Below are 55568 nucleotides of genomic sequence, written 5' to 3' on the forward strand. Positions count from 1 at the left end.
CCAGCCGCCCGTTGAGCACACCGACGCGGGTCTCGGCCCGCTGCACGTTGGCGGTGAGCTCGTGCTGCTTGACGAACGTGATGAAGTCGGCGCGCAGCTGGGCCAGCTCGCTGCGGGCCTCCTGCTGCTCCTGGCCGACGATCATGACCTGCTGCGAGACCTGGGCCACGTTCTGGTCCAGGTTGACGATCATGTTCTGTACCTGGTTCACCTGACTGCGCAGGTGCAAATCCACATCGGACATTTCGAGGCATCCCTACGGAGTTAGGCGACCACGGAGCCGTCGTTGCGGACCGGCACGATCGTGCCGCTGATGTAGACCTCGACGTAGGCGTACGCACCGGTGCGCACGAGCATCCGCGCCTTGCCGAACGGGTCCGGGACCGGATCGTTCGGGGCGTAGTGCTCGACGATCGCCTGGCCGAGGTCGAGACGGTGATCGACGTACGGCGGGCCGAGATAGCACTGGGCGAGACAGCCCAGCGGGAGGTCTCCGACCTCTTCGATGTACGTGTCGCTGAGCCACTTGGCCAGCTGCGCGCGCTGCGCGGGGTCCACGGTCGCGTCGATCTGGTGTATCGCCCGCAGGAACCCTGCGTGCCGAGGCCGCCGCAGCTGTGCGGCGTTGCCGGTGGTGGTGCGGGCACGGTTCGCCGCCGCGGGGTTCATCTGCAGCGGCTGCACCGTGTTGTCGCTCGCGACCACGCGTCGTCGTTGCCTGAAGTCCATCAACCTGCCCTTCGCCCGGATGCCCTCCTCTGACGGACGGCTCGCGCCCGGCCCGCGCTCGAGCCGTCCGATCGACCCCGATCGGGTGATCGCCGGTCCGTCAGAGCACACCGACGCGAGAGGAGGGGGTACCCCGATGCGTGGCTTCCTGCTGTGGGTGGCGAGCATGATCGTCGGCCTGGCGACCTGTCTGGTCGCGCTGGGCTTCTGGACCCAACCGCAGACACACCAGCCGATGTGGCCCGGCTTCGTGATCTGGGCCGTGGCGTTCCTGGCCGGCATGCTGATCAGTGCGCCGTACTTCCTGAACCCGACGACGGTCGGCGGCTGGTCGATCACGCTGCCCTGGCCGCTCGCGATGATGCTGTGGATCTTCCTGGCCATCCGCTGGATCGGCCGCATGATCCTCTACGGCGCCTGGCTGCTGCTGTTCCTGCTGTGGCCGAAGCGGCGCCCGGCCGGCCCGTCGCCGTTCAGCCGGACGCCGTCGGGCTCCTCCGGGGGCGGCCCGGGCGCGCCGGGCCGGGCCGCGCTGGACCGGGCGCCCCAGTCGGCGTCGCCGGGGTCGTGGCGCGCCGACCCGACCGGCCGCTACGCCCAGCGCTACTGGGACGGCGCCCGCTGGACCGCCCACGTGATGAACGGCTCGCACAGCGCCATCGACCCGCCCTGATTGCACGGGTCGGGGGATGACATCCGTCATGCGGGCGCGATGACTCGTGGCAGCGGGACCGCAGGCCGCGCGGCCATAGCTTCATTGGCATGACCGAGAAGAACATGAACCGCGCTCAGGCCGTCGTCTTCGGTATCGCCGCGCTGCACGTCGTGGCGATCGCGGTCGCGCTGCTGCGGCACGCGGCCGGCGGGGCCGACCTCGTGCCGGCGGCGCTCGTGCCGCACCTCGTGCTCGCGGTGCTGCTGCCCGTGCGGGCGCTCAAGCTGCGCACCGGCCGGCCGAAGGCGCGCGTCGTGCTGACGCTCGTGCTGGCCGTCCAGCTGGTCGCCGCCGTCGCCGGGGTGCCGGGGTACGACGCGTGGGCCCTCGCGATCCAGGCGTGCTCAGTCGCGCTCGAGGTCGCCGCGCTCGCCCTGCTCTGGGTTCCGGGTCGCCAGCAGGTAGCCCTGGGGCGTTGACTCGCCGGCGGCAGGTGCTCGCTCGCCGCGGAACAGCAATGCAAAGCCACCGGCCGCCAGCAGCTCGACGAGGTCGTCGGGTTGCTGGCGGTACCACGTCACCTCCAGGCCCATCTCCTGCACGACCACCGGGCAGTACGCCTCGTCGCCGATCTGGAAGGCCAGCATGAGCACGCCGCCGGGGCGCAGGGCGCGGTGGAACTCCGCCAGGGCGCGCGGGCGCTCCGGCCACGGCACGTGGATGAGCGAGTAGCTGGACAGCAGGCCGGCCAGGGCGGCGTCGGGGACGTCCAGGCGCAGCATCGAGCCCTCGGCGAAGCGCAGATCCGGGTTTGCCGCGCGGGCGTGGGCGATCATCGCGGGGGACAGGTCGACGCCGAACACGTCCAGGCCCAGGTCCGCGAGGTGCCGGGTGAGGACGCCGGCGCCGCAGCCGACGTCGGCGACCGGGCCGGGCTCCCGCAGTACCAGATCCGCGAATGCTCGTAACAGCGCCCGCTCGAAGGGCCGGTCCTCGACCGACGAGTTCAGGTGCCCGAAATGGGTGACCGAGAGCCGGTCGTAGGCGTCGCGCGTGCCGGCCTCGAAGTCCACCCCGGGACTCTACGACGGCGCCCGATCGGATGTAAGACAGCACCACCCGTCACCGGCTGTTACGCTCCCATGTCCGGAAAACCCTAATGGGAGGATCTTTCATCGTGCGACGGCTACTGTCCGTGGTGCTCCTGGCCACTGTCCTGAGCACCTCCGCGGCGTGTGCCCAGTCCGACGACAAATCCGACAGCGCGGCGCCGACCGGCGCCGCCACCGGCTCGCCGAGCCCGACGACGGACGTGAAGGCCAGCACCAGGACGGTGTGCGACAAGGCCAAGGCGCTGGTCACCGCCGAAACCGTCAAGCCGATCGGCGAGCAGATCGGCATCATGATCGCGGCCCGGCAGTCGAAGAACAAGGCGGCCGAGACCGCGGCGATGGCGAAGGCCAAGGAGCTCGCCGACGCCCTCGCGCAGAAGCTGCACGACCTCAAGACCGAGGCCGCCGACCCGAAGCTGCAGGCGGCGCTGGGCAAGGCCGCCGACGGCATCGCCTTGTTCGGCTCGCCGGACTACCTGGCGAAGATCAACTCGATCGACGACATGAACAAGCTCACTGCCGACATCGCCGCCGCCGGCCAGGACTTCGAGGCCGCCTGCAACGCCTGACGCCGGGCGCGCTCGTCGGGGGTGATTTGCCGCGCTCGATTTGGCGGGCTGTGGCAGGCTTCCGGGGGTGGTAGATCCATCGGGTGTCGCCACCCTCGACGAGCTCGCGGGCCTGCTGCGCGACCTGCGCCGCCGGCAGGCGCGGCGGGTGCACAGCTCGCCGCTGACCTTCGGCGAGCTCGCCGCGCGCACCGGCTGGCCGCACGCGGCGATCGGGGCCTACTTCGCCGGCCGGGCGCTGCCGCCGGCCGAGCGCCTCGACGCCCTGCTGCGGCTGCTCGGCGCGAGCCCGGCCGAGTGCGGCGCCGTCGCCGCCGCGCGATCGCGCATCGCCGAGCACAACGGCGCCGCGGCGCCCGCCTTCGCCGCCTCCTTCGGCCTTGATGAGCTTTCGCTGCCCGCCGGTCCCGCCGGATTCGCCGGGCGGGCCGGTGCCATCGCCCGGCTGGACCGGCTGCTGCCCGGCGCGCGGGCCGTGGTCGTCGGCGGCGCACCCGGCGCCGGCAAGACCGCCCTCGCCGTCCACTATGGACACCGAGTCGCCGACCGCTTCCCGGACGGCGCCGTCTTCGTGTCCCTGCGCGGCTCCGACCCCTCCGGCCAGCCGCTGCCCGCCGTCGAGGCGCTGCGGATGCTGCTCGCCGCGCTCGGCGTGGCACCGGCCGACATGCCGATGGGCGTGGCGGCGCGCGCGGGGATGTACCGCAGCCTCACCGCCCGCCGCGGCGTGCTCCTCGTGCTCGACGACGCCGCCGGGCCGGCCCAGGTCAGGCCCCTGCTGCCCGCCGCGGGGGACAGCGTTGCGCTGGTCACCGGTCGCGGCGGGCCGGCGTTCGCGGCGCGGCTCGACGAGCCCGCGCTCTGGCTCGCCGCGCTGGACCGCACCGAGGCCCGGGCCGTGCTCGCCGGGCGGATCGGCGCCGAGCGCACCGCCGCCGAGCCCGCCGCCGTCGACCGCATCATCACCGCGTGCGGGCGGCTGCCGATGGCGCTGTCCGTGGCCTCCGCGCGCGCCGCACTGCACCCGGAGCTGTCGCTGGGCGCCGCGGCCGACGCGCTCGAGGATTCGTCGGCGTTCGCCTGGTCGTACGGGCTGCTCTCCCCGCCCGCACGGCGGCTGTTCCGCGGCTTCGGCGCGCACCCGGGCGCGGACCTCACCGCGGCCGACGCCGCCGTCCTGGGTGGACCGTCCGATGTGGACGCGCTGGCCGAGCTGGCCCGGGCGCAGCTCGTCGTCGAGCACCGCCCCGGGCGCTACGCGATGCACGCCCTGCTGCGCGAGCACGCCGCCGGGCGCACGTCCGACGCCGAGCGGGCCGAGCTGCACGACCGGCTCGTCGCGCACTACGCCGGCCTCGCGACGCTCGCCGCCGCGCCGGCGCTGCCGGTGCTCGCGCTGGCCATGCAACGGGGGCGCTACCGCGAGGCGTGGCGCATCGCCGACGCCGTCGACGGCCCCCTGGACGCGGCCGGGCGCTGGGACGACCGCATCGCCGTGCAGGAGACCGCGATCCGCGCCGCGGAGCGGCTCGGCGACCCGGCGATGCTGGCCCGGGCGCAGCGGGCGCAGTCCGCGGCCTACCTGCGCACCGGGCAGCACGAGGCGGCGCTGCGCCGGCTGCGCGAGGCCGCCGACTGCTTCCACGCGCAGGGCGAGCCGGCGGCGGCGGCCCGCTGCCGGCAGGACCTGGCCGCGGTGCTCGAGTCGATCGCCCGTTTCCCCGAGGCGATCGTCCACGACGAACTGGCGCTGGCCCTGTTCCGCCGGGCCGGCGACCGGGCCGGGCGCGCCGCCTCGCACGCGCAGGCCGCCTGGCACTACGCGCAGGCCGGCCGGGGCGCGGAGGCGGTCGCGCACGGCGAGGCGGCGCTGGAGCTGCGTGCCGGGCTCGGCGACCCGCACGAGCAGGCCGTGGCGCAGGCCCACCTGGGCCGGGTGCACGCGGTGCTCGGCGACTACGAGCGCGCGGTGGCGCACTACCGCGAGGCCCTCGAGCGTTTCACCGCGCTGGGCGACCGGCTCGACGAGGCCGAGACCGCGACGCGGCTCGGCGACGCGCTGGAGGGCGCGCCCTCGATCGGCCTGTGGCGGCGCGCGCTGGCCATCTACGAGCGCCTGGACCACCCGGCCGCGGCCACCGTGGCGGCGCGGCTCGGGTTCTAGCACCGGGGGTCGAAGGACTTCCCGCGGCATGCCGAGCGGGCGGCGAGCGGGTTTAATCGCGGTATGACCTCCGAAACACCCGGCTGGGACGCCATCGATGCCGCGCTGGAACGGCGGTACCCGGGGGTCGAGCCCCGCCACCTCGCCACGATCCTGAAGTGGTCGCTCGGTGGCCCCGACCCGCTCGACGGCATCAGCTTCTATCCCCGCCTGGAGCCGGTCCCGCACTGGCACGCGGTCTCGTACGGCATGAGCGAGCTCTACGACAAGCAGTCCGACAACCCCGACGAGTCCGGGTGGGGCTTCGAGTTCACCTTCCGCATCCGCCGCGACCCGGCCGAGGCCGAGCCGCCCGTCTGGGCCGCGAACTTCCTGCAGAACCTGGCGCGGTACGTCTTTCAGTCCGGCAACTGGTTCGAGCCGAACCACCACATGGATCTCAACGGCCCGATCGCGCTGGACCGCCCGACGCTCATCCGCGCGGTCGCGTTCGCCGAGGACCCGGAGCTCGGCACGATCGAGACGCCCAACGGCACGGTGCAGTTCCTGCAGGTCGTCGGGATCACCTCGGACGAGTACGCGGCGACGCAGGCCTGGAGCGTCCGCGACTTCCTCGCCCTGCTCGCCCGGCGCATCCCTCTGCTCGTCACCGACCTGGACCGCCGCTCGATGATCGACGACCCGGAGGTGGCCGAGGCGGTCGAGGAGGGCCGCCGGGTCGACGGGTCGTCCACCGCGGCGCTGGCCGTTGCCGAGTTCGGCTGGCGCCCGGACGGCGACCTGATCCGTCTCGTGTTCGGCGCCCACGTCGTGCCCTCGGTCGCGCAGACGCTGCGCGGGCGCCTGCCCTTCGGCCGCACGCTGCGCCTGGACGGCCCCGAGAGCAGCGCCGAGTTCTCGTCCGGCAGTTTTTCCGTCGGCACGGCGGAGGGCGCCGAGGATCACCTTTTCGTCGTGCTCACCGACGAGGCCCTGGACGGCCTGCTGCAGGTCCTGGTGCCCGTCGCCGGCGTCCGGGCGGCGGCCCGGGCCGAGCCGCTGGTGGTCGAGATCGTCCCCTCGCAGATCAAGGACCGTGACGGCAACGTCGTGCGGACGATCGGGTAGCGCTCGTAAGTTGGGATCGTGACGTACAACGCCGATCCATCGCGTTATGAGCAGATGCAGTACCGACGCAGCGGGCGCAGCGGCTTGAAGCTGCCGGCCGTCTCCCTCGGGCTGTGGCACAACTTCGGACACGGCAGGCCGCTCGAGGGTCACCGCGCTCTCGTGCGGCGCGCCTTCGACCTCGGCATTACGCACTTCGACCTGGCCAACAACTACGGACCGCCCTACGGCTCGGCGGAGGAGAACTTCGGCCGGATCATGGCGAGCGACCTTCGCCCGTACCGCGACGAGCTCGTCATCTCCACCAAGGCCGGCTACGACATGTGGCCGGGGCCCTACGGCGAGTGGGGCTCGCGCAAGTACCTGCTGGCCAGCCTCGACCAGAGCCTCGCGCGGATGGGGCTGGACTACGTCGACATCTTCTACTCGCACCGCTTCGACCCCGAGACTCCGCTGGAGGAGACGATGGGCGCGCTGGACGCGGCGGTGCGCCAGGGCAAGGCGCTCTACGTCGGCGTCTCCTCCTACTCGCCCGCCAAGACCGCCGAGGCGGCGGCGATCCTGCGGCGGCTCGGCACGCCCGCGCTGATCCACCAGCCGTCGTACTCGATGCTCAACCGCTGGATCGAGGACGCCCTGCTCGACGTGCTCGAGCGGGAGGGGATCGGGTGCATCACCTTCTCGCCGCTGGCGCAGGGGATGCTGACCGACCGTTACCTGCAGGGGGTACCACAGGGATCCCGGGCGAGCGAGAACAGCTCGCTGTCGCCGAAGTGGCTCACCGAGGACAACCTCGCCAAGATCCGTGCGCTGCACGAGATCGCGGCCGGCCGCGGCCAGAGCCTGGCGCAGATGGCGCTGGCGTGGACGCTGCGCGACCCGCGGGTGACCTCGACGTTGATCGGGGTGAGCAGCATCGAGCAGCTGGAGGACAACGTCGCGGCGCTGTCCGGCCTGGAGTTCACCACCGACGAGCTCGCCGCGATCGACGCGCACGCGACGGAGTCCGGCATCAACCTGTGGGCGCGATCCAGCGCCGAGTGACTTTTCTTTGTTGGGTTTGTCGCCCAGCCCCCGGCTTCGGCCGGGGGCTTTTTTGCGCATTGACAGGTGGCGTTGCGAGTCCTAACGTTCTCACGCAACAGCGATGTTAACCACAGTTAGTTCGCCTGTTGCATGAGCTCCGGCACCGGGGTGCTGGGTCGAGCCTCCCCGCCCTGGTGCCGGCCTTCACGGAAAGGATCGCGATGCGCACGACGTCCCTGATCCTGAGCTCGGTCACGGCCACCGCCCTGGCCGTCACCGCCGGCGCTCTGGCCTACGCCAACAGCGCCCCGCCGCCGGCGCCCGACGTACCACCCGGCATCGCGCCGGTCGTCTTCGACGCGATGCAGCGCGACCTGCACATCACCCCCTTGCAGGCCCGCAACCGCCTCAACAACGAGAGCCGCGCCGCCGCCGTGCAGCAGGTCCTGCGCCGCACCCTCGGCGCCGCCTACGCCGGCACCTGGCTCTCCGGCGACGCCGAGGCGAGCACGATCACCGTCGCGCTCACCGACCCGGCCGGCGTCTCCTCGGTGCGGGCGCTCGGCGCAGTCCCGCGCCTGGTCGGGCGCGGCGAGGCCCAACTCGACCGGGTCGTCGCCGCGCTCGACCGCACCGCCGCACCGGGCGCCGTCAAGGGTTGGTACGCCGACATCGCCACCAACCAGGTCGTCGTCCTCAGCGCCACCGGCGCCGACGAGGGCTTCCTCACCCGCGCGTCCGTCGACCGCGCCGCCGTGCGGGTCGAGCGGACGACGGAGAACCCGCGCCCGTACATCGACGTGATCGGCGGCAACGCCTACTACATCGGCAGCGGCACCCGCTGCTCGGTCGGCTTCTCGGTGTCCGGCGGCTTCGTCTCGGCCGGCCACTGCGGCACCGCCGGCGCCCGCACGAGCCAGCCTTCGGGCACGTTCCGCGGCTCGAGCTTCCCCGGCAACGACTACTCGTGGGTCCAGGTCGACGCCGGCAACACCCCACGCGGCCTGGTCAACAACTACAGCGGCGGCACGGTCGCGGTCGCCGGCTCGACCGAGGCCGCCGTCGGCGCGTCGGTCTGCCGCTCCGGCTCGACCACGGGCTGGCGCTGCGGCACGATCCAGCAGAAGAACGCCTCGGTGACGTACTCGCAGGGCACGGTGACGGGCCTGGTCCGCTCCAACGCCTGCGCCGAGCCGGGCGACTCGGGCGGCTCGTGGCTCTCGGGCAGCCAGGCACAGGGCGTGACCTCGGGCGGCTCGGGCAACTGCACGTCGGGCGGCACCATGTACTACCAGCCCGTCAACGAGATCCTGCAGGCGTACGGCCTGACGCTGCTCACCACGGGTGGCCCCAACCCCACCCCGACAGCGACGGGCACCACCACGCCGCCACAGGGCGGCACGTGGGCCCCGAATACCGCTTACGCGACGGGCGCGACCGTCACCTACGGCGGCTCGACGTACCGCTGTCTGCAGGGCCACACCTCGCAGGTCGGGTGGGAGCCGCCCAACGTTCCGGCGCTCTGGGCCGCGGCCTGAGCGCCCTCTGAACCTGAATCGAGGGAGGGGTAAAAAGCACGGGCCCGGCAACTGGCAACCGGGCCCGTTCACCTCCCCGCCGTTGGTTTGAGCCGCATTTGATCCGATAAGTCGGGCGCTGGCGCGCCACGACTTATCGGATTTTTCGCCTGACGGGGTATAAGTCCGATTCAGCGTGGAGAGAGAATGCCGGCCACCCACGACCAGCGAGCCAGGGATCGATCCGCATTTGTCGGGGACAGGGTATAAATCCGACAAGTCGTGGCGCGCCAGCGCCCGACTTGTCGTGATTGCGCACGCCGGAGCGGTGGGAGCGCGCGCCGGAGCGGCGGGTGCGTACGCCGCGGCAGTGGGAGTGCGGCTAGGCGGCGGCGAGTTGTGCGGCGAAGCCGGCGAGTAGGGACTCCACGGCGAAGGTGAAACGCGCCGCGTCGTCCGTGCCGGCGGCCGTGCGCACTGACTCGAGTAGCAGTGGGTACCGCGACTCGTCCAGCCCGGCAAGCCAATCCGGCGAACCGGCGCCCGACGCCGACGAGATGCCGACCTCCGCGCCCGTGTGGCCGAGCACGAACAACGTCAGCGAGTTCAGGGCGTCCACCGCCATGCCCAGCGGGAACCCCGCCCACCGCAACATCCGCAGTCCCGTCTCGACCGAGTCCAGGGTCGCCGGGGTGACCGCCGGGCGCACGACCGCCGGCAGCACGCCCGGATGCAGCAGCAGCACGCGGCGCAGGTCGTGCGCGTAGGTGCGCAGGTACGTGCGCCAGTCGCCTCGCGGGGAGGCCGGCGGCGAGGCGGCCGTGAACACGCGCTCCACCATGCCGTCGATCAGGGCGTCCTTGTTCGGCACGTAGTGGTACAGCGTCATCGCCTCCACGCCCAGCCGCGCGCCCAGCGCTCGCATCGTCAAGGACGGCAGGCCGGCCTCGTCGACGAGGTCCAGGGCGGCGTCGAGCACCTGCTCGCGGGTCAGGCCGGCGCGCTCGCCGCGCTGTCGTTTCGGTGGCACGGAGTACACCTTGACGCATCTTACGTCGTAAGTCTAATCTGGGCGCCGAGCGAAACTTACGACGTAAGATTGAGGAGCGAAGCGCGATGGACGCGAACAAGCAGGTTGTGGACGGCTTCTTCCGGGCCGTGACCGAGCGGCGGATCGGCGACTGGGGCGACTACATGGCCGCCGACGCCATCGACCACAACAAGATCATCTTCGGCGAGGAGGACGAGCCGGGCGCGGCGTTCGAGGGGTTCCGCCAGCAGCTCGAGGCGTTCGGCGAGGGCGGCATATTCCCCCAGCAGCTCGTCGCCGAGGGTGACACTGTGGTGGCCCGGGTGCTGGTCCGCGGCACGCACACCGGCTATCACCCGCGCATGCCGGAGCCGACCGGGCGGTCGTGCGAGGTCGAGCAGATCTGGATCCTGACCCTGCGCGACGGCAGGATCTCCGAGATCCGCGCCGTCAGCGACCGGCTCGGGATGTTCCTCCAGCTGGGGTGGGACTGGCCGAAGGCCGACTAGTTGCGGCCGTGCGCCCCGGCCAGGGTGCTGATCACGATGCTCAGCGCGATGAATGCCAGCACGCCGAAGACCGCCTGCCAGGCGCGGCGGTGGCCGAAGTTGATGGTCCAGCCCAGGCCGAGGCGCTTGGGCACGATCAGGTTGGGATTGTCCGGGTTCGCGTAGATGAAGCCGTGCCAGCCCGGGTCCTCACGCCCGGGGCGGGCGCTGATCGGCTCGCCGCGGCGGTTGATGGGGATCACGACGACGGCCAGCGCCACGACCGCGACGAAGAGCGCGACCGCGAGCAACTGGGCGAGCACCGTATGGGTCATCCCTCGAGTTTCTCACTCGGCACGTCCAGGTGCGAGAGGCGCGAGGAGAGGAAGGAGCGCTCGGGCTCGTTGCCGGCGAGCTCGACGGCCGTCGCGTACGCCGCCCGGGCCTCGGCGGCGCGCCCCGCCCGCCGCAGAAGGTCGGCCCGGACGGCATGGAACACGTGGTACCGCTGCAGGCTCAGGCCCTCGATCAACCGCAGCCCGGCGTCGGGCCCGTCGAGCTCGGCCACCGCGACTGCGCGGTTGAGCTCGACGACCGGCGCCGGCGCAATGGCCATGAGCTGGTCGTACAGGCGGACGATCTGCACCCAGTCGGTGTCGCGCGCCCGCGGCGCGTCGGTGTGCACGGCGTTGATCGCCGCCTGGATCTGGTACGGCCCGGGCCGGTTGCGCCGCAGGCAGTCCCGCACCAGGCGGTGGCCCTCGTCGACCAGTGCGCGATCCCAGAGGCCGCGGTCCTGCTCCGGCAGCGGCACCAGCGCGCCGTGCTCGTCGACGCGGGCCGGCCGGCGTGCGGCGGCCAGCAGCATGAGGGCCAGCAGGCCGGTGACCTCCGGCTCGTCGGGCATGAGGCGGCGCAGCAGGCGGCCGAGGCGGATCGCCTCGGCGCACAGGTCGTCGCGGACGAGGCCGGGGCCGGAGCTTGCGGAGTAGCCCTCGTTGAAGATGAGGTACACCACCGCGAGCACCGACGACAGCCGCTCCGGCAGGTCGGCGTCGCGCGGCACGCGGTACGGGATGCCGGCGTCGCGGATCTTGCTCTTGGCCCGCACGATGCGCTGCGCGAGCGTCGGCTCGGGCACCAGCAGGGCGCGGGCGATCTCCGGCGTGCTCAGCCCGCCGAGCAGCCGCAGCGTGAGCGCCACCTGCGCGTGTCGGGCGAGCGCCGGGTGGCAGCACGTGAAGATGAGCCGCAGCCGGTCGTCGAACTCGCCCTGTCGTACGTCGTAGATCAACTCGGCCTCCGCGTGCTTCTGGGCGCGTTTGGCGTCCCGCCGCAGCCGGTCGATCGCGTGGTTGCGCGCGGTCGTGATGATCCAGCCCGCCGGGCTGGGCGGCGGCCGGCCGTCGGGCCAGCTCTGCAACGCGGCCGCGAACGCCTCCTGGACCGCCTCCTCGGCGAGGTCGATGTCGCCGAAGCTGCGGACCAGGACGGCGACCGCGCGGCCGTACTCCTCGCGGAAGACCCGCTCGACCGGGCGGCTCATCGGAACGGGCGCACCTCGATCGGTAGCGACGTGGCCGCCACCGCGCGGCGGGCCCACGACAGCGCCTCGTCCAGGTCCTCGCACTGCAGGATCAGGAACCCGCCGAGGTGCTCCTTGCCCTCCGCGTACGGCCCGTCGCTGATGAGCACGTCGTCGCCCTTGGGCCGCAGGGTGGTCGCGGTGCCTGGCGGGTAAAGGCCCCCGTTGAACACCCACACCCCGGCGTCCTTGACGGCCCGGTCCAGCTCCTCGACCCGCGCGATGATCTTCGCCATCTCGTCGGCCGACGGCGGCTCGCCCGTGCTCGGCTCGACGACGCTCAACAGGTACTGCTTCATGGTCATCTCCCTCTCGGCATACTTGATACCTCCCATACGAACGTGAGTCACCGGATTCGACACTTCCGGAAGGGAATCGACGTGAGCGAGACGCTGGAGTTCCAGGCCGAGACCCGGCAGCTGTTGCAGCTGATGGTGCACTCGATCTACTCCAACAAGGACATCTTCCTGCGTGAGCTGATCTCCAACGCCTCTGACGCGCTGGACAAGCTGCGCCTCGAATCGCTGATCGACAAGGAGCTCGACGTCGACGCGAGCGATCTGCACATCGCGATCGAGATCGACAAGGATCAGCGCACGCTCACCGTCCGCGACAACGGCGTCGGCATGTCCCACGAGGAGGTCGTCTCGCTCATCGGGACGATCGCCAAGTCGGGCACCGCGGAGCTGCTGCGCAAGCTTCGCGAGTCGCCGGAACAGCAGCAGCGGGCGGAGCTCATCGGGCAGTTCGGCGTCGGTTTCTACTCGACGTTCATGGTCGCCGACAAGGTCACCCTCGTCACCCGCAAGGCGGGCGAGCACCACGGCACGCGGTGGGAGTCGGCGGGCGAGGGGACGTACGAGATCGAGGCCCTGGACGAGGCGCCGCAGGGCACCTCGGTGACGCTGCACCTCAAGCCCGAGGACAGCGAGGACCAGCTGTTCGACTACACCGCGGACTGGAAGGTCCGGGAGATCGTCAAGAAGTACTCGGACTTCATCGCCTGGCCCATTCGCCTCGGCGCCGCCGACGGGCCGCTGAACTCGATGAAGGCGCTGTGGGCGCGGCCGCGCAGCGAGGTGGCCGACGAGGAGTACCACGAGTTCTACAAGCACGTCAGCCACGACTGGACCGACCCGTTCGAGACCATTCACATGCGCGGCGAGGGCACGTTCGAATACGAGGCCCTGCTGTTCATCCCGGCCCGCGCGCCCTTCGACCTCTACGCGCGCGACGGCAAGCACGGCGTGCAGCTGTACGTGAAGCGCGTGTTCATCATGGACGACTGCGAGGCGCTGACCCCGCGGTACCTGCGATTCATCAAGGGCGTCGTCGACGCGCACGACCTTTCGCTCAACATCTCCCGCGAGATCCTGCAGCAGGACCGCCAGATCCAGGTCGTGCAGCGGCGCCTGGTGAAGAAGGTCCTCGCCACGCTCAAGGAGATCAAGGACAAGGACAGCGAGCGGTACTCCGCATTCTGGGCCGAGTTCGGCCGCACCCTGAAAGAGGGCCTCCTCGACGACAGCGAGAATCGCGAGACGCTGCTCGATCTGCTCCTGCTGCCCTCGACGCACGCGGCGGAGCCGACGTCCCTGCGCGACTACGTCGAGCGGATGCCCGAGGGCCAGAGCGACATCTACTACATGACCGGCGAGAGCCGCGCCACCGTCGAGCACTCGCCGCACCTCGAGGCGTTCCTCGCCAAGGGTTACGAGGTGCTCATCCTCACCGACCCGGTGGACGAGGTGTGGGTCGAGCAGGTCACGGAGTACGACGGCAAGGCGCTGCAGTCGGTGGCCAAGGGGCAGGTGGACCTCGGCGCCGAGGAGATCGCGCCGGAGCGCAGCGAGGGCTTCGCGCCGCTGCTGACGTGGCTCGGCACCGCGCTCGAGTCCGACGTCAAGGAGGTGCGCCTGTCCACGCGGCTCACCACCTCGGCCGCCTGCATCGTCGGCGACAAGGACGACATGACGCCGACGCTGGAGAAGATGTACCGCGCGATGGGCCAGCCGATGCCGCACATGAAGCGCATCCTCGAGCTCAACCCCGACCACCCGTTGGTCACCGGGCTGCGCGAGGCGCACGCCGCCGACCCGCAGGCCGCCGGCCTCGGCGAGACCGCCGAGCTGCTCTACGGCATCGCGCTGCTGTCGGAGGGCGGTGAGCTCGGCGACCCGGCGCGCTTCACCCGCCTGGTCGCCGAGCGCCTGGCCCGGTCGCTGTGAGCACGCCGGCCACGCTGCTCGCGGCCGAGCGCCGGCTGCAGGCCGCGCAGCTCGCGAGCGACGTGGCGGCGCTGGACGGGCTGATCGACGACCGGCTGATTTTCACCGGGCCGGACGGGAAGTTGTACCGCAAGCAGGACGACCTGCACGTCCACCGCACCGGGCACCAGGTCATGACCCGCGTCGACGAGGAGGAGGTCGAGGTCCTCGTCGCCGGGGACCTCGGCGTCACCTGGTTCCTGGGGCGCCTCGCCGGCACGTTCGGCGGCGAGCCGTTCGACTGGCGGATGCGGTACACCCGGACATGGCATTACGACCCGGCACGCGGATGGCAAATCGTCGCCGCACACGGCAGCGCGGTGTAAACACTTGAGGCGTGCGAACGGTCACGCTAGTGCTCGTAGATGCGTCCGGGACGGTGCTCGGCGCGCTGCCGCCCTTCACCGTCGAGCTGCCCTGGTGGCCCGAGGTCGAGGACGTGGTGGCCGGCGCGCGGGAGCGCTTCGGCGTCGACGTGGCCGTGCTGCGGCTGCTGCACGCCGACCGGCCGCATCCGCACGGCGGAGCGGTGACCTACCTGGCGCAGCTCGACGGTGCGGCGCCCGCGCTCGAACCGGTGGAGTTCGAGCCGGCGCCGCACCCGCGGCGGGCGCCCTACGCCGAGGTGGGCGGGCCGGCCGCATCGATCCGCTGGGCGCTGGGCGAGATGCGGGCGCTTGGCCTCGGTACGGCGAAATCCGTTGTGCAGCGCAAGACCTGGAACCTGTCGGCGCTGTGGCGGCTGGAGGCCACCGGCGGCCCGTTGTGGCTCAAGCACCTGCCGCCGTTCCTGCGGGCCGAGAGCGAGGTGCTGGCCTGGCTGGGCGCGGTGGCGCCCGGCGCGGCGCCGCGGCTGCTCGCCGCCGACGGCACCGGCCGCCAGCTGCTGGGCCACCTGCACGGCGACGACGGCTTCGGCTCGCCGGCCGCGGACCGTTTCGCCATGGTCGACCTGCTGCACGGCCTGCAGCGGCGCGCCCTGGACGACCTGCCCCTGCTGGCCGGGCGCGGTGTGCAGGACCGGCGCGGCGACCGGCTGCGCCAGCAGATCGTGGTGGCCGCCGAGCCGTGGCTCGGCGAGATCTTCGGCCTCGACGCACTGGTGGCCGGCCTGGCCGACCGGATGGCGAGGGTCGCCGGCCACGGCCTGCCGGACACGCTCGTGCACGGCGACTTCCACCCCGGCAATGTGCGGTTTTCCGCGTCGGTACCCCCGGCAGTGCTCGACTGGGGCGACGCGTTCCTCGGCAACCCGGCCTTCGACATCCTCGAGCTGTGCGGCGGCCTCGAGCCGCACGAGGCGGAGCCGCTCGTGGCGCACTGGGCGGCCCTCTGGCGGCGCATCGCGCCCCGTAGCGAGCCCGAGGCGGCCGTCGAGCTGCTGCGCCCGGTCGCGCCGATGCTGAGCGCCGTCATCTACGCCGGCTTCGTCCACAATATCGAACCAAGCGAATGGCCGTATCACACGGAAGACGTCCCGACCTGCCTGCGGAGCGCGGTCTCGCTGGGCTGACGATTTTTTGTCGTACCCGTGCGATACAACTACCGGCGTCAGAGATCACCCCCACTGTTGGAGGTCGATGGTCTTGAGCGTCGAAACGCGCTCGACGGCGGTCGTCATACCGCCCGTGCAGCCACGCCGCCTCGCCAAGGTGCCCTTCGTCGAGCTCGCCGACGGGCGCCTGCAGGGCGTGGTGTCGAGCGGTTCGGACATTGAGCGGGTCTACGTCTCCTCGATCGGCGCGGGCACCCACGGGCTGAGCTGCAGCACCAACAACAACCGGCCGTGCGGCGGGCTGCGCGGCTCCTCGCCGTGCAAGCACCTGCAGGCGCTGCTGGACGAGGCCGAGGTGCAGTACGGTCGCGATCGCGTCGCCCGCTACCTGCGCATCGAGGTCGACGAGGGCCGGTCGCTGAGCGCCGGGCTCAAGGCGCACCACGAGCCGTCGCCCGCGGCGACCGTGTTCAGCGGATTCCTGCGACACCTCGCCTACCTGGAGCGGCCCGGCAGCAGCGAGCCGATACCCGAGCTGCACTGGTTCCCGTCGGTGTCGAGCGCGGGGGAGGCGGCCTGATGCTGTCCTCGCTGTTCGCACCGGACGCCGCGCCCGACGCCGGCGTCGGCGCCGCCCTCGAGCTGGCGGCCGCCGTCGACGACGGGCTCGTGCACGGCTTCGCCCGCGTCGACGAGCACCGGGCCGAGGCGCTCGCCGCGCTCGCCGGCGCGTTCGCCGGCAGCCCGCTGCGCGAGGCGGTCGCCGAGGCGGTCGACAAGATCGCCGCTGGTTCGATCGCCGATGACCACCTGTTCGCCCTGGCCGCGGCCCGGATCGCGCTCTTCGGCGCCGTCCACGACGCCCTGCTGGCCGGCGCCGACGCGGCGCTCGGGCGCAGGCGGGCCGCCTGGAGCGGCGGCGCCGAGCCGGGCACGGCCGCGCCCCACCTGCTCGCCGGCGCCCGGTCGTGGCTGCGGGAGCTGGCCATCACCGGCTGGCGCGGCGTCGACAACGACCTCGTCTCCGCGTCGAGCCAGGCCATCGAGGCCGCGTTCGGCGAGCCGGAGCTGCGCCGCCTCGCGGTCCTGCTCGACGGCCTCGCCGCCGAGCTGCGCGCCGGCAGCCCGATCGCCACCCTGGAGCACCTCCCGGTGCGCCGCTGGGCCGACCTGTGGAGCCGGGCGCTGCTGCTGGCCCGCGACGGCGGCTCGCGCGCCGGCGAGATCGAGCCGGTCACCGGCCGGCTCTACGTTCTCGGCACCGACGTGCATGAGCACCCCACCGCGGTGCAGGCGCAGGTCCACGGCGTGCTCGAGGCCGGAGGCGAGCACCGCCTGGTCCGCGTCAGCGTCTCCGCGGCGAAGGTCGACACGATCGTCGGCCCGGCGATCTGGCGCCTGCTGGGCGGCCATCAGTGGCTGCTCGCCGCCCTCGCCGAGCGGCGCGTCCTCGAGGTCACCGACATGCCGCTGACGGCCGGCGGCGACCTGATCTGGCACGACGAACGGGCCCGGCTCGGCGACGAGGCCGACCCGTTCACCACCGCCCGCGTCCACCTCGGCGCCGCGCTCGCACCGGCCACCCCGCCGCTGGAGCGGCACCCGGTGCGCATCGCCGAGCCGGTCCTCATCGAGGACCTGTCCGGCGTCGCGCTCGACACCCGCCGGCTGCCCGCCTGCGGGCCGCTGACGCCGGAGCTGGTGGCCGGCGCGACCGCCTGCATCGGCCTGCTGCGCTGGGACGACGGGGCCTGGACGGTGCAGCCGCTCGGCGTGCGGACGACCGCGAAGAAGAAGCAGGCCTCGGTGCACACCGGCGACTGGGCCCTCGGCCCCGACGACGCGAAGCTCGCCAAGTCGGCCGGCGAGGCGGTCGAGGTGCTGCGCGAGCGCGCCGGAAGGCTGCTGCGCAAATGAGCCCCGAGGAGAACCGCCGCCAGGTGCTCTACTGGCGCATGCTCGGCCGCATCTTCGAGGCCGACGAGCAGCCCGCCCTGGAGTCGGCCAGCGTCGCGATCGTCGACGACATCGGCCTGCCGCCCGCGCTGCTCGACCCCGGCGTGACCGTCGACAACCTCGTCCAGCGCCACCCCGAGCTGGCCGGCGAGTTCGAGGGGCTCATGAAGCCCGAGGACGGCGACGCCGACGCGCCCGGCCTGGAGGTCCGCCGCGCGGCACTGGTGTCGAAGCTGCTCATCAACGTCTTCAACACCGGCACCGGCAACGTGAGCGCCACGCAGCTGGCCAACTGGCAGGCCGACGCCGGCTGGTTCGAGAAGGCCCTCGGCCTCGACCCGGGCGAGCTGCGCGGCCGGCCCAACTCCGGCGGGCTGGCCGGCGTCCTCGGCGGCATCGAGGGCGACCTGGTCCGGCGGATGCACCTGCGCGAGGTGCTCGCCAACCCGGCGCTGGCCAAGCAGCTGACCCCGAGCATGTCCCTCATCGAGCAGCTGCTGCGGGACAAGAACAACCTCTCCGGCGTCGCCCTGGCCAACGCCAAGGCGCTCATCCGCCGGTTCGTCGACGAGGTCGCCGCGGTGCTGCGCACGCAGGTCCAGCAGACCAGCGTCGGCGAGATCGACCGGTCGGTGCCGCCGAAGCGCGTGTTCCGCAACCTCGACATCGAGCGCACCATCTGGAAGAACCTCACCAACTGGAGCCCCGAGGACGAGCGGCTCTACGTCGACCGGCTCTTCTACAAGCACACCGCGAAGCGCACCACCCCGGCGCGGCTGATCGTCGTCGTCGACCAGTCCGGCTCGATGGTCAATGCGATGGTCAACTGCACCATCCTGGCCTCGATCTTCGCCGGGCTGCCCAAGGTTGACGTGCACCTCGTCGCCTACGACACCCGCGCGCTGGACCTCACGCCCTGGGTCCACGACCCGTTCGAGGTGCTGCTGCGCACCCAGCTCGGCGGCGGCACCGACGGCACGGTCGCGATGACGCTGGCCCAGCCGAAGGTCGCCGACCCGCGCAACACCGTCGTGGTGTGGATCTCCGACTTCTACGAGTCGCAGCCGCAGGTCCTCTTCGACGCGATGCAGGCCATGCACCGGTCCGGGGTGAAGTTCATCCCGGTCGGCTCCGTCAGCAGCGGCGGCCAGCAGAGCGTCAACCCGTGGTTCCGGCAGCGCTTCAAGGACATGGGCGCGCCGGTGCTCTCCGGGCACATCAAAAAGCTTGTCACCGAACTCAAGAGCTTCCTCGCATAGGAGACCCCCTCATGACCGACATGCTCCGCGCCCCCGCCGAGGTCAAATACGCCGAGGAGCTGGACTGGCTCGAGTCGATCGACGACGGGCCGAAGCCGTTCTCCTGGCGGCTCAGCCCGCGCATGGTCCGCCTGTTCGTCCTCGGCTCCGAGCGCGCCGACGGCCTCGACCGCGAGATCTCGCAGAAGTGGTTCGGCGACCGCAGCTTCGTCGAGCGCAGCATCGTGACGCTCGCCTCCGACCGCGGCCTGCTGCTCATCGGCGACCCCGGCACCGGCAAGAGCTGGCTCGCCGAGCTGCTCGCCGCGGCGATCTCGCGCAACTCGACGCTCGTCGTGCAGGGCACGGCCGGCACCACCGAGGACCACATCAAGTACTCGTGGAACGTCTCGATGGTCATCGCCAAGGGCCAGTCGCGGGCCTCGATGATCCCCTCGCCGATCATGACCGCGATGGAGAAGGGCGTCATCGGCCGCTTCGAGGAGCTGACCCGCTCCACCAGCGACGTGCAGGACGCGCTCATCTCGATCCTGTCCGAGAAGTACGTGTCGATCCCCGAGCTCGACGACGACAACATCGTCTTCGCGCAGCCCGGCTTCTCGATCATCGCCACCGCCAACAGCCGCGACCGGGGCGTCAACGACCTGTCCTCGGCGCTGAAGCGGCGCTTCAACTTCGTGCGCATCCCGGTGGTCACCAACAAGAAGAGCGAGGCGGAGATCGTCCGCTTCCGCACCAGCGAGCTGCTGCGCCGGCACCAGATCGAGCTCGACGTGCCGCCCAACCTGCTCGACATCCTGCTGCAGAGCTTCGCCGACCTGCGCGCCGCGGCCGCCTCGGCGACCAGCGACGACGAGAAGCTCGAGTCGGCACTGTCCACCGCCGAGCAGATCGGCGTGCTCGAGGACGCGATCCTGCACAGCACGTTCTTCGGCGACCGCAAGCTGCGCGCCGAGACCCTCGCCGGTTCGCTGGTCGGCTCGCTCGCCCGGCGCAGCCCCGAGGACCTCGCGATCCTGAACAAGTACTGGCACGGCGTCGTCGAGCCGCGCAGCAAGGACGACGGCGGCGAGTGGCCGGCGTTCCTCGAGGGCGGCCGCCAGGCGATCGCCACGTTGTCATGAGCTCGTTCGATGCCCTGCGGTCCGAGATGGTGGAGGCGGCGACCGCCTTCGCCGAGGGGCCGGGCGCCGTTCCCGAGATCCTGGCCGGGATCGTCGACGACGTCGACCGGGCGCTGCGCGAGGAGCTGGAGATCTTCCCGGTCTGCCACCACTCGCCGGCGTCCGGCCTGGCGATGGTCCGGCGGCTGCGCGAGAAGCGGCCGAAGGTCATCTACCTCGAGCTGTGCGAGGACATGACGCCGCTGCTCGGCGAGCTGCGCAACTGCCGGCTCCCGGTCGCCCTGCAGGCGTTCGCCTCGCAGCTGGACGGCTTCCCGCAGGATTGGGGGCCGCTCAGCGTCGTCGCGCCGATCACCGAGGCGTCCGCGGAGTACCAGGCGATCGCCTACGCCCTCGACACGCCCGGCGTCGAGCTGGTGCTGGTCGACCGCTCCACCGACCACGTGTTCCAGTGGCAGCCGCGCGAGGACGAGGCCCCTTCGGGCGAGGGCGCCGAGGAGTCCGACGACGCCGACCTGCACGGCGACGCCGTCGGCATCGAGATCGGCGACCTGCGCCCGCGCTTCGCCGAGCTCGAGCAGCACCTGCTGCACCACGGCAAGGTGCGGCACTGGTCGGAGTGGTGGGACCAGTATGTCGAGCAGCCCCTCGCCGGCGCCGACTACGCGACCTACCGCCAGGTCATGGTGCTCATCGGCAGCCTCTTCCGCCGCCTCGCGCCGGCCGACACCCGGCGCGTGGCGGTCGACGAGGACCGCGAGCGGTACATGTGGACCCGGATGCGCGAGCACCTGGCCCGCACCGGCGTCGACCGCGCCGACTGCCTCTACGTCTGCGGCGCCTTCCACGCCGCCAGCCGGGTCGACGAGTTCGGCACCGCAGAGGGCGTGCCCGACTTCGAGATCAGCCCCCGCACCGACACGAAGTGGCTCTACGGGCTCATCCCGTCCAGCCACTCGGCCATCGAGGCGCAGTTCGGCCTCGCGTCCGGCTCGGTGTCGATCGCGGCGGCGACGTGGCAGAAGGCGATCGTCCGGGAGCGGCTGACGCCGTTCCAGCTCGAGGGGCAGAAGGGCGCGCGCAAGCGCAAGGCCGTCGCCGCGGCCGGGGCCGGCGCGCCGCCGGAGCCCGTCGACGACCGGCTCAGCGGCTTCCTCGCCAGCCCTCCCGTCCTCGACGGGCTCGACGAGGAGGAGCTGCTCGGCTGGTGCGTCGACATCGTGCGGCTGGCCCGCCGCAACGGCTACCTGGCCAGCACCGCCGACGCCATCGCGGTGTTCGAGACGTCGATCCTGCTGGCCGGCATGCGCAACCGGGCGCGGCCCACGCCGTATGACTTCCAGGACGCGGCGGTCACGTGCATCGAGAAGGACGTCGTGCCCGGCCGGCGCGACGTGCGGCGGCTGTGCGAGATCCTGCTCGGCGGCGACCGCGTCGGCCAGGTCGGCTACGAGGCGCTGCCGCCGCTGGCCCGCGACGTCTACGACCGGCTCGCCCCGATCGGCCTCGACCTGACCCGGTCGACGGTGCAGCGGGCCCTGCTCGACCTGGCCGGCCGGCCCGAGCTCGGCCCGGCCTCGCACCTGCTGTGGATGCTGCGCTATCTGCTGCCCGACGGCGCGGTGCGGCCCATCATGGGCACCCGCCGGCTGGGCGAGAAGTCGATCCAGGAGAGCTGGGACCTCTCGATCGGCAAGCACCAGCGCTACATCATCGAGCTCGGCTACGAGGGCGTGACCGTCGAGCAGGTCGTCGAGCAGCGGCTGCGCCGCTCGGTCTGGGCGCCCGACGCCACCGCGGCGGTCGCCCTGCGCGCCGTCGAGGACTCGATCCTGTTCCTCGGCAGCCGTCGCTTCACCGACGAGCTCGGCTCCCGTGCGGTGGAGCTGCTCGCCGCCGAGCGCACCGTGGACGACGCGCCGGAGGTGCTGCGGCGCATCCGGCGCCTGCTGGCGTACTACCGATCGAGCGAGCCCACGCTGCCGGCCTGGTGCGAGTCGTTCGTGACGGCCGGCTACGCGCACTACTGCACGCTGCTGCCCACGGCGTTCGTCGAGGACGACACGGGCGTCGGGCAGGTCGCGGCGATGCTGGGCTTCCTATTCACCATGGAGAGCCTGGCGCTGTCGCTGGGCTGCGACCGGGCGCAGCTCGAGCTCGCCGTGCGCCAGTCGCACCCGGAGAGCCCGGCCAAGGTCGCCCTGCTGTGGTCGGCGCACCACCAGCTGGGCCTGCTGCCCCTGGCCGACCTGCGGGCCCGGTGCGCCGACCTGCTGGGCAACCCGTTGGTCGTGCCGTCGGTCCCGCAGTATCTCAGCGGCTTCATCCAGGCGCTCGACCCGGCGCCGAAGCTCACCCCGTTCGTGGTCGAGTTCATGTCCAACGCCTTCGCGAAGCTGCCCGACCCGGTGCTGCTGCCCTGGCTGCCGACGCTCATCACGACGCTGCGCGACCAGGCCGGCGAGCTGGTCCCGCTGCTCATCCGCGAGGCCGGTCGCACGTTCCCGGCCACCCTGCCGGCGGTCGACGCCTTCGTGCCACCGTGGCTCGCGTCGCCGGCACCGGCCCGATCCGCGACCGCACCGGCCGCGCACCCGGCGGCCGCCTTCCTGGCGGCGCACCCGGCGACGACGGACGCCCTGGCCGCCGCGCTCGGTCTGGGGCCGGCCTGGCAGGAGGCCGGAGCACCGGCGCCGCACCCGCTCGCTCTTCTGTCCACCCACCCCGAAACGGCCGAAGCCCTGGCCACACTGCTGGCCGCACCGGTATAGTCCGGCCCTCACACGTCCCGCACGTCCGCCCGGTCTCAGGCCGTTCCGGGCGGGCGTGCGGGGCCCTCGCCGATTAGCGTGGGTCTATGGACTCGTCGGTGGTGCTCGGAGGCGCCGTCTGCCTGGGCGCCTTCCTGGCGCTGGCGATCGTCGTCGCGGTCCTCAGCGCGCGCCGCGAGCGCCGCCGCCGGGAGATGCTGCAGTACTGGGCGGTCCGCAACCAGTGGCAGTACCAGCCCCGGCCCCAGGTCGAGTGGTGGCGCCGCATGCCCGGCCGCAACCGCCGAGGCGTCACCCTCGCCCTGTCCGGCTTGGTCGGCGGCCGCCCGGTGTCGATCGCCGAGTACCACTACACGACCACGTCCACGACGCCGGGCGCCAACGGCGCAACGTCGACCACGAGCTCCACGCACCACTACGTCCTGTACGTGGTACGCCTCCCTCGCTCCTGGCCGGCCGTCGCCGTGCACCGCCGCGGCGCCATGTCCCGCTTCGGCCGCACCCTGTTCGGCGACCGCGCGACGGCCCTGGGCCACGAGCCCTTCGACAGCGCCTACCGCATCTCCGCCGACCGCCCGGAGCTCGTCCGCGGCATGTTCGGCCGAGACCTCGTCGCCGAGCACGTTGCCGGCCGCCTCCCGGAGTGGACGCTGCACGGCGACGAGCTGATGACGTACGAGGCCGGCCGGATCGCGGACCCCGCCGCGATCCCAGCCCGGTTCGCCGCCCTGGTGCGCATAGCCGACCTGCTGGAGTCCTAGCGCTCCAGGCCCGCGAGGAACTCCTCGACGCTCGTCGTCGGCCGCCCGATGAGCCCGCTGAGGTCGCCCGTCACGACGTCCAGCGCGCCCTTCGAGATCTCCCCGTCCGACTGCGCCAGGACCGCGGCGAACCCGGCCGGCACGCCGAAGCCGGCCAGCGCGTTCGCGTAGTCGTCGACGGGCAGGTCGCGGTACGACACCGGGGTCTGGAAACGCTCGGTCAGCGCCGCGGCGAACTCGGTCATCGTGAAGGCCCGATCGCCGCCGAGCTCGTAGATCCGGTTCTCGTGGCCGTCCCGGCTCGCCACGACGGCCGCCGCGGCGGCGAAGTCCGCGCGGGTCGCGCCCGCGATCCGGCCGTCGCCGGCCGAGCCGAGGACCACGCCGTGCTCGAGCGTGCCGGCCAGGTTGCCGGTGTAGTTCTCCAGGTACCAGTTGTTGCGCAGGAACGTGTACGGCAGCCCGGAGGCCTGGATGAGCTCCTCGGTCGCCTTGTGATCGGGCGAGATCGGGATCGGGTTGGTGTCGGCCCGCGTGATGCTCGTGTAGATGATCCGCCCGACCTTGGCCGCGACGGCGGCCTCGACCACCGCGCGGTGCTGGGGGCCGCGCTTGCCGAACTCGCTCGCCGAGATGAAGACCAGCGCGTCGGTGCCCTCGAACGCCTCGACCAGGCTCTCCGGCCGGTCGTAGTCGCCGTAGCGGGCCTCGCCGTCGACCGCCTCGGGACGGCGGGCGACGCCGCGGACGTCGTCGTGGCCCTTCAGCTCGGCCAGGATGAGTTTGCCCAGGTGCCCGGTCGCACCGGTGACCGTGATTGTCATTACCGGATCGTAGGCACTAACTTTTAGAAAGTGCAAGCCTCCGGGTTAGCATAGTGACATGTCCCTCGAGCAGCTCGTGTTCGACGTCTTCGCGAAGAACTGCACGTCGCGTCCCGTCATGGAGCGCGTTGCCGGCAAGTGGGGCATCTTGACCATGGCTGCGCTCCTCGCGGGCACGCACCGCTTCAACGAGCTGCGCCGTCGGGTCGACGGCGTGAGCGAGAAGATGCTGTCGCAGACGCTGCACGCGCTCGAGCGCGACGGGCTGGTGGTGCGCGAGGTGGTGAGCGCGATCCCGCCCCGGGTCGAGTACAGCCTGACCGAGCCGGGCCGCCGCATCGCCGGCAAGCTGCTCGAACTCATCGACCTCGTCGAGTCCGAGATGCCGGAGATCACGGCGGCCCAGGAGCGCTACGACGCTAAGGAAGATCCCGCTGTTGCAGCGCGAGAGCCGCGCCCGTGAACGCCACCACGTAGCCCGCGAGCACGAGCGCGGCGGTGCCCTGCGAGAGCCCGCCGGCCGGCATGCCGCCGAGCGCCGTCGCCGCGCGGAACGGCAGCCAGCGCGCCGCATCGTCGCCCACCAGCTCGGCGGCGACGCCCTCGATGAGCGCCAGCCAGGCGAGCGCGCCGGCGATGGCGGCCACCTGGTTGCGAATCAGCGCGCCGAGCCCCACCCCGATCGCGGCGAACGCAGCGTTCCAGCCGATGGCCCCGGCGAGCGTGGAATACGGCACCGGTGAGCCGCTGCGGGCGAGCACGAGGACGAGCGCGACGGCGCCGCCGGCCACTCCGAAGCCGATTCCCAGCAAGGTGTACACCATGAGCTTCTCCAGCAGCACCCGCCGGCGCCGTGGCGTGGAGAGGTAGGTGTCCGCGATGGTGCGGTGGCGGTACTCGCCGGCCATCGCCATGATCCCCAGCACCAGCGGGAACAGCGCCGCGAGCCCGGCGTGCGCGGCGGCGCCGGCCGCGTCCTCGGGGTGCTTCGCCAGCCGGCTCCCCGCACCGACCGCGACGAGCGCGAGCGCGGCGGCCAGCAGCATCCACGGCGCCCGCACGGTCGTCAGTTTGCGCACCTCAGCCAGCATGTCCGACCCCCGTCGCCTGCAGGAACGTCTGCTCCAGGTCGGCGCCGGCCGCCCCTTCGTGGCGCAGCCGCCCCTCGTGCACGATCACGATGTGGTCCGCGGTCTGCGCCACCTCGGCCAGCACATGGCTGGACACGAGCACGGTCCCCCCGCTGGCCGCGCGCCGGCGCAGCAGGCCGCGCAGCCACGCCATGCCCGCCGGGTCGAGGCCGTTGGCCGGCTCGTCGAGGACCAGCAGCCCCGGGTCGCCGAGCAGCGCGCCGGCGAGCCCGAGCCGCTGCCGCATGCCCAGTGAGTACGTGCGGACCCGCCGGTGCGCGGCGTTGCCGAGCCCGACCTCGTCGAGCACCTCGTCGACCCGCGCCGCCGGCAGCCCGGCCGATCCGGCGAGGATCCGGAGGTGGTCCCGGCCACGACGACCAGGATGGAAGCCGCCGGACTCCAGGACCGCGCCGACGGTACGCCGGGGTTCGCGCAGCTCCCGATACGCCCGCCCGTCGATGAGCGCCTCGCCCGCGCTCGGCCGCGCCAGCCCGACGAGCATCCGCAGCGTGGTGGTCTTGCCCGCCCCGTTCGGCCCGAGAAACCCGGTGACCGCCCCGGCCGGAACGTCGAACGTCAGCCCGTCCACCACGGCGACGTCGCCGTAGCGCTTGGTGAGATCTCGTATTCGTACCGATGTCATGGCCTTCACGATCGCCGCCGCGGCGCGCCGCGTCGTCACCTCGCCGCGGCATTGCCAATACCGCAGGCGTGGGACGTTTTTGTCGTACCCCCCGCCTACCGTGAACCCATGCGGATCGACCTCACCATCGCGCTCGTGGTGGGCGTCGTCGTGCTGGTCACCACCCACGGCGCCCCGACGGCCGGCCCCCTGGAGCCCGCCGCCCTGTCGGCCGTGCTCGTGGCATGCGCCGCCCTGCTCCTGCGCCGCCGCCACCCGTTCGCCGCGTTCCTGGCCAGCTCGATCGCGGCGGAGGTCTACCTGGTCCTCAACCACAGCACCACCAACGGCGCCCTGATCCTGGCCGCCCCGCTGATCGCCCTCTACACCGTCGCCGAGTCCGAGAGTCGCCGCCGCGCCCTGACGATCGGCGTCCTCGCGGTCCTCGCTTTCGCCGGCTTCCACATGCTGGTCAAGCCGTCGTCGTGGCTCGGCGCCGAAAATCTGGCGCTGGCCGCGCTGGGTGCCCTGGCGGTCGCCGCCGGCGACGGCGCCCGCAGCCGCCGCGAATACCTGGCCGAGGTCGAGTCTCGCGCCCACCGCGCCGAGCAGGACCGCGAGGCCGAGGCTTTGCGCCGCGTCACCGAGGAGCGCCTGCGCATAGCCCGCGACCTGCACGACGCGGTCGGCCACCAGCTCGCCCTCATCAACGTCCAGGCCGGCGTCGCGGCCCAGCTCCTGGAGTCACAGCCCCCGCGCGCCCGGGAGGCCCTGTCCCACGTGCGTGAGGCCGGCCGCGCGGCCCTGGAGGAGCTACGCGACACGATCGGCCTGCTTCGGCGCCCGGACGAGGACCCGCCGCCGGTGGACCCGTTGCCCGGCCTGTCCGGCCTGCCGGACCTGGTGGAGTCGTTCCGCCGCTCCTCCCACCCACCTCCCGGCTCGGGCCTTGCACGCATCTCCAGCTGTTCGGACCCCTCGGGATCCGCGGAGCGCCTGGTCGCCGTTGAGACGGTGGCGAGCGATCCCGAGGATTCGTTGGCGGTGCCGACGGCGGTGGACCTGACCGCCTACCGGGTCGTCCAGGAGTCCCTGACCAACGCCTGCAAGCACGCCGGCTCGGCGCCCGTCCACATCCGCCTCCGATATACGCCCGACTCGCTGGAGGTCCGCATCGACAACGGACCCGCCCCGAGTCGCGCTCCTCGCGCCGGCCCGGCGCTGCCGGCTCGGCACGGGCCGCAGCCCTCCTTCGGCCACGGCCTGGTCGGAATGCGCGAGCGAGTCGAGGCCCTGGGCGGCCTGCTCGCCGCCGGCCCGCGCCCGGACGGCGGCTTCCGGGTCACGGCCATCCTGCCCCGTTCGGTCGCACCCGGCCTGCTGGCCGACATCGCCTCCGCCCACCCGCCCGGCGTCCTCCCTTCCCGTGCGCCGCGCGTCGCCGGGCCGCGCACGCTTCCCGAGTCCGGCGTCCATCGGCGCCGGAAGGCGCCCGAATGACCGGACTCAGTGGCGCCGCAGCGGCCGCGGGTGACGGTGGCGTCATCCGGGTGGTGCTGGCCGACGACCAGCCGTTGATCCGCAGTGGGTTCCGGGTGTTCGTCGACGCGGCCGAGGACATCGTGGTCGTGGGGGAGGCGGCGACCGGGCGGCGGGCGGTCGAGCTGGCCCGGGAGACGCGGGCCGACGTGGTGCTCATGGACATCCGCATGCCCGACCTCGACGGGCTCGCGGCGACGCGGCTGATCACGAGCGATCCCGGCCTGGCGGGCGTGCGGGTGCTGATCCTGACGACGTTCGAGGTCGACGAGTATGTCTTCCAGGCGCTGCGCGCGGGCGCCGGCGGGTTCCTCGGCAAGAGCGCCGAGCCGGGCGAGCTGCTCAACGCCATCCGCACCGTGCACCGAGGCGACGCGCTGCTCTCACCCGCGGCGACGCGAAGCCTGATCGCCCGGTTCCTGTCCGAGCCCGAGGTGCGCACACCCGCGGACGCCGGGCGCGGAGCCCTGCTCACCGACCGCGAGCGCGAGGTGGTGCGGCTCGTGGCGACCGGCATGTCCAACGACGAGATCGCCGCTCACCTCGTGGTCAGCCCGCACACCGCGAAGACCCACGTCAACCGCGCGATGACGAAGCTCGGCGCGCACGATCGGGCGCAGCTGGTCGTCATCGCGTACGAGTCGGGACTGACCCGCTCGCCCGGCCGCTGACGCAGTCGTGCGCGCCGGCACGCGCCTCTGCCGGCACGCGCCTTTGCCGGCACGCGCTTCTGTCGGCACGCGCTTCTGTCGGCACGCGCCTTTGCCGGCACGCGCCGCCGCGGGCGGCCGGTCGGCGTGGCTCGATCCGGGCGCGGACCCGGCGCCGCCGGAGGCCGGCACAAGACGGCGCTAGACGGCCACGGCGACCGTGGCGATGCCGGCGCCGACCAGGGCGAACGCCCAGATGCGGTCCAGGTTGATCCAGGCGGAGCGCAGGATGCGCAGGCCGACCACCTGGTAGACCAGCAGCGCCACGACCCCGGCCACGCTCACCATGCCCGCGGTGTGCACGGCCGTGGCGAGGAACCCGGCCCACAGCGGCGCGGTGGCCTGGGCGGCCATGCCATGGTGCGCGTGGGCGGTGCTGACGCCGCCGGCGACGAGGACTGGGACCAGCATGAGGCCGGCGCCGTGGATGCTCGACATGAGGAAGGACCAGCCGGACAGCTGCAGCGGGGTGAGGCGCATGCCGGCCCAGTGGAAGTGGCGCCGCGACAGCGCGCGCCACAGGCCGAAGCCGACCAGGACCGTGCCGCCGCCGATGGCGACCGCGCGGGTGGCGAGCACCGACTGCAGGCCGGCGACGAGGCCGGCCACGACGAAGATCGATACAGCATGGCCGGCGGCGATCGGGGCCAGGGCGCGCAGCACGGCCGCGCGGCTGCGCTCCTGGAACCCGATCGCCACGGCGAACAGCCAACCCATGCCCGGGTTGAGGCCGTGGAAGGCGCCCATCGCGAAGAGGGCCAGCACCGAAGCGGTCGACATCACGGGAAACAGTACGAGTCCGACGAGGCATCGCCACCTTGGAGGCGCGTCTGGTGCACGCGCAGGCCGCGGAAGGCCTCGCCGTGTGGGAAGAAGCGGGGGTCCGGCTCCAGCTCACCCCGGGCGGTGACGTCGAGCTTGGCCATCCAGCCGCCGACGCCGTCGGGGTAGAACTGGTCGTCCCACGCCCCGTAGAGGGAGTTCGTCACGTATACACGACGTCCGTCGCGGCTGATTTCGACCATCTGGGGGCCGCCGGACAGGGGCGTTTCCGGATGGGCGGGGTGGGCGCTGCGCGAGACGATGCCGCCGAGGCGTACCTCGCCGACCTGGACCGGGTGGAACGGGTCCGAGACGTCGTAGCGCTGCAGGCGGCCGGTGCCCCAGCAGGAGACCAGCAGGTAGCGGTCGTCGAGGGTGAGGTCGATGTCGGTGACGAGCGGCGGCACGGCGCCGAACGGCTGGAGCACCGGCGGCAGGAGAGCCGGGTCGGCGGGCTCGGCCGGGATCGTGATGACCTTGGTGGCCTTGAAGCTCCCGGCCTCGCGGTGCCACACCCAGACGGACGCGGACAGGTCCTCGACGCTGACGACCACGTTGACGAAACCGTAGTCCTTGGTCGGGTCGTGCGCGGGGCGCAGCTCGAGTGCCATCTGGTGCTCGTCGCCGAGGTCGACGGTCTGCAGGTGCCGGCGTTTGCGCAGGTCCCAGAAATGCAGCGCGTGGCCGTATTTGCGACCGAGCAGCAACTCACCCACCACGCCGTCCTCGATCATCGACGGGGTGCCCCACTCGCTGGTGACCACGATGTCGTAGCCCAGGTGCCACCAGACGTCGTACGCGAGGTACTGCGGGCCGCGGTCGATCTCCCAGCGGCCGAGGACGTCGAACGAGGTGTGGTCCAGCAGCGCCACCCCGCCGGGGCCGTCGGCGCCGTCGGCCCCGCCGAGCGCTGAGACGTAGATGCCCTCCGGGCCGCAGTGCACGGTGTGCGGGCGGGAGTACCCGGCGCGCTTGGCCAGCTCCTCGGCCTCCAGGACACGGACGAGCTGCGGGTGCAGCGGGTCGGGGCCGGTGTCGTACACGTGGATGCGCGACGATCGCAGCCCGGGCACGATCAGGTAGCGGCGCTCCACGTGCGGGTGGGGCGCGTAGGGGCACAGCGCGCTGCTGCAGGCGTTCCAGCCGAAGTGGTGCAGCTCGTCGCCGGTGCCCGGCACGTCGGTCCAGCCGACCACGGTGCCGTAGGCGGCCGAGGCGGGATCGGTGTCCAGCACGGCGATCGCGTCGTGGCGCTCCCCGGCCCGGTCGAACGCGCCCACATAGGCGAGCTTCTCCGGCGGGGCCGACGCCGCGTCGCGCGGCGACGGATAGAACGTCGGATCCGGTTTCCACAGAGCCATGTTTCGCACCCTATTGCCACCCGGACTGCCTGACAGTGCCACTCTTGCAGCCCACCTGCCCCCGGCCGGCGAGCAGGGCCAGATCTCATCCTGCGTCGTCCACACGGTCATGGGTGACTACCCCGTCGGGCGTCGGCGGATACACCTACCGCGGCTCATCTGACAACCCCGAGCGGCCCCACCCTCGTCTATTCGTGGGGGCGGGGCCGCTGCGTGTCCGGGCCCCGCACGCTGTGTGGTTTTTTCTTCCTCACCCTGCCACGGGGCAGCCGTCCACGCCGACCGGCGGTTAACCTTTGGCGAACTTCGATCGGACCGCGAAATCGTCGTTGGGAGTTGCCCGGTGCGAAGATTCCTGCCGTTACTCGCTGTGCTCGGCCTGGCCGCCGGCTGCACCCCGTCCTCCGCCGCGCAGCAGCCGCCGCCGGGCCTGGCCGAGCGGGGCACCGTCATGACCACCGCCAAGCCGACACGGCAGGACCTGACCAACAAGGTCAGCCTCTCCGGCAAGGTCGAGCTGGGCCCCACGTTCGGGCTCGTCGCCCCGATCGACGGCGAGGTGCGCTACCTCGACGTGAAGGCGCCGACCGGCACGCCGACCAAGCCGACGAAGGTGGCCAACATCTGGGTCAACGGCAAGGCGACCGCGGTCGAGGTGCCGGCGGGCGCCGTGTTCGCGGGGCGGCTCGTCGACGACCGCTCGAAGGTGACCGCCGGCATGCCGATCATTTCGGCCCGCCAGGCCGGCTACGGCATCGTCGCCGACATCGACGGCTCCAAGGCATACCAGGTCTCCGACTCGCTGCAGTCGGTCACCGCCCAGATCAAGAACGGCCCCGGCCCGTTCCCGTGCACCGTGCTCGGCACGCTCGCCGCGCTGCCCGGCGGCACGATCCCCGAGCCCAAGGCCCCGGCGGTCAACCCCAGCGCGACCGCGCCGGCGGCGCCGCCGACCCAGGGGCAGCCGCAGCAGCCGTCGGAGTCGACCGGGATGCGGCTGGTCTGCGTCGGCCCGGCCAACACGAAGCTCATCAACGGCGCCGCCGCCACCGTCGAGGTGGTCACCGCGAAGGCCGCCGGCGTGCTGGTGCTGCCCGTCGAGGCGGTCGCCGGCTCGCAGGGCAAGGGCCAGGTCGAGGTGATCAAGGCCGACCAGAGCCGAGAGATCCGCGAGGTGACGCTCGGCCTGACCGACGGCAAGGTCATCGAGATCAAGTCCGGCGTGACCGAGGAGGAGACCGTCGCCGTGCCCGGGCCCAACATCCCGGCCGCGAAGGGCGGCGGCGAAGGTCAGCCCGGGATGGGCAAATGACGCCGATCATCGAGCTCGCCGGGATCACCAAGACCCTCAAGGGCCAGCAGCAGCCGCGCGTCATCCTCGACGGCGTCGACCTCACCGTCGGGGAGGGTGAGAGCGTGGCGATCCTGGGCCGCTCCGGCTCGGGCAAGAGCACGCTGCTGAGCCTCATCGGCCTGTTCGACCGGCCCGACTCGGGCACCTACTTCATGGGCGGCCGCGACCTGGCCCGCATCTCCGAGCGGCGCGCCGCCTCGCTGCGCAGCGCCGAGTTCGGCTTCGTCTTCCAGCGCTTCTTCCTGCTCAAGCACCTCACCGCCGCGCAGAACGTGGCCATGGCGCTGGTCAACGGGCAGGGCTGGTTGCCGCGGCGCAAGCGGCGGGCCCGCACGCTCGAGGCGCTGGACCAGGTCGGCATCGCACACCTCGCGAAGCATCGCCCGGCCCGGCTCTCCGGCGGCGAGCAGCAGCGGGTCGCGATCGCCCGGGCACTGGTGCGCGGGCCGCGGATGCTGCTGGCCGACGAGCCGACCGGCGCCCTGGACACCGAGACGGGCAACCTCGTCATCGAGGTCATGCGGGCCGCCACCGACCGCGGCTGCGGCCTCATCCTCGTCACGCACGACCAGGCGCACGCCGCCAAGATGCAGCGGGTGCTCCGCCTGGAGGACGGCGTCCTGCGCCAGGTGGAGCTGGTGCCGGCATGATCCGTCTCTCCGGCAGGTTCCGCTCCGCACTGATCATCGGCCTGCAGGGCATCCGCGCCCGCAAGATGCGCACGTTCCTGTCGATGATCTCGCTGTTCCTGGGCGTGCTCGCGGTCGTCACCGTGCAGGCCGCCGCCGAGACCGCCCGCACGCTGCAGCTGGCCGACATCGAGCTGCACCTGGGCAAGGACGGCACCCGGACCATCTACGTCCCGCCGATCGGCCAGGCGATGGACGTCACCCGCGAGACGCTCCAGGGCCAGCAGGGCGTGGCGGCGAGCTACACGATGCAGGCGATCATCGGCGAGCCGAAGGTCAAGCCGATCAACCCGGGCGCCTCCCCGCTCGAGCACCCCGAGATGTATGGCGGCGGCTACGGTCCCAACGCGCGGTACGAGATCCGCTGCGACGACACCGGCAACTGCCGCCCGGTGCCGGTCGACGAGTCGGGAGCCGCGCCGCCGGGCGCCGCCATCGAGGTGATGCTCGTCGCGATGGTCAACGACGTTCGCCAGTTCCGGCCGTATCGCCCCGTCTCCGGGACCTGGCTGGACTTCTCGGGCCAGCCTTCCTACTCGCCGCGCATCGTCATCAACAAGGCCGCCGCGGTCGGGTTCAACCGCTACCGCATCCCGGCCGAGATGCGCATCGACGGCGCGACCGCCAACCCGACGCCGCGCATCATCGGCGTCATCGACGACGGCAACGAGCAGCCGATGGCCTACGCCCGCGCCGACGAGATCGGCAACTGGCTGGCCCCGGCCGAGCCCGCCGGCGCCACGGTGCAGCAGGCGGTCGACGGCGGGTCGCCCAAGGAGATGTACATCTCCAGCGGCCCCGGCCTGGAGGTCATGTTCTCGCCGACCGCGGGTGAGACGGAGAGCCTGCTCATCCGCAAGCTCGTCGCCGCCGGCGTGCCGCGCGAGGCCCTCAACGTCAACGTCGTCGACGCCCGCAAGAACATCGAGCAGGAGCTGAAGATCCTGCGCTGGATCTTCCTCGGCATGGCCGGCCTGGTCCTGCTCATCGGCGTCGCCGGCATCCTCAACGTCGGCCTGGCAACGGTCGGCGAGCGCGTCGAGGAGTTCGCCCTGCGCCGCGCGGTCGGCACACCGCGCGTCCTGCTGGCCGGCATCGTGCTCGCCGAGACCCTGCTCACGGGCCTGCTGACCGCGGCCGCCGCGATCGGGGTCGCCGCCGCGGCGCTCGATGTCGGCATCCGCATACTCGGCGACCGCGTGCCGCAGCTGCAGGACATGGGCTTCCCATGGCAGGCCGGCGTCGCCGGCGTGATCGCGGGCCTGGTCGCCGGCCTGCTCGGCGGCTCCATCCCGGCCATGCGCGCCGCCCGAATACCGATCGCCACGGTGATGCGAGCCTAAGAACCTTTCATCGACTCGGGTCCGCGCAACTGACGACCGTTGTTCCCACCAGTCACCGGTCGACGCTGGCGCGTCTCCCTGCCACCTCCGCGGTGCCAAGAGCAAAGAGCCGGCCTCTCGCGAGCGCGAGGGGCCGGCGTCGTAATGGGGAGGCGCCACGGCGGCCCAGGCCCGCTGTGGCGCCGGCCCAGGCGGCACTGCAACGCCCCAGGCCCGCTGTGGCGCCAAGCGCCAGGCGGCGTTACAGAGCGCCCCAGGGGCCGCCGTCTCCCAAGCCAGGCGGTGGCGCTACAGCGGCCTGAGGGCCGCTGTAGCGCCAGCGGGTGTTACGGCGCCCAAGGAGCGTCTACAGACCACGTGGTGTCCTCGACGAAGAGGCCCGAGCCGTCGTAGGCGTTCGGGCCGCCTGGGGTGGCGAGCCACAGTTCTGCGGCGTAGTGGCGCAGGTACTGGCCGGGGAAGTTCCAGGCCGTCAGCCGCACCCCGCCCGAGGCCTGCTGCGCGCACCACGTCGCGTCGGCCTTGAACAGCGCCGAGTTGTCGTTGGCGTCCTTGCGCACCCGGAACGCCTGGTGGCGCAGGTACTGGCCGGGGAAGTTGCGCGACTCGAACGAGTAGCACGAGGAGTCGGCCAGGCCCGGCACGACCCGCCAGGTGGCGTCCTGCTTCAGCAGCGTGCTGCTGTTGGCGTCCACGACCTCGGTATAGCCGAGGCTGTTCTGGTGGCGGATGTACCGGTTGGTGCAGCACGCCGTCGTCGCCCGCAGCGACTTGTAGACCCCCGTCTGCAGCGTCGCAGGGGCGACCGGGTTGCCCGATGCCGCGATGAGTGCCTGGTTGGTGGCCCGCAGGCGGGCGGCGTCGACCTTGACCACCTGCCGGTCGTACGTGAGCAGGCCGTTGCTCTCGTTCTCCACGTCGGTGATCTCGGTGTACACGGAGGCGGACAGGCCCTGCGGCAGCCCGCCGGTGCGCAGCTGCTCGTAGAGGCCGTTGAGCCGGTCGTTGAGCCGCGCGGCGCTGGCCTGGTCCTCGTAGCTGAAGCCGTTGCCCGGCGACCACTCGTGGCCCGACACCCGCAGGCCCAGGCCGCCGAACTCGCCCAGCACCGCGGCGCGGGTGCCCGACGGGCGGGTGGCGCCCGGCCCGACGTAGATGTGGTTGTCCACCACGTCGCCGTTGCCGCCGTCGACCGAGCCGCAGCAGTTCACGCCGCTCATGTTGTTCACCAGCCGCGACGGGTCGTAGGCCTTGACGTCGCCGGCGATGCGGGCCTGGTCGTACTGGCCCCAGCCCTCGTTCTGGTCGACCCACATGACCAGGGCGGGCGAGCTGCGGTGCTGGTCGATGATGCGGTGGAACTCGGCCTCCCACTGGGTGCGGGCCGCCGTCGTGGGCGTCTTGCCGGTCGGCATCGCCGGCATGTCCTGCCACACGAGCAGGCCGAGCTGGTCGGCGGCGTAGAACCAGCGCTGCGGCTCCACCTTGATGTGCTTGCGCACCATGTTGAAGCCCATGGTCTTGTGCGCCTGCAGGTCGGAGCGCAGGGCCGCGTCGGTCGGCGCGGTGTAGATGCCGTCCGGCCAGTACCCCTGGTCCAGCGTCCCGGTCTGGAACACGAACTGCCCGTTGAGCAGGATGCGCAGCTTGCCGTTGACGCTGCCGACGGAGATCGAGCGCATGCCGGCGTAGCTGCCGACCGAGTCCACGACGGTGGAGCCGCTGCGCAGCTCGACCTTCACGTCGTAGAGGAACGGGTCGTCGGGCGTCCAGCGGTGCGCGTTGGGCACGGAGACCGAGAAGGCGGTGCCGGGGCTGCCGCTCGCGGTGCCGACGGTCGTGCCGCCGGTGGAGACGGTGGCGGTCACCGTCTGCCCGGACAGGCCCGTGCCCTGCGCGTTCACCGACAGCGTGTTGTTGGACAGATTGGGCACCAGGTCGACGCGCGTGATGCTGGCCGTCGGCGTGGGCTCCAGCCACACGGTCTGCCAGATGCCGGAGGCGCCGGTGTAGAAGATGCCGCCGCCGGCGTGCGGGAGCACGTCGTTGCGCCGCTGCTTGCCGACTGCCTGGGTGCCGGCGTCCGTCGGGTCGTAGACGCCCACGACGATCGTGTTGGTCCCGCTGCCCAGCAGCGGGGTGATGTCGTAGGTGAAGGCGTCGTAGCCGCCGCTGTGCACCGCGCCGGCCTGCGTGCCGTTGACCCACACCGTGGTCTGCCAGTCGACGGCGCCGAAGTTCAGCTGGACGCGCCGGCCGCTCCAACTGGCGGGGATCGTGAACGTCCGGCGGTACCACATCTTGTCGTTCTCTGTGATCTTCCGCTGAATGCCGGAGAGCGCGGACTCGACCGGGAACGGCACCCGGATCTGCTCGCCGAAGGTGCCCGGCGGCGTCGTCTGCCCGCTGCCGGTGACGGCGAAGTCCCAGATCCCGTTGAGGCTCGCCCAGTCCGCGCGGGTCATCTGCGGTCGCGGGTACTCGGGCAGCGGGTCGGTCGTGGACACCGAGTTGGTCCACGGCGTCGTCATCGGCGGCGTCTTGGGGGTCCAGGCGCCGGCGGGCTGCGCGGAGGCGACCAGCACGCCGGCGGTCGCGAGCAGCGGGGCGAGGGCCAGCGAGACCCGTCTGGAGAGCTTCATGGAGAGACTCCTCGAGGCGTGCCGAAACCGCGGTGGCGGACCGCGGCCGATCCGTGGGGGCGCTCAGCACACCCCCACGGATCGACACATACACTCACGTTCAAACGTGAAGTGTCAAGAGTCACTCATCAATATCCAACAACCTACAGTGGCACGTGCTACTGATCAGGCCCCGATCAGGTCGAACTTCTCCCACGGCCCGATCGCGGTGCGGTTGGCGATGAGCGATCCCGCGCCGTTGTTCTCGGCGGTGACGTACATGCTGTTCACCGTCGCCTGCAGGCTCTCACTGCCGTCGGAGTTGCGGATCAGGTTGAACGTCTCCCACGAGCCGGCCGCCGCGCGGTTGGCCAGCAGCGGGTTGGCGCCCGCGTTCTCGGCGCAGACGTACTGGCTGTTCGACCTCGCCCGCAGCGCGATCTTGCCGCCGCCGAGGTCGATCATGTCGAACTGCTGCGCCGTGCCGATCGTCGAGGAGTTGGCGATCAGCGCGGTCGTCGCGTTCGGCGCCGACACGTACAGGTTGTTCGTCAGCGACCGCAGGCTCACCACCGGGGTGCTCGAGGTGCCGGTGGTGAACGTGAACGCGTCGAGGTCGAACAGGTTGCCCGCGCCGCCCTTGAACACCAGGTACAGCGTGGTGGCCGTGCTCGGCGCGCCGGAGATGTTCGCCGTGACGTTGGCGAACGTGTCCCAGCTGCCGGTCGGGGTCACCGTGGCGGTGCCGAGCAGCGTGCCCGTCGCCGAGCCGGCGCGAACCTCGATCGTGCCGCCGGCGCCGGCCGACGAGACCCGCGCGGTGAACTGCGTGGCGTTGTTGAGCAGGTACGGCGTGAACGACACCCAGTCGTTGTTGTCGATGAAGCCGACCGTCGAGCCGCCCTCGGCCGTGGCGTGGCTGGCGATCTGGACGCCGCCGGACTGGGCGCCGAAGTGCTCGCCCTGGCGGTGGCGCGGCTGCAGCGTCGAGATGCCGTGGCCGGTCAGACCGCCGTTGTCGGTGTAGGAGGCGTCGAAGATGCCGAAGATGTTCGCCGCGGCGTCGTGCTCACCGTCGACCGGCACCGTGATGGAGCCGGTGCAGCCGGTCTTCGACGTGATCTGGTGCGAGTGCTGGTCGTGGCCGAGGAAGTACGTGACCGTCACTCTCGAGCAGTCGATCGTGCCGTCCTCGGGGTCGGTCACCGTCACGTTGAACGGCACCGTGTCGCCGAAGCTGAACAGCTGGCCGTTGGCGGGCAGGTTCAGCTTCACCGTCGGCGTCGTGTTGCCCACCGTGATGACCGTGCTCGCCGAGCCGGTGAGGCCCTGCGGGTCCTTCACCGTCAGCGTCGGGGTCTTCGTGCCGTTCGTGGTGTAGGTGAACGACGGGTTGGCGGCGGTCGAGTCGGTCGTACCGTTGCCGTCGAAGTCCCAGGCGTAGGTCAGCGCCCCGCCCTCGGGGTCGGAGCTGCCCGCCGAGGAGAAGTTCACCGTCAGCGGGTTGGGCCCGGAGGTCTTGTCCGGGGTGATCTTCGCGATCGGGGCGCGGTTGCCGCCGCCGATGTACTCCACGCGGTACAGCGCCTGGTTGTTCGACCCGGTGCCGTAGTCGAGCACGTAGAGCGCGCCGTCGGGGCCGAAGGCCATGTCCATGACCTGCGTGCCCGCCCACGGGAAGGTCGAGATCTCGCCCGGCGAGCCGTCGGCGTTGATCTTGACCGGCTTGATCCACTTGCGCCCGTACTCGCCGGCGAAGAAGTTGCCGTCCAGCGTCTGCGGGAACTTCACCGCCGAGTTGAGCGAGGCGTTGTAGCGGTACACCGGGCCGCCCATCGGCGACTCGGAGCCGCCGCCGAACTCCGGCGGGCTGCCGGCGTCGCCGCCGTAGCGGATCCAGCTCGCCTTGGCGGCGGGCAGGGTGGTCAGGCCCGTGTTGCGGAACGAGTTGTTCGTCGGGCCGCCGGCGCAGTTGTACTTCGGGCCGGTCACGTTGGCCGCGAAGTCCCACTCGTTGTAGGTCTCCGACGTGGTGTTCGTGCCGGTGCAGTACGGCCAGCCGTAGAAGCCCGGCCCGGTGACCCGGTCGAACTCGACCTGGCCGTTGGGGCCGCGGTTCGGGTCCGTGACGCCGGCGTCGGGGCCGTAGTCGCCGAGGTACACGACGCCGGTCGGCTTGTCGACGCTCATCCGGAACGGGTTGCGGAAGCCCATCGCGTAGATCTCCGGGCGGGTCTTCGCGGTGCCCGGCGCGAACATGTTGCCGGCCGGGATGGAGTACGTCCCGTCGGTGTTCGGGTGGATCCGCAGCAGCTTGCCGCGCAGGTCGTTGGAGTTGGCCGCGGAGCGCTGCGCGTCGTACTGCGGGTTGCGGTTGGTCCGCTCGTCGATCGGCGCGTAGGAGGCCGACTCGAACGGGTTGGTGTCGTCACCGGTCGTCAGGTACAGGTTGCCCTGCGCGTCGAAGTCGATGTCGCCGCCGACGTGGCAGCACAGGCCGCGGTCGTTGTCGACGGTCAGGACGACCTTCTCGCTGGCGAGGTCCAGCGTGTTGTCCGACTTCACGGTGAACCGGGACAGGTTGAGGTGGCCCTTCCACGCGTTGAAGTCGGCGGTGGTACCCGTGGCGGGCGCGTCGCCGGACGGCGTGGACAGAGTCGGCGAGTAGTACAGCCACACCCACCGGTTGGTGGCGAAGCCGGGGTCGACGGCGACGCCCTGCAGCCCCTCCTCGTCGTGGGTGTACACGGAGAGCTTGGCGGCGACCTTCGTGTTGCCCGCGGCGTCGGTGACGCGGACTGTGCCGTCCCGGGCGGTGTGGATCACCGTGCGGTCGGGCATGACCGCCAGGGACATAGCCTCGCCGAGCTCGGCGCTGCCCAGGGCCAGCTGTACGTGCTGATAGTCGCTGGCCGGCAGGGTGATCGCGGTGGCGGCGGGCGCATTGGCCACGGCCGCCACGACGGTGCTGCCGGCGGCGAGGCCGGCTGCGGTCAGCAGCCGTCTCCACCGGCGCGGGGATGGTGCCATTGCGGGTGTCCTTCCTGAGCTGATGGGGATCCAGCCAGGCAAGACGCGCGCCGACCGCGCTTGCGATGAGCAGCCGCTGGACGCAGGGCGCCGACCCTCTGTCGCGCGGTGACTAACGTTTCGGGCGGATGGCGGCCACCCTCGTTAGTTACGCGTGTTAACTAACCACCGGGCGCGCCAACTGCGCAATGCCGAGTTTTTCGAGATGCGGGCTTTGCGGTGTTTGTGGGCAAACTCATGAGGCTCTATCTTCAGAAAAGAACCTCCGGAGTTTGTCGTTACGAAACCGTGATACATCCCTTGATCGGCTACCTGTGGTAGTCGTCACAGCGGGGGTCTGTCCGGATTGCACGGCTTTGATGGCGAGTCACCCCGCCGAAACGTCCCCGTAACCGACTACGGAGCGTATGAAATTCTCCACTAGCGGGTTACCGGCCAGTAACGACCGGCCTTGTACGCGCGCGAGGGACCCGGCAACATCTTGCGCACGCCCCGACCCGGCCTTTGGAACACCTCTGGAAGGTCCGCCCCGGCAGCCGCCAGAGGCCGGTCCCGGCAGCGCCATGCGAGCGCCCGCACGGCAGGAGCGCCGCACCATTAGCACCCCGCGACAAGAGGAGCCCTACGTGTCCGTAGCTCAGGGCAGCGCGGTGAAGGGCCGCACGCGATGGAAGCGTTTCGCTACCGTCATCGTGCCGGCCAGCTTCATCGCCGGCGCCATCGTCTTCGGCCAGGCCACCGGCGCCATCGCCGCGTCGTTCAACGTGTCCGGCAGTCAGTTCAAGGTGTCCGCCGACAAGCTCGTGGGCACCGGCTTCGTCCAGTACGGTGGCATGGCCTCGGAGAAGGGCGCCAACCCCGCCAACCCGGCCGACCCCAAGAACCACCTGGTCGCCGTCTCCGGCATCGCCAGCGCGAAGCTGTACAACCTGTGCCAGTCGGTGAAGGTGCCCGGCCTGCCGGCCTCCATGGTCATCCACGCCGGTAAGGACCCGAACAACCCGGCCGAGGCCACCAACCTGCTGATCGACCTGTCCTCGCTCAAGGGCGACGCGACGTTCGACAACATCCAGATCGGCATCGACGCGTCCGACCTGACCAAGGGCGGCCCGAACGCGAAGGGCATGCAGGGCGGCTTCGCCCAGCAGGCGGACGGCGTCGTGATCACCAACCTCAAGCAGGTCGCCTGGTCGACCACCGCCGGCACGTTCAAGCTGAGCGGCCTCGACCTGAGCGTCTCCACGGGTGCGAACCCGGAGGAGTGCTTCTAACCGCAACGCCAGGGCCCGCGGGTGGCAAACCCGCGGGCTTCCTGTTGTTACCGACCTGGAGGACGCAGTGACCACCTCGCACGCCGCGCACGCGAAAGACCGTGCGACCTTCGGTGGGTGGCGCGCCCAACGGCCGTTCTGGGGCGGGCTCTTCCTGATCCTGTCGGGGCTGGAGCTCTTCCTCAGCGGCAACCTGCACCTGGCGCTGGAGATCCACTTCGGCCCGACCGGCTTCCTGTCCTACGTCCTGCCGCTGATGATGCTGCTCTGTGGTGGCCTGAGCTGGCTCACCCCTCAGCAGCGCCTCTTCTACGGCATCCTCGGCACCGTCGTCGCGCTGTACTCGCTGATCGGCCTCAACCTCGGCGGGTTCTTCCTCGGCACGGTCCTGGGCCTCGTCGGCGGCGGCCTCACGGCCGCCTGGTCGCCGGGCGCTGCGCCCGAGCCCACCGAGGAGGAGCCGGACGGGCCGCCCGGCCCGGCCGAGGAGCCCTACTACGAGGACACCCGCCTCGACGACATCCTCGCCGAGGAGACCGTCGAGCGCCCGAGCTCCGGCGTGCTGACCGACGAACTGCCGACCACGCAGGTCAGTCCCCTGCACCCGGGCGTCCGGCCGTACGGCGGCGGCATGTACGAAGGGGGCGGTGCGGGCAGCGCCGATGACCAGCTCCCCCCAGCGGAAGGCCCGGGTGACCTGCCCAAGCGGCGTCACCTGGGCCCGATGCTGATGGCGATCGTCGCGACCGCCGCGGTCGTGGGCGCGGCCAACCACACCGGCGCGGCCTACGCCGCGCCGACCACGTGCGGCTCGGCCGCGCCGGCCAAGTCCGCGTCCGCGACGGCCACCGGCGCGCCCGCGACCGAAACCACCACCCCGGCCGCGAGCCCGACGCCGACGCCGACGCCGACCGCGGAGGAGAAGTCCGGGGGCCTCCTGGGCTGGCTCGGCAACCTCTTCAACGGCGGCGCGAAGACGGAAGAGCAGACCGCGCAGGCCACGCCGGAGGCCAGCGCCACCACCGGCGCCCCGGCGCAGACCACCAGCGCGCCGGCGACCAAGCCGGCGGCGAGCCATTCGGCGGGCTGCGCGACCGCGACCGCGTCGCCGACCCCGAACAACAAGAAGGCCCAGGTCGCCGCCGGCCAGCCCTTCGTCGCCAAGCAGCCGTCGATCCTCAAGGCCGATGTGATGACGATGGAGGGGCTGACCTACGACGGCGTCGCCGAGCTGCCCCACAAGGACGGCACGACGGTGAAGGTCCTGGCCTTCACGATGAAGAACTCGGTCTCCACCCCGTTCGAGCTCGACACCCCGGGCGCCGGGACGCTGCTGCTCACCAAGAGCAGCAAGCTGACGGTCGAGGGCGACGTGAAGTTCTACACCACGAGCTTCTCGGCCAACGTGCTCGGCCTGCTGCCGCTCACGTTCACCCCGTCGTTCCCGCCGCCGGCGATCCCCCTGCCCGGCTTCTACACGGCCTGCACGATCGAACTGGTCTACGTCCAGTCGAACGTCCTGACCGCCCCGAACATGACCATCGCGTACGCCGGCTGAGCCGTTCGGCGGATAAGCCCGGATCCGGTCACGGATCCGGGCTTATTCATTGAGGTCCGGCGGCGCCAGGCGGTACGTCACCGGCGTTTCCGACAGCGAGATGGGCGAGGCGATCGAGCGCCGTCCACCGAGCTCCACGACCGGCCCGAGCCCGAGCCGCTCCGCGAGCGCGATCGCCTCGGCAACCGTGTTCACCGCCCCGCAGGGCACACCCGCAGCGGTCAGTTCGGCCACCCAGTGCGCGACCGGCGCCGTGCCGAGCACGGCCTCCAGGACGTTGGCGAGCGCCGCCCGGTGCGCGACGCGCCCGGCGTTGGTGTCGAACCGCTCGTCGGGCGCGAGGCCGAGCGCCGCGGCCAGCCGCGCGAACTGCGCGTCGTTGCCGACGGCCAGGACCAGGTCGCCGTCGGCCGCGGCGTAGGTCTCGTAGGGCGCGATGCTCGGGTGCCGGTTGCCCATACGCCCGGGCACGACGCCGGCGTTGAGCACGGCCGAGGCCTGGTTCACCAGCCCGGACAGCAGCGCGCCCAGGAGGCTCACCTCGACGCGCTGGCCGCGGCCGGTGCGCTCCCTGGCGTACAACGCGGCCAGAATGCCGGCGGTGAGCTGCTGCCCGGCGAGCACGTCGACGAGCGCAACGCCCACCTTGGTCGGCGGGCCGTCCGGCGCGCCCGTGATGGACATGAGGCCGCCGAGGGCCTGCACCAGGAAGTCGTACCCCGGAGCCGGCGCCGCCCGCCCGAAGCCCGTCACGCTGGCGTAGACCAGGCGCGGGCACGCCGGGCGCAGCTGCTCGTAGCCGAGGCCGAAGCGCTCCATCGTGCCCGGCGCGAAGTTCTCCACCAGGATGTCGGCCCGGCGGGCCAGCGCCAGCGCCTCGGGCGAGGCCAGGTCGAGGGCGGCGCCGCGCTTGTTGCGGTTGACCGACAGGTAGTACGTCGACGTGCCGTCCGGCGCGTGCGGCGGCCCCCAGGCGCGCGTGTCGTCGCCGACGCCGGGCCGCTCCACCTTGACCACGTCGGCGCCGAGGTCGCCGAGCGTCATGGTGGCCAGCGGCCCGGCCAGCACGCGCGAGAAGTCCGCGACGAGCAGCCCGGCGAGCGGGCCGTCGTTCACGCCGGGCCCTTACAGCCGGGCCAGGGCGGCCTGCAGCGGGTCGAGACCCAGGGAGCCGAGGTTGAGCGCGTCGCGGTGGAAGGCCTTGAGGTCGAACGCGGAGCCCTTGCGGGCGTGTGCGTCGGCGCGGGCCGCGAGCCAGGCGCGCTCGCCGAGCTTGTACGACGGGGCCTGGCCGGGCCAGCCGAGATACCGGTTGAGCTCGAAACGCAGGCTCTTGTCCTCCACGCGGCAGTGCGCGCGCAGGAACTCCCAGCCGAGCTCCGGCGTCCAGCGCTCGCCCGGCGCGAAGCCGAACGGGTTGTCGCGCGGGATCTCGAGCTCCAGGTGCATGCCGATGTCGACGATCACGCGGGTGGCGCGGAACGCCTGGCCGTCGAGCATGCCGAGCCGGTCGCCGGGGTCGGAGAGATACCCCAGCTCGTCCATCAGCCGCTCGGCGTAGAGCGCCCAGCCCTCGCCGTGCCCGGACGACCACGCGAGCACCCGGCGCCAGCGGTTGAGCAGCTCGGCGCGCACGTAGGTCTGGGCGATCTGCAGGTGATGGCCGGGGACGCCCTCGTGGTACACCGTGGTGACCTCGCGCCACGTCGAGAAGCTGTCCACGCCCTGCGGCACCGCCCACCACATGCGTCCCGGGCGGCTGAAGTCCTCGCTCGGCCCGGTGTAGTAGATGCCGCCGTCCGACGTCGGCGCGAGCATGCACTCGATCGCGCGCACCTGCTCCGGGATGTCGAAGTGCCGGCCGTTGAGCTCCTGCACGGTGGCGTCGGCGAGCTGCTGCATCCAGTCGCGGAACGCGTCCTTGCCGCGGATCGTGCGGGTCGGGTCGGCGTCCAGCGCGGCGACCGCCTCGTCGACCGTCCCGCCGGGCACGATCTTGTCCGCGACCGTGCGCATCTCCGACTCGAGGCGGGCGAGCTCGTCGAAGCCCCAGGCGTAGGCCTCGTCGAGGTCGACGGTCGCGCCCAGGAAGTAGCGGGAGGCGAGCTGGTAGCGCTCGCGCCCGGCGGCCTCCTTCGGCCGGCCGATCGGCGCCAGCTCCCGGCGCAGGAACTCGCCGGTCTCCACCGTCGCGGCGCGGGCGGCCTCGGCGGCGCGGCCGAGCTCCGCGGCGAGCGCCGAGCCCCCACCGCGCACGCGCGCGGCGAGGTCGGGGTAGAAGTTGTCGCCCTCGAGGTCGGCCCAGACCTCGCACTGCTTGGCCACCTCGACGATCTGCTTGGCCGGCGCGACGTTGCCGCGCTGGGCCTCGTACATCAGCGTCTGGCGCCACTGCGCGAGCGCGGTGGGCACGGCGACGAGGCGCTCGCGGATGTCGTTCGCCGCCTGCTCGCCCTCGGTCGGCATGAGGTCGAACGAGCTCCGCACGCCGTGCAGCGGGCTGGAGATCACGTTGACGTCGCTGGTGAGGTCGCCGGCCTCGTACCGCTCCAGGGCCAGCCCCAGGCGCTCCTGCATGGCCTCCTTGGCGACCCGCTCGGTCTCGGTGGCCGGGGTCTCGGCGTCGAGCGCGGCGAGCGCCTGCCGGTCGAGGTCCGCGAGCGCGGCGAAGCCGTCGGGGGAGAGGTCGGTCAGCCGGTCGTCGTGGCCGGCAATGCCGACGAAGGTCGCCCCGATCGGGTCGAGGGGCGCCCACTGCTCGACATACCTGTTGGCGATGTCATCGATAGAACCCACCCGCCGAACCCTACTTCACCGGGGCGGCCGCCGCGGTACACCCGCAGGCCAATTCACAACGGGTGGCCCGGCGGGGCCCTTCAGGTCCGATACCCGCGCGACAGGGTGACCGCGCCCAGTGCAGAGTAAGGGCCATGACGAGCCCCGCTCCTGACGCCAAGCGCTGGCTGCCGGCCTTTGCCGCGGTCGCCCTCATCTGGGGCACCAGTTTCATGTTCATCAAGGACGCGCTGGTGGGGCTGGCGCCGGTGTACATCGCCCTCTTCCGCATCGCGCTGGGCGCGCTGACGCTGCTCGTCCTGCTGGGCGTGCGCCGCATCGGGCTGCCGCGCGGTCTGCGGCTGTGGGGCCACCTGTTCCTGTTCTCGCTGTTCGCCGCGACCGTGCCGTTCACCCTGTTCGGCTACGCGGAGCAGCGCGTGCCGTCGGTGCTCGCCGGCATCTGGAACGGCACCGCCCCGCTGACCACCCTCCTGGTCACCCTGGTCGCGGTCCGTTCACAGCGCCCGAGCCGGCGCCAGATTGCCGGACTGCTGACTGGTTTCGCGGGTGTACTCGTAGTGCTCGGCGTCTGGAACGGTGTCGGCGGTAGCTCGCTTTCCGGCCAGCTCATGCTGCTGTGCGCCGTGACCTGCTACGGCATCGCGTTCAACTACACCCGCTGGCTGATGCAGCACTACGACATCTCGCCGTTTCAGCTCTCCGCCGGCCAGCTCATCATGTCCACGCTGCACCTCGTCATCGCGGCCCCGATCATCGCCGGCCTGCCCCCGTCCCCGCTGGACCTGGGCCCGCGCGTGTGGCTCGGCGTCCTCGCCCTGGGCGTCTTCGGCACCGGCATCGCGTTCGCGCTCAACTACCACGTCGTGCAGACCGCGGGCATCACGACGGGCTCCATGGTCACGTACTTCCCGCCGTTCGTCGCCGCGATCGCCGGCGTCGCCTTCCTCGGCGAGCACCTCACCTGGCACCAGCCCGTCGGCGGCCTCGTCGTCCTGCTCGGCGTCGGCGTCTCCCAGGGCCTACTCGTGCGACGCCGCCCACGCCACGAGGTCCTTCGCCCCCATGGTGTTGACGATGCGGTCGGCCGGCACCCCGCAGGCGACGGCCCGGGAGCACCCGTTGGACAGCCAGTCGAGCTGCCCGGGCGCGTGAGCGTCGGTGTCGATGGCGAAGCGACAGCCGGCCTCCAGCGCCACCCGTAGCAGCCGCTTCGGCGGATCGAGCCGCTCGGGCCGGGAGTTGATCTCGATCGCCTTGTCGTGCTCGACGGCGGCCTTGAACACGGCCTCCGCATCGAACCGGCTCTCCGGCCGTGTCCCACGCCCACCGGTAATGAGCCGCCCCGTGCAGTGCCCGAGAATGTCGAGGTGCGGGTTCCCGAGCGCCCGCACCATCCGCCGCGTCATGACATCGGGCTCGTCCTTGAGGTTGCTGTGCACCGACCCGACCACCACGTCGAGCCGCTCCAGCAGCTCGTCGGTCTGATCGAGCGCCCCGTCCGCGAGGATGTCGACCTCGATCCCGGTGAGGATCCGAAACTCCATCCCCAGCCCTTCGAACCCCGCGTTGATCTCCGCAACGACGTCGAGCTGCTCGGCCAGCCTCTCCGCCGACAGCCCACGCGCAACGGTGAGCCGCGGCGAGTGATCCGTGAGCACGAGGTACTCGTGCCCGATCTGCGCCGCGGCCAGGGCCATCTCGTCGATCGGCGACCCGCCGTCGGACCAGTCGGAGTGCGCGTGGCAGTCCCCTTTGAGCGCGGCCAGCAGCGCCGCGGTGGCTTCGTCGAGGTCCTGCCCGGCGGTGGCTTCGAGCCTGCGCAGGTACACGGGCTCCTCCCCGGCCAGCGACTCGACCACGCATCGCGCCGTGACGTCGCCTACGCCAGGCAGTTCCGTCAGCGTCCCGGCCCGCGCTCTCGCCTCGAGCTCGCCCTCTGGCAGCTTGGCCAGCTTGGTCGCGGCCCCTCGGAACGCTCGGACGCGATAGGTCGCTTCATGGGCCCGCTCGAGCAGGAACGCGATGCGACGCAGATCGGCCAACGGATCACGCGCTGACGCCATGCGCACCACGCTATCGGGTCTCGCCCTCCACCACCGCGCCGCGTTGCGCCCGTGCCGCGTCGCGCCCGTGCCGCGCCGTGCCACGTCCGTGCCTGCTGCGCCGATGCCGCGCTGCGCTGTGCCGCGTCCGTGCCCGCTGTGCCGTGCCGCGTCCGTGCCGCGTCCGCGCCGTGCCGTGCCGCGTCCGCGCGGTGCCGCGGGCATCTCTCGGCGCCTTGTCCTGCATGGCGGCGACTGGAACGCAGGCACCGCCATCGCGGCCGGCTGGGCCCGCTTCGGTCGGCCCGTGCGTCCCTGCGACGGGAAGGCGGCCGAATCGGACCGCTGGCCGGAATAACATGAAATATCGGATAAGTCCGGACGCGCCAGCGTCTGGACTTATCTGCGGCCGGTCAGGAGTCGAGCTGGCCGACCAGACGCGCAGACGCGGAAACCGAGCCGATCAGCAGAGCCGAGGCGGGCCGCTGGGGGAGTGCAGAGCGGCGCCGGTCAAGAACGACGAACCAGCCAAGGCAGGGCAGGGAGCGCGGAGTCGTCCCGGTCGGGGGCTGCGAGACGGGCGGCGTGGTCAGGAGTGGGAGGCGCGCTGGGGTTGCGGTGCGAGTACCGTTCGCGTGCGGGTCAGCGTTGCGAACGGGTTGGCGAACTGCAGCACGAACGTGCCGAACTCCGCGCCCGGGAGGCACTGGATGATGAGGAGCTGGTCGCCGCGGCGCACGTCCCAGAAAGAGTCGCCGTGCGGGCCCGCCGTGATGATGCCTGAGATGTGCAGGGCGTGGCTGCGAGGCAGTGGCGGGGCCTCCGAGCGCGGGGCGATCCGGATCGACGAGATGGACGCTACCGGGACCTCGATGCGGTCGCGGCGGGTCCACCAGCGGTCCAGGCCCTGCGGCTCGATGACGAGCGCGCTGTCCGTGACGGTCAGCTGGATATTGGTCGGAACCTTCATCAACGCGAGCAGGCTCGCGGCCAGTAGGAACGGGACCGCCGCGAGCACCAGTGCGGAGCTCATGAAAACCGAATGTACGCGCGTCGACGTCGACCGTTGGCGCTTTCGTAAAACGGTTCGGGTATGCGACCGAACGGACGAATTCCAACGGGGCGGGAGGCATTGATGCGCACCATTGACTGGATTGACGGGGCGGTGGTCATCGTCGACCAGACGAGGTTGCCGGGCGAGACCGTGTACCTGCGGCTGGAGAGCGTTGACGAGCTGGTCGCGGCCATTCAGCGGCTCGCGGTGCGCGGTGCGCCGGCGCTCGGGGTCGCCGGTGCGCTCGGGGTGGCGCTCGCCGCCGCCGGGCACGAGGGGGCGCAGGAGCAGGCTCATGCGGTACACCTCCTGGAAACGGCGAGACCGACGGCGGTCAACCTGGCCCGCGGCGCGCGGCGGGTCGCGGCGCTGTTGCCCTCCTTCGATGCGTGCCTCGCCGAGGCGTTGCGCATCCGGGACGAGGAAATCGCGAGCTCGGCGGAAATGGCGCGGCGGGGCGCGGATCTCGTGGAACGGCTGTGCGGGCCGGGCGTGCGGCTGCTGACCCACTGCAACACCGGCGGGCTGTGCACCGTGGTCGACGGCACGGCGCTCGCGGTGGTGTTCGAGCTGCACCGGCGCGGGAAGCTGGCCGGTGTCGTGGCCAGCGAGACGCGGCCGCTGCTGCAAGGGGCCCGGCTGACCACGTGGGAGCTGGCGCGGGAGGGCGTTCCGCATCGACTGGCGGTCGACTCGGCCGGGCCGTTCCTGATGGCGCGCGGCGAGGTCGACGCGGTGATCCTGGGCGCGGATCGCATCTGCGCCAACGGCGATGTGGTGAACAAGATCGGCACCTACGCGCACGCGCTCGGCGCGCGGGCGGCCGGCATTCCGTTCATCTGCGTCGCGCCGGAGTCGACCGTGGACCTCGCGACGGCGTCGGGGGCCGACGTGGAGATCGAGGACCGCGGCGCGGCCGAGGTCGCGGGGCACGGCGCGCCGGACGGTACGGCGGCGGTCAACCCGGCGTTCGACGTCACGCCGGCGGAGCTGGTCACCGCCGTGGTGACCGACGAGCGGGTGTTCTCAGGCCGGGCGGACGGCGCGAACGGTCCTGCGGTCGGCTGACACCGACTCGATCCAGCCGCCGACCCGGCCCAGGCGCAGCAGGACGTCGGCGCGCGCGGGCAGGTCGGCGGACTCGCCGGGCTGCGGCGGCCAGGCCAGGCGCGCGTTGTGGCCGGGGGTGAGCCACGGGGTCAGCGCGCCGATCGGGTCGGCGCCGTCGAGGGCGGCGCGGGCGGCGTTGAGGTCGGCGAGCACCGTGTCCAGCGCGCGGCCGACGGCGGGTGCGTTGCCGCCGCACATCGCCGCGGTGAGGTCGGGGCGCGACGCGGCGACCCGGGTGCCGTCGCGGAACGAGCCCGCGCCGAGCGTGCCGGCGAGCGGGTCGCTGGAGATGAGCGCGGCGACGGCGGCGGCGACGAGGTGCGGCACGTGCGAGATGGCGGCGACGGCGGCGTCGTGCTCGTCGGGCGTCGCCGGCACGACCCGCGCGCCGAGGCCGGTGACGAGCGCGGCGAGCTCCACCCAGTCGCGCAGGCCGGCGCCGTCCTCGCCGAGGCACAGCACCCACGCGCAGCCGTTGAACAGCCGCGGGTCGGCGGCGGTGAAGCCGGACGTCTCGCGGCCGGCCATCGGGTGCCCGCCGATGAACGTGGCCAGCGACTGGCCGCCGGTGCGCAGGCGGTCGGCGGCGAGGTCGCGCACCGGGCCCTTGACCGAGGTGACGTCGGTGACGACGCCGACGTACGCGAGCGAGGCCAGCTCGTCGAAGACCGACCCGACGGCGGGCAGCGGCACCGCGACGACGGCGAGCTCGGCGTCGCGCACCGCGTCGGCGATCGAGGCGGTCACGTGCCAGCGCGCGTTGGCCGGGGCCTGCGCGGCGGCGGTGCGCGCGGTGGCGCGCGTCGCCGGGTCTGCGTCGTAGCCGGTGACCCTGTGCCCCTGCACCGCGAGCGCCCGCAGGACCGATCCGCCGATCAGGCCGAGCCCGATCACCGCCACGTTCAACGTCGCATCACGCACTGCGGAACTCTCGCACATCGCCCGGTCACCCGTTCGGCTTGGTACGGCCGCCGAACGACTTGCATGGACACATTCCGGCCGATTCCAGCAATTACGTGTGGTCATGGTGCCGTGAATACGATTTATCCCCGTTTGCGACGAGGGCGAGCCGGAAGCGGCTCACGGTCTTCGGCCGAGCCCTCGGGCTAAGCTGCATGATGTGGCAGTGAGCGAGTCGCACGAGTCGCGGTGGACCGAGCCGGGCAGTCCGGCCGGCGCCCAGACGGCGCGCCAGCCGTGGCCGGGCGCCATGGGCCCGCCCGTCGTCGGCCCGCCACCCCGCCTGAGCGCCGCCCGGCCGCCGACGCCGGCCGCCACGATGGGCGAGTGGCAGGGCGCGCTGCGACCGCCGGTCTTCCGGGTCAACAATCCCCGGCCGACCTACCGCGAGGCCCTGCCCGTCCGCGGCCAGATGCTCGCCGCCGGCGCCGCGGCCGGCGCGGGCTGGATGCTGCTGTTCGGGCTCATGATGACCGGTTCCGCCCGGGGGTACGTCTGGATCACCCTCATCGCCGGGATCCTCGCCTGGGCGGCCGCCGCGATCCTCGCCCGCTTCGGCGATCGAGGCGTCGCCGTGGGAGTCGCGGGGTCCAGCGGCGTCGCGGTGGCGATCGCCGGGATCGTGGTGGCGTACAACCTTGCGGGCGGCACGTGGCTGCTCTGGTGACATGTGCCGGGCACGCAAAGTAGCCGTTCGTCGGAGTTTGTTCCGCACTCTTGACGTGGATTGCGGCGAGGATCACCCTCAGCCTCATGGCTTTGAGGCTGCAGCGGCTCGACCCCGAGCGGCGTCGCCGGCGGCTCGCGCTGCTGGTCGAACTCGCGGACGCGAAATCGTTCCGCGAGCGGCTCCATCCGCGGCGGCTGCGCGCCGACCGCCTGCGCGAGCTGATCGCAAGCCGTCGGCGACTCGCCGACTGAACTCCGGGGCCCTTTGCCGCCGAGCAGCAACCCGCTCGAATAGTGTTCACGCGTACCGACGAGCACCGACCGGGGGGACCGTGTCGCACTTCGCTGCCGCTGTCACGCGCGGCGCTGGGAGCTGGGCCGCAGCCGAGCTCGACCTCAGCGGCGTCGCCGACATCGAAGAGATCACCGATCGACTGCGCGACGCCGATCCGGAGGCGTCCGTGTCGCTGCTGTTCGTCGAGTCCGACGACGCCTACCTGGTGATCCTGCGCCTCGACGAGGGCGAGGATCTGCGCATCTTCGGCTCCGACGCGGTGTTCGCCGAGGAGTCGCGCCTGGGCGCGATCCTCCTGGGCGACATCGAGGAGCGGGTGCCCGAGCTCGACGACGCCGAGATCGAGCCGTCCGACGAGGAAGACGAAGAGGAAGAGGAAGAGGGTCCATCGGCCGAGCCCGACATCGAGCCGGTCGGCGACCCGGACCTGCTGTCCGACCTCGGCCTGTCCAGCGGGCAACTGCTGGAGCTGTGCGCGCAGGAGGGCATGCTGCCCGCCGACCTCACCGCGGAGATCTGCCAGGCCATCGGCGCGGGCGACGAGATCGAGGAGCTGCGCGAGGCGTGAGCCCGGTGGCGCGGCGGTGGGAGCCGGCCATGCGCCGCGCCCTCGAGGTCGCGGCCGGGGCCGGTCCGGACGTGCCCATCGGGGCGGTCATCCTCGGCCCGGACGGCGCCGAGCTCGCCGCCGCGCACAACGAGCGCGAGCTGACCGGCGACCCCACCGCGCACGCCGAGATGCTCGCCCTGCGCCGCGCCGCGCAGGCCCGCGGCAGCGACGGCTGGCGCCTCGAGGACTGCGTGCTCGTCGTGACCGTCGAGCCGTGCACCATGTGCGCGGGCGCGCTCGTCCTCGCCCGCGTCGGCACCGTCGTCTTCGGCGCCTGGGAGCCCAAGACGGGCGCCGCCGGCTCGCTGTGGGACGTGCTGCGCGACCGGCGGCTCACCCACCGTCCGGAGGTGGTCGGCGGGGTGCTGCAGGAGGAGTCCTCAGTCCTGCTGCGGGCCTTCTTCGCCACCCACCGGGGCGAGTAGCGCACTGGCCACCTCGCGGGCGTGGTCGCTCCACGGCGCCGGGCGAAGGGTCCTCGGGTCGAGCTTCACGTTGACCCGGCGCCCCTCCGCGTGGACGGTCCCGCCGTCCGCGGAGATGATCCGGAAGCGGTACACCGCGCTGCTGTCGCCCAGCGACTCGAGCCAGAAGTGCACGCCGATCTCGCCCGTGCCGCGCACCGGCGCGCGGTAGGAGATCGAGTACTCGGCGACGGCGTGCATCACGTCCGTGGTCGTCGGGCGGCCGCCGGCGTAGGAGTGGCCCCGCTCGGCCCACCAGTTCGACAGCGCGCGTTCGAGGAACACCGCGTAGCGCGCGTTGTGCACGATCCCCATCGCGTCGAGATCGTCGAAGTGCACGACGAACGGCTCGACGGCGCCGGGCAGTACCGATGTGGTCATCTCATGCCTCCGGAAGCAGTTCGGGTGTCGGACTCAGGCCGCGCAGCCGCACCAGGGCGGCGGTGCGCGCGTAGGTGTAGACCTGGCTCGCCGGCAGCAGCCGCGACTCGTAGATCGCCGCGGTCTCGTGCGCGTTGAGCTCGAAGGCCAGCTGCGCCGGGTCGGTGTCGGTGCGCAGCTCGCCCAGCTGCATCGCCTCGGTGATCAGCCGCTCCAGCAGCACGTGCCAGAGCCCGAGCGCCTCGGCGAGCCGGTCGTGCACGACGCCGGGCCGGGCGGCGAACTCGAACTGGGCGTTGCAGAAGAAGCAGCCGCCGGGCAGGTCGCCGGAGGCCACGTCGGCGAGGCGCCGGTCGTGCATCGCCCACAGCCGCCGCAGCCCGCGCGGCTCGTGCAGCGCGGGACGGACCACCACGCGCGTGTAGCGCTCCTGGGCGTGCTCGATTGCCGCGAGCTGGAGCTCCTCCTTGGTGCGCCAGTGCGCGAACAGCCCGGACTTGCTGACCCCGAGGCGCTCCGCGAGCTGGTTGAAGGACAGCCCGTCCAGGCCGGACTCGGTGGCGAGCACGATCGCCGCATCGAGCGCGGCGGTCCGGGCTCGCTCGCCCCGCGCCAGGCGGCCGTCGATCGTCATGCCTCAGACGGTACCAACAATAAACGCGACCGGTCGGTTAGTTTTGTGTGGGCAGAGTCACGGTCACCCGCAGCCCGCCGCCGTCGCGCGGCTCGGCCTCGGCGGTGCCGCCGTGCGCGACGGCGACCGAGCGCACGATCGACAGGCCCAGGCCCGTCCCTCGGGCCGATCCGGTCCGCGAGCGGAGCCGTCGGAAGGGCTCGAAAAGCCCCGGGATCTCGTACCCCGGGACGACCGGCCCGGTGTTCTCCACGACCACCCGCGCGGCGCCGTCCGTGCTCTCCGTGGACACCCACACATGCCCGCCGGGGACGTTGTAGGCCAGCGCGTTGTCGACGAGGTTCTGCACGACCCGCTCCAGCAGCACCGGGTCCCCGACGACCGGCGCCGCCCGCAGGTCGGCCTCGACCGTGCCCGGCTCGTCGCCGACCACGTGCCGCGCCACCTCGGCGAGGTCGACCCGGTCGTGCACGGTCAGCGCCTGGTCCGAGGCGACCAGCGTGAGCAGCCCGTCGATGAGCCGCTCGTGCCGGGCGTTGACGGCCAGCAGGGTCTCGCCCAGCTGTACCACCTCCGGGGGCGGGTTCGGCCGTCTGAGCGTGACCTCGATGAGCGTCCGGTTGATGGTCAGCGGCGTGCGCAGCTCGTGCGAGGCGTTCGCGGCGAAGCGCCGCTGCCCGTCGAAGGCCTGGTCCAGCCGCTCGAGCATCGAGTCGAAGGTGTCGGCGAGCTCCTTGATCTCGTCCTGCGGCCCGGCCAGCGCGATCCGCTCGTGCAGATTGCCGCCGGCGACCCGCCGGGCCGTCTCGGTGATCTGCCCGACCGGCCGCAGCGCCCGCTCGGCCATCAGCCAGCCCAGCCCCACCCCGATCACGGTGACCAGCCCGAGCGCGATCGAGCCCTGCGTGATCAGCGCGTTCAGCGTGTCCTGCTCGATGCGCTCCTGCCGGTCCTGCAGCTGCTGGACGAACTCCAGCAGCCGGATCTGCTGCTCGCCCAGGTCCAGCTTCACGTCGGCCGGCAGCGCGGTCGCCGCGGTGTTGCGCTGGTGGATGTTCTGCTTGACCAGGAAGTACGTGACGCCGAGCAGCAGGGCGCCGCCGGCCAGGAACAGCAGGCCGTACAGCAGCGTCAGGCGGGCGCGGATGCGTAGGTGCTTCACGGGATCTGGTACCCCACTCCGGCGACGGTCTCGATCACGGGCGGATCGCCCAGCTTGCGGCGCAGCGTCATCACGGTCACCCGCAGCACGTTGGTGAACGGGTCGATGTGCTCGTCCCACGCCCGCTCCAGCAGCTGCTCGGCCGTCACGACCGCGCCGCCGGCCCGCAGCAGCTCCTCCAGCACCGCGAACTCCTTGCGGGTGAGCCCGACGTAGTGCCCCGCCCGGAACACCTCGCGGCGGCTCGGGTCCAGTCGCAGGTCGCCGCGCTCCAGCACCGGGGGAGCGGCCGCCCGGCTGCGCCGCCCGAGCGCGCGGACCCGGGCCACCAGCTCGGTGAACGCGAACGGCTTGCCCAGGTAGTCGTCGGCGCCCAGGGAGAGCCCGGCGACGCGCTCGGCCACCGCCGAGGCAGCGGTCAGCATCAGGATTCGGGTGTCCGGCAGCGTCGCGCTGACGTGCCGGCACACCTCGTCGCCGTCGACCTCGGGCAGGTCGCGGTCGAGGACCAGCACGTCGTACTCGTTGACGCCGAGCCGCTGCAGCGCCCCCTCGCCGTCGTAGGCCACGTCGACCGCGAACGACTCGCGGCGCAGCCCCTCGGCGACCGCGTCGGCCAGCAGCTGCTCGTCCTCGACCACCAACACCCGCATGCCCTCATGGTGCCGTGCACCCGTGTAAGCCGGGGATAAGCCGCCGCGCTCACGACCGTCTTATCGCTCTCGGCATTGACTCGGGACCATGAGACGACTCCTTCTCGTCGCGTTGTTGCTGCTGGCCGGCTGCTCGTCGGCGCCGTCCGGCCCCTCGGTCGCCACGGTCTCCTCGGGTGGCCCGAAGCCCTCGGCATCCGTGGACAAGGCCGAGGCCAACCGGCAGTTCGCCAGGTGCATGCG

At 72.0% G+C, this 55568-nt stretch carries 53 protein-coding genes and 2 pseudogenes (2 of these 55 cut by a window edge); 32 read left to right on the forward strand and 23 right to left on the reverse strand.

Annotated features, from left to right (window positions below; translation table 11 throughout):
• Positions 1 to 244: the 5' end (the start) of a hypothetical protein gene (locus tag ABD901_RS36145; protein WP_345134006.1), read on the reverse strand. The gene continues 1526 nt to the left of window position 1, outside the view; the window shows 244 of its 1770 coding nt (coding positions 1-244); the start codon lies at positions 242 to 244; the stop codon falls past the left edge of the window.
• A 20-nt stretch (positions 245 to 264) separates the two neighbouring features.
• A complete protein-coding gene (locus ABD901_RS36150; protein WP_345134008.1) occupies positions 265 to 705 on the reverse strand; it encodes a hypothetical protein in 441 nt (146 codons plus the stop codon).
• A gap of 160 nt (positions 706 to 865) precedes the next feature.
• Between ABD901_RS36150 and ABD901_RS36155 the strand changes: the two genes are divergently transcribed.
• Both ABD901_RS36155 and ABD901_RS36160 read left to right on the forward strand, forming a co-directional pair.
• On the forward strand, positions 866 to 1402 hold the full coding sequence (locus ABD901_RS36155) for a DUF2510 domain-containing protein (protein ID WP_345134010.1): 537 nt from the start codon (positions 866 to 868) through the stop codon (positions 1400 to 1402).
• A gap of 89 nt (positions 1403 to 1491) precedes the next feature.
• Positions 1492 to 1863 carry a hypothetical protein gene (locus ABD901_RS36160; protein ID WP_345134013.1) on the forward strand — a complete coding sequence of 124 codons (372 nt, stop codon included), beginning with the start codon at positions 1492 to 1494 and terminating at the stop codon, positions 1861 to 1863.
• On the opposite strand, the gene ABD901_RS36165 is transcribed toward ABD901_RS36160, so the two are convergent.
• Positions 1789 to 2457, reverse strand: coding sequence for a class I SAM-dependent methyltransferase (locus ABD901_RS36165; protein WP_345134015.1), 669 nt, complete (start codon positions 2455 to 2457; stop codon positions 1789 to 1791). The two genes, ABD901_RS36160 and ABD901_RS36165, sit on opposite strands and share 75 nt — an antisense overlap.
• Positions 2458 to 2561: 104 nt before the next feature.
• On the opposite strand from ABD901_RS36165, the gene ABD901_RS36170 reads away from it, so the two are divergent.
• From ABD901_RS36170 to ABD901_RS36190, 5 genes are all read left to right on the forward strand, one after another.
• Complete coding sequence (locus tag ABD901_RS36170; protein WP_345134018.1) at positions 2562 to 3065, forward strand: hypothetical protein; 504 nt, start codon at positions 2562 to 2564, stop codon at positions 3063 to 3065.
• Between the two features lie 67 nt (positions 3066 to 3132).
• A complete protein-coding gene (locus tag ABD901_RS36175) occupies positions 3133 to 5229 on the forward strand; it encodes an ATP-binding protein (RefSeq protein WP_345134019.1) in 2097 nt (698 codons plus the stop codon).
• Between the two features lie 63 nt (positions 5230 to 5292).
• Complete coding sequence (locus ABD901_RS36180) at positions 5293 to 6336, forward strand: suppressor of fused domain protein (RefSeq protein WP_345134022.1); 1044 nt, start codon at positions 5293 to 5295, stop codon at positions 6334 to 6336.
• 54 nt (positions 6337 to 6390) lie between these two features.
• On the forward strand, positions 6391 to 7380 hold the full coding sequence (gene mgrA / locus ABD901_RS36185) for an L-glyceraldehyde 3-phosphate reductase (RefSeq protein WP_380139901.1): 990 nt from the start codon (positions 6391 to 6393) through the stop codon (positions 7378 to 7380).
• A gap of 203 nt (positions 7381 to 7583) precedes the next feature.
• Entirely contained in the window at positions 7584 to 8900 is a 1317-nt protein-coding gene (locus ABD901_RS36190; RefSeq protein WP_345134026.1) for a carbohydrate-binding protein, read from the forward strand.
• Between the two features lie 361 nt (positions 8901 to 9261).
• Here the strand turns inward: ABD901_RS36190 and ABD901_RS36195 are convergent, their stop codons facing one another.
• Entirely contained in the window at positions 9262 to 9909 is a 648-nt protein-coding gene (locus ABD901_RS36195) for a TetR/AcrR family transcriptional regulator C-terminal domain-containing protein (RefSeq protein WP_345134028.1), read from the reverse strand.
• A gap of 86 nt (positions 9910 to 9995) precedes the next feature.
• On the opposite strand from ABD901_RS36195, the gene ABD901_RS36200 reads away from it, so the two are divergent.
• The gene (locus ABD901_RS36200; protein ID WP_345134031.1) at positions 9996 to 10418 is read left to right on the forward strand and encodes an ester cyclase; all 423 of its coding nucleotides are present in this window, start codon (positions 9996 to 9998) and stop codon (positions 10416 to 10418) included.
• Here ABD901_RS36200 and ABD901_RS36205 read toward each other — a convergent pair.
• Genes ABD901_RS36205 through ABD901_RS36215 form a run of 3 tightly spaced genes read right to left on the reverse strand, consistent with a single transcriptional unit; the run spans position 10415 to position 12281 of the window.
• Positions 10415 to 10732, reverse strand: coding sequence for a DUF5808 domain-containing protein (locus tag ABD901_RS36205; RefSeq protein ID WP_345134035.1), 318 nt, complete (start codon positions 10730 to 10732; stop codon positions 10415 to 10417). The genes ABD901_RS36200 and ABD901_RS36205 overlap by 4 nt on opposite strands.
• Positions 10729 to 11943, reverse strand: coding sequence for an RNA polymerase sigma factor (locus ABD901_RS36210; RefSeq protein WP_345134037.1), 1215 nt, complete (start codon positions 11941 to 11943; stop codon positions 10729 to 10731). The genes ABD901_RS36205 and ABD901_RS36210 overlap by 4 nt, the downstream gene beginning before the upstream one ends.
• The gene (locus tag ABD901_RS36215; protein ID WP_345134040.1) at positions 11940 to 12281 is read right to left on the reverse strand and encodes a YciI family protein; all 342 of its coding nucleotides are present in this window, start codon (positions 12279 to 12281) and stop codon (positions 11940 to 11942) included. Before ABD901_RS36215 ends, ABD901_RS36210 begins: the two co-directional genes overlap by 4 nt.
• Before the next feature lie 81 nt (positions 12282 to 12362).
• On the opposite strand from ABD901_RS36215, the gene htpG reads away from it, so the two are divergent.
• From htpG to ABD901_RS36260, 9 genes are all read left to right on the forward strand, one after another.
• Positions 12363 to 14210 carry a molecular chaperone HtpG gene (gene htpG, locus ABD901_RS36220; RefSeq protein ID WP_345134043.1) on the forward strand — a complete coding sequence of 616 codons (1848 nt, stop codon included), beginning with the start codon at positions 12363 to 12365 and terminating at the stop codon, positions 14208 to 14210.
• Entirely contained in the window at positions 14207 to 14575 is a 369-nt protein-coding gene (locus tag ABD901_RS36225; RefSeq protein ID WP_345134044.1) for a nuclear transport factor 2 family protein, read from the forward strand. The genes htpG and ABD901_RS36225 overlap by 4 nt, the downstream gene beginning before the upstream one ends.
• A gap of 11 nt (positions 14576 to 14586) precedes the next feature.
• Positions 14587 to 15762 carry a phosphotransferase family protein gene (locus ABD901_RS36230; protein WP_345134047.1) on the forward strand — a complete coding sequence of 392 codons (1176 nt, stop codon included), beginning with the start codon at positions 14587 to 14589 and terminating at the stop codon, positions 15760 to 15762.
• 67 nt (positions 15763 to 15829) lie between these two features.
• Positions 15830 to 16324: a hypothetical protein gene (locus ABD901_RS36235; RefSeq protein ID WP_345134049.1), complete on the forward strand. Its 495-nt coding sequence runs from the start codon at positions 15830 to 15832 to the stop codon at positions 16322 to 16324.
• The gene (locus ABD901_RS36240) at positions 16321 to 17661 is read left to right on the forward strand and encodes a hypothetical protein (RefSeq protein WP_425556768.1); all 1341 of its coding nucleotides are present in this window, start codon (positions 16321 to 16323) and stop codon (positions 17659 to 17661) included. The genes ABD901_RS36235 and ABD901_RS36240 overlap by 4 nt, the downstream gene beginning before the upstream one ends.
• Complete coding sequence (locus ABD901_RS36245) at positions 17658 to 18959, forward strand: VWA domain-containing protein (RefSeq protein ID WP_345134054.1); 1302 nt, start codon at positions 17658 to 17660, stop codon at positions 18957 to 18959. Before ABD901_RS36240 ends, ABD901_RS36245 begins: the two co-directional genes overlap by 4 nt.
• 11 nt (positions 18960 to 18970) lie before the next feature.
• Positions 18971 to 20083, forward strand: coding sequence for an ATP-binding protein (locus ABD901_RS36250; RefSeq protein WP_345134057.1), 1113 nt, complete (start codon positions 18971 to 18973; stop codon positions 20081 to 20083).
• Positions 20080 to 22854, forward strand: a complete 2775-nt coding sequence (locus ABD901_RS36255) for a DUF5682 family protein (RefSeq protein ID WP_345134059.1) — start codon at positions 20080 to 20082, stop codon at positions 22852 to 22854. Before ABD901_RS36250 ends, ABD901_RS36255 begins: the two co-directional genes overlap by 4 nt.
• Before the next feature lie 86 nt (positions 22855 to 22940).
• Positions 22941 to 23615: a hypothetical protein gene (locus tag ABD901_RS36260; RefSeq protein WP_345134062.1), complete on the forward strand. Its 675-nt coding sequence runs from the start codon at positions 22941 to 22943 to the stop codon at positions 23613 to 23615.
• On the opposite strand, the gene ABD901_RS36265 is transcribed toward ABD901_RS36260, so the two are convergent.
• A complete protein-coding gene (locus ABD901_RS36265; RefSeq protein WP_345134064.1) occupies positions 23612 to 24439 on the reverse strand; it encodes an SDR family oxidoreductase in 828 nt (275 codons plus the stop codon). The two genes, ABD901_RS36260 and ABD901_RS36265, sit on opposite strands and share 4 nt — an antisense overlap.
• 58 nt (positions 24440 to 24497) lie before the next feature.
• On the opposite strand from ABD901_RS36265, the gene ABD901_RS36270 reads away from it, so the two are divergent.
• A complete protein-coding gene (locus tag ABD901_RS36270; protein WP_345134067.1) occupies positions 24498 to 24902 on the forward strand; it encodes a winged helix-turn-helix transcriptional regulator in 405 nt (134 codons plus the stop codon).
• Here ABD901_RS36270 and ABD901_RS36275 read toward each other — a convergent pair.
• Together ABD901_RS36275 and ABD901_RS36280 are read right to left on the reverse strand one after the other, a co-directional pair.
• Complete coding sequence (locus tag ABD901_RS36275) at positions 24859 to 25518, reverse strand: hypothetical protein (RefSeq protein ID WP_345134070.1); 660 nt, start codon at positions 25516 to 25518, stop codon at positions 24859 to 24861. The genes ABD901_RS36270 and ABD901_RS36275 overlap by 44 nt on opposite strands.
• Position 25519: 1 nt before the next feature.
• The gene (locus ABD901_RS36280; RefSeq protein ID WP_345134074.1) at positions 25520 to 26215 is read right to left on the reverse strand and encodes an ABC transporter ATP-binding protein; all 696 of its coding nucleotides are present in this window, start codon (positions 26213 to 26215) and stop codon (positions 25520 to 25522) included.
• 108 nt (positions 26216 to 26323) lie between these two features.
• Here ABD901_RS36280 and ABD901_RS36285 point away from each other — a divergent pair, with 108 nt between their 5' ends.
• Together ABD901_RS36285 and ABD901_RS36290 are read left to right on the forward strand one after the other, a co-directional pair.
• The gene (locus tag ABD901_RS36285; protein ID WP_345134077.1) at positions 26324 to 27694 is read left to right on the forward strand and encodes a sensor histidine kinase; all 1371 of its coding nucleotides are present in this window, start codon (positions 26324 to 26326) and stop codon (positions 27692 to 27694) included.
• On the forward strand, positions 27691 to 28404 hold the full coding sequence (locus ABD901_RS36290; RefSeq protein ID WP_345134080.1) for a response regulator transcription factor: 714 nt from the start codon (positions 27691 to 27693) through the stop codon (positions 28402 to 28404). The genes ABD901_RS36285 and ABD901_RS36290 overlap by 4 nt, the downstream gene beginning before the upstream one ends.
• Before the next feature lie 180 nt (positions 28405 to 28584).
• On the opposite strand, the gene ABD901_RS36295 is transcribed toward ABD901_RS36290, so the two are convergent.
• Positions 28585 to 29223 carry a hypothetical protein gene (locus ABD901_RS36295; protein WP_345134083.1) on the reverse strand — a complete coding sequence of 213 codons (639 nt, stop codon included), beginning with the start codon at positions 29221 to 29223 and terminating at the stop codon, positions 28585 to 28587.
• Positions 29223 to 30626, reverse strand: a complete 1404-nt coding sequence (locus tag ABD901_RS36300) for a selenium-binding protein SBP56-related protein (protein ID WP_345134086.1) — start codon at positions 30624 to 30626, stop codon at positions 29223 to 29225. The genes ABD901_RS36295 and ABD901_RS36300 overlap by 1 nt, the downstream gene beginning before the upstream one ends.
• 343 nt (positions 30627 to 30969) lie before the next feature.
• Here ABD901_RS36300 and ABD901_RS36305 point away from each other — a divergent pair, with 343 nt between their 5' ends.
• The 3 genes from ABD901_RS36305 to ABD901_RS36315 are packed head-to-tail and all read left to right on the forward strand — an operon-like array spanning position 30970 to position 34012.
• On the forward strand, positions 30970 to 31938 hold the full coding sequence (locus ABD901_RS36305; protein ID WP_345134089.1) for an efflux RND transporter periplasmic adaptor subunit: 969 nt from the start codon (positions 30970 to 30972) through the stop codon (positions 31936 to 31938).
• Positions 31935 to 32630: an ABC transporter ATP-binding protein gene (locus ABD901_RS36310; protein WP_345134092.1), complete on the forward strand. Its 696-nt coding sequence runs from the start codon at positions 31935 to 31937 to the stop codon at positions 32628 to 32630. Before ABD901_RS36305 ends, ABD901_RS36310 begins: the two co-directional genes overlap by 4 nt.
• Entirely contained in the window at positions 32627 to 34012 is a 1386-nt protein-coding gene (locus tag ABD901_RS36315; protein ID WP_345134095.1) for an ABC transporter permease, read from the forward strand. Before ABD901_RS36310 ends, ABD901_RS36315 begins: the two co-directional genes overlap by 4 nt.
• 326 nt (positions 34013 to 34338) lie before the next feature.
• Here the strand turns inward: ABD901_RS36315 and ABD901_RS36320 are convergent, their stop codons facing one another.
• Both ABD901_RS36320 and ABD901_RS36325 read right to left on the reverse strand, forming a co-directional pair.
• Complete coding sequence (locus ABD901_RS36320; protein ID WP_345134099.1) at positions 34339 to 36654, reverse strand: AbfB domain-containing protein; 2316 nt, start codon at positions 36652 to 36654, stop codon at positions 34339 to 34341.
• A gap of 165 nt (positions 36655 to 36819) precedes the next feature.
• Complete coding sequence (locus ABD901_RS36325) at positions 36820 to 39663, reverse strand: PQQ-dependent sugar dehydrogenase (protein ID WP_345134102.1); 2844 nt, start codon at positions 39661 to 39663, stop codon at positions 36820 to 36822.
• A 626-nt stretch (positions 39664 to 40289) separates the two neighbouring features.
• On the opposite strand from ABD901_RS36325, the gene ABD901_RS36330 reads away from it, so the two are divergent.
• Together ABD901_RS36330 and ABD901_RS36335 are read left to right on the forward strand one after the other, a co-directional pair.
• Complete coding sequence (locus tag ABD901_RS36330; protein WP_345134105.1) at positions 40290 to 40934, forward strand: DUF6230 family protein; 645 nt, start codon at positions 40290 to 40292, stop codon at positions 40932 to 40934.
• A 67-nt stretch (positions 40935 to 41001) separates the two neighbouring features.
• Positions 41002 to 42492 (forward strand): DUF6114 domain-containing protein, encoded by a 1491-nt coding sequence (locus ABD901_RS36335; protein ID WP_345134108.1) that lies wholly within the window; start codon positions 41002 to 41004, stop codon positions 42490 to 42492.
• A gap of 42 nt (positions 42493 to 42534) precedes the next feature.
• Here ABD901_RS36335 and ABD901_RS36340 read toward each other — a convergent pair whose 3' ends face one another.
• Positions 42535 to 43608 carry a CaiB/BaiF CoA transferase family protein gene (locus ABD901_RS36340; protein WP_345134111.1) on the reverse strand — a complete coding sequence of 358 codons (1074 nt, stop codon included), beginning with the start codon at positions 43606 to 43608 and terminating at the stop codon, positions 42535 to 42537.
• A 9-nt stretch (positions 43609 to 43617) separates the two neighbouring features.
• Complete coding sequence (locus ABD901_RS36345) at positions 43618 to 45288, reverse strand: DUF885 domain-containing protein (protein WP_345134114.1); 1671 nt, start codon at positions 45286 to 45288, stop codon at positions 43618 to 43620.
• A gap of 212 nt (positions 45289 to 45500) precedes the next feature.
• Here ABD901_RS36345 and ABD901_RS36350 point away from each other — a divergent pair.
• Positions 45501 to 46238: pseudogene (locus ABD901_RS36350) on the forward strand (DMT family transporter); the annotation flags it as partial.
• 84 nt (positions 46239 to 46322) lie between these two features.
• Here ABD901_RS36350 and ABD901_RS36355 read toward each other — a convergent pair.
• Together ABD901_RS36355 and ABD901_RS36360 are read right to left on the reverse strand one after the other, a co-directional pair.
• Positions 46323 to 47609 (reverse strand): annotated as a pseudogene (locus ABD901_RS36355) (PHP domain-containing protein); the annotation flags it as partial.
• Between the two features lie 313 nt (positions 47610 to 47922).
• Positions 47923 to 48366: a hypothetical protein gene (locus ABD901_RS36360; protein WP_345134120.1), complete on the reverse strand. Its 444-nt coding sequence runs from the start codon at positions 48364 to 48366 to the stop codon at positions 47923 to 47925.
• Between the two features lie 102 nt (positions 48367 to 48468).
• Between ABD901_RS36360 and mtnA the strand changes: the two genes are divergently transcribed.
• Positions 48469 to 49455, forward strand: a complete 987-nt coding sequence (mtnA, locus tag ABD901_RS36365) for an S-methyl-5-thioribose-1-phosphate isomerase (RefSeq protein WP_345134123.1) — start codon at positions 48469 to 48471, stop codon at positions 49453 to 49455.
• On the opposite strand, the gene ABD901_RS36370 is transcribed toward mtnA, so the two are convergent.
• Positions 49414 to 50418: a prephenate dehydrogenase gene (locus ABD901_RS36370; protein WP_345134126.1), complete on the reverse strand. Its 1005-nt coding sequence runs from the start codon at positions 50416 to 50418 to the stop codon at positions 49414 to 49416. The genes mtnA and ABD901_RS36370 overlap by 42 nt on opposite strands.
• Positions 50419 to 50623: 205 nt before the next feature.
• Here ABD901_RS36370 and ABD901_RS36375 point away from each other — a divergent pair, with 205 nt between their 5' ends.
• From ABD901_RS36375 to ABD901_RS36390, 4 genes are all read left to right on the forward strand, one after another.
• Positions 50624 to 51124: a hypothetical protein gene (locus tag ABD901_RS36375; protein ID WP_345134130.1), complete on the forward strand. Its 501-nt coding sequence runs from the start codon at positions 50624 to 50626 to the stop codon at positions 51122 to 51124.
• Between the two features lie 86 nt (positions 51125 to 51210).
• Positions 51211 to 51378: a hypothetical protein gene (locus tag ABD901_RS36380; protein WP_345134133.1), complete on the forward strand. Its 168-nt coding sequence runs from the start codon at positions 51211 to 51213 to the stop codon at positions 51376 to 51378.
• Positions 51379 to 51458: 80 nt separating this feature from the next.
• On the forward strand, positions 51459 to 51989 hold the full coding sequence (locus ABD901_RS36385) for a tRNA adenosine deaminase-associated protein (protein ID WP_345134136.1): 531 nt from the start codon (positions 51459 to 51461) through the stop codon (positions 51987 to 51989).
• Between the two features lie 29 nt (positions 51990 to 52018).
• Positions 52019 to 52456 carry a nucleoside deaminase gene (locus ABD901_RS36390; protein WP_345134240.1) on the forward strand — a complete coding sequence of 146 codons (438 nt, stop codon included), beginning with the start codon at positions 52019 to 52021 and terminating at the stop codon, positions 52454 to 52456.
• Here the strand turns inward: ABD901_RS36390 and ABD901_RS36395 are convergent.
• The 4 genes from ABD901_RS36395 to ABD901_RS36410 are packed head-to-tail and all read right to left on the reverse strand — an operon-like array spanning position 52412 to position 55325.
• Positions 52412 to 52876 carry an acyl-CoA thioesterase gene (locus tag ABD901_RS36395; protein ID WP_345134139.1) on the reverse strand — a complete coding sequence of 155 codons (465 nt, stop codon included), beginning with the start codon at positions 52874 to 52876 and terminating at the stop codon, positions 52412 to 52414. The two genes, ABD901_RS36390 and ABD901_RS36395, sit on opposite strands and share 45 nt — an antisense overlap.
• Position 52877: 1 nt before the next feature.
• Positions 52878 to 53510, reverse strand: coding sequence for a TetR/AcrR family transcriptional regulator (locus ABD901_RS36400; protein WP_345134141.1), 633 nt, complete (start codon positions 53508 to 53510; stop codon positions 52878 to 52880).
• 37 nt (positions 53511 to 53547) lie between these two features.
• Entirely contained in the window at positions 53548 to 54672 is a 1125-nt protein-coding gene (locus ABD901_RS36405) for a sensor histidine kinase (protein ID WP_345134144.1), read from the reverse strand.
• A complete protein-coding gene (locus ABD901_RS36410) occupies positions 54669 to 55325 on the reverse strand; it encodes a response regulator transcription factor (RefSeq protein ID WP_345134147.1) in 657 nt (218 codons plus the stop codon). Before ABD901_RS36410 ends, ABD901_RS36405 begins: the two co-directional genes overlap by 4 nt.
• Positions 55326 to 55413: 88 nt before the next feature.
• Between ABD901_RS36410 and ABD901_RS36415 the strand changes: the two genes are divergently transcribed.
• On the forward strand, positions 55414 to 55568 hold the 5' end (the start) of the coding sequence (locus ABD901_RS36415) for a hypothetical protein (RefSeq protein WP_345134150.1). It continues 325 nt past the right edge of the window; the window shows 155 of its 480 coding nt (coding positions 1-155); the start codon lies at positions 55414 to 55416; its stop codon lies beyond the right edge, outside the window.

Source organism: Dactylosporangium darangshiense (genome assembly GCF_039537565.1).
Taxonomy (GTDB): domain Bacteria; phylum Actinomycetota; class Actinomycetes; order Mycobacteriales; family Micromonosporaceae; genus Dactylosporangium; species Dactylosporangium darangshiense.

What these genes read in the sequence shown, in the direction of transcription:
- ABD901_RS36155 (WP_345134010.1), top strand. Translation starts at nt 866, where the DNA reads ATGCGTGGCTTCCTGCTGTGGGTGGCGAGCATGATCGTCGGCCTGGCG.
- ABD901_RS36160 (WP_345134013.1), top strand. Translation starts at nt 1,492, where the DNA reads ATGACCGAGAAGAACATGAACCGCGCTCAGGCCGTCGTCTTCGGTATC.
- ABD901_RS36180 (WP_345134022.1), top strand. Translation starts at nt 5,293, where the DNA reads ATGACCTCCGAAACACCCGGCTGGGACGCCATCGATGCCGCGCTGGAA.
- mgrA (WP_380139901.1), top strand. Translation starts at nt 6,391, where the DNA reads ATGCAGTACCGACGCAGCGGGCGCAGCGGCTTGAAGCTGCCGGCCGTC.
- ABD901_RS36190 (WP_345134026.1), top strand. Translation starts at nt 7,584, where the DNA reads ATGCGCACGACGTCCCTGATCCTGAGCTCGGTCACGGCCACCGCCCTG.
- ABD901_RS36200 (WP_345134031.1), top strand. Translation starts at nt 9,996, where the DNA reads ATGGACGCGAACAAGCAGGTTGTGGACGGCTTCTTCCGGGCCGTGACC.
- ABD901_RS36205 (WP_345134035.1), bottom strand. Translation starts at nt 10,732, where the DNA reads ATGACCCATACGGTGCTCGCCCAGTTGCTCGCGGTCGCGCTCTTCGTC.
- ABD901_RS36210 (WP_345134037.1), bottom strand. Translation starts at nt 11,943, where the DNA reads ATGAGCCGCCCGGTCGAGCGGGTCTTCCGCGAGGAGTACGGCCGCGCG.
- ABD901_RS36215 (WP_345134040.1), bottom strand. Translation starts at nt 12,281, where the DNA reads ATGAAGCAGTACCTGTTGAGCGTCGTCGAGCCGAGCACGGGCGAGCCG.
- ABD901_RS36235 (WP_345134049.1), top strand. Translation starts at nt 15,830, where the DNA reads ATGGTCTTGAGCGTCGAAACGCGCTCGACGGCGGTCGTCATACCGCCC.
- ABD901_RS36245 (WP_345134054.1), top strand. Translation starts at nt 17,658, where the DNA reads ATGAGCCCCGAGGAGAACCGCCGCCAGGTGCTCTACTGGCGCATGCTC.
- ABD901_RS36250 (WP_345134057.1), top strand. Translation starts at nt 18,971, where the DNA reads ATGACCGACATGCTCCGCGCCCCCGCCGAGGTCAAATACGCCGAGGAG.
- ABD901_RS36255 (WP_345134059.1), top strand. Translation starts at nt 20,080, where the DNA reads ATGAGCTCGTTCGATGCCCTGCGGTCCGAGATGGTGGAGGCGGCGACC.
- ABD901_RS36260 (WP_345134062.1), top strand. Translation starts at nt 22,941, where the DNA reads ATGGACTCGTCGGTGGTGCTCGGAGGCGCCGTCTGCCTGGGCGCCTTC.
- ABD901_RS36265 (WP_345134064.1), bottom strand. Translation starts at nt 24,439, where the DNA reads ATGACAATCACGGTCACCGGTGCGACCGGGCACCTGGGCAAACTCATC.
- ABD901_RS36270 (WP_345134067.1), top strand. Translation starts at nt 24,498, where the DNA reads ATGTCCCTCGAGCAGCTCGTGTTCGACGTCTTCGCGAAGAACTGCACG.
- ABD901_RS36280 (WP_345134074.1), bottom strand. Translation starts at nt 26,215, where the DNA reads ATGACATCGGTACGAATACGAGATCTCACCAAGCGCTACGGCGACGTC.
- ABD901_RS36285 (WP_345134077.1), top strand. Translation starts at nt 26,324, where the DNA reads ATGCGGATCGACCTCACCATCGCGCTCGTGGTGGGCGTCGTCGTGCTG.
- ABD901_RS36290 (WP_345134080.1), top strand. Translation starts at nt 27,691, where the DNA reads ATGACCGGACTCAGTGGCGCCGCAGCGGCCGCGGGTGACGGTGGCGTC.
- ABD901_RS36295 (WP_345134083.1), bottom strand. Translation starts at nt 29,223, where the DNA reads ATGTCGACCGCTTCGGTGCTGGCCCTCTTCGCGATGGGCGCCTTCCAC.
- ABD901_RS36300 (WP_345134086.1), bottom strand. Translation starts at nt 30,626, where the DNA reads ATGGCTCTGTGGAAACCGGATCCGACGTTCTATCCGTCGCCGCGCGAC.
- ABD901_RS36310 (WP_345134092.1), top strand. Translation starts at nt 31,935, where the DNA reads ATGACGCCGATCATCGAGCTCGCCGGGATCACCAAGACCCTCAAGGGC.
- ABD901_RS36315 (WP_345134095.1), top strand. Translation starts at nt 32,627, where the DNA reads ATGATCCGTCTCTCCGGCAGGTTCCGCTCCGCACTGATCATCGGCCTG.
- ABD901_RS36320 (WP_345134099.1), bottom strand. Translation starts at nt 36,654, where the DNA reads ATGAAGCTCTCCAGACGGGTCTCGCTGGCCCTCGCCCCGCTGCTCGCG.
- ABD901_RS36325 (WP_345134102.1), bottom strand. Translation starts at nt 39,663, where the DNA reads ATGGCACCATCCCCGCGCCGGTGGAGACGGCTGCTGACCGCAGCCGGC.
- ABD901_RS36360 (WP_345134120.1), bottom strand. Translation starts at nt 48,366, where the DNA reads ATGAGCTCCGCACTGGTGCTCGCGGCGGTCCCGTTCCTACTGGCCGCG.
- mtnA (WP_345134123.1), top strand. Translation starts at nt 48,469, where the DNA reads ATGCGCACCATTGACTGGATTGACGGGGCGGTGGTCATCGTCGACCAG.
- ABD901_RS36380 (WP_345134133.1), top strand. Translation starts at nt 51,211, where the DNA reads ATGGCTTTGAGGCTGCAGCGGCTCGACCCCGAGCGGCGTCGCCGGCGG.
- ABD901_RS36390 (WP_345134240.1), top strand. Translation starts at nt 52,019, where the DNA reads ATGCGCCGCGCCCTCGAGGTCGCGGCCGGGGCCGGTCCGGACGTGCCC.
- ABD901_RS36395 (WP_345134139.1), bottom strand. Translation starts at nt 52,876, where the DNA reads ATGACCACATCGGTACTGCCCGGCGCCGTCGAGCCGTTCGTCGTGCAC.
- ABD901_RS36400 (WP_345134141.1), bottom strand. Translation starts at nt 53,510, where the DNA reads ATGACGATCGACGGCCGCCTGGCGCGGGGCGAGCGAGCCCGGACCGCC.
- ABD901_RS36410 (WP_345134147.1), bottom strand. Translation starts at nt 55,325, where the DNA reads ATGCGGGTGTTGGTGGTCGAGGACGAGCAGCTGCTGGCCGACGCGGTC.